We start from the raw sequence: 57,671 nt of genomic DNA on the forward strand, positions 1-57,671 counted from the left end.
TAGTCAAAAAGGTGGGGCATTACTGTTTCATTTAATGAGTCAACTTCATGAAAATACCAGTGTTATCATTACGACAAACCTTGAGTTTTCAGAGTGGGGCACCCTATTTACTGAGGCAAAAATGACAAATGCACTTTTAGATAGGTTAATTCACCATTGCCATATTTTAGAAACGGGTAATGAATCTTATCGATTTAAACATCGTAATTAAGAAATAATAAAAGTGGATCACTTTTAAAGGATCTTTGTGGTTCAATTTTGGAAGATCATTGACAATCAGACCTGAATCCTAACAAAAAGGTTACATTCTTCCCACAAATTATTGATGATCCCAAAGACCAAAATAATAAAATACCTTATTTTATTACTCATTCAGCTATGCGTGAATGGGAATATGAATGGGAGGGAATGTGGGATAGAAATAAAGTATTTCCTTTAATTTATGAGAAGAGTTACAAGGAGTGGATTATTGATAGAATTACTGAAAACCCAAAGTTTGGGCGTTATTAGGAGATAGAGATGAAATTATTAAATTTATTTGCTTTAATTATCCTTTCCTTTTTTGCTATTGGCTGTAATTCAATGTCGGGTGTCGTATCACTGGGTGTTTCTAGCGATGGTAAATACGCTATTAGTGCACATGGAAAAGATGAATTAGTGCTATGGGATTTAACCAAGAAAGAAAAGAAACTTCTAGCTAAAAATGCCAATCCATACAGTGCTTATTTTATTCCCGATAGCCACGAGTTTATGTGGCAGGATAGCAATAATGTTGTTCATATCCAAAATGTTGAGGGCAAAGAAATTTTACAATTTCCACATTTTAAAACAGAAGGACAAGTTATATCAGCAGACAAGTCATTTTATTTGTCTGCTGATGAATGGGGGAAATTCTATAAAGGACACGGTAAAGATTTAGTGCCAATTTATACCGATGCCCCAATTAGCCCAAGTCAGCCCTATACCTTTTCGATTGTCGGTGATAAATTTTTGTCTGTTGGAAATGGTCGGCGTGGTCGCAATGGTGAAGCAGCTGAAACCAAATTAACCGCCAATCCGGTCAACCCTGATAAATATAAAAAAGACAGTTATCAAGGTGTAACTTTGTGGGATAAAAATACGTTAAAACCTCTTGCAAGGTTATACGGTAATTCAGGTCCGACATCAGGAAAAATTAGTCCTGACGGGAAATGGATTGTAACAGGGAGTATCGATAGAGCCAAATTAATGTGGGAAATGAAAAAACTAAATCATAGAGAACGCCTAGTTGATCTAGATGGTATTTTTAATACAGAAACTAAACGTCTTGACAATAGCAGTATATTACCAATACCTAAGAAATTTACCACAAAGCAAATTGCTTTAACTATACCTTCTCAAATTGTTTTTGTAACTGAAGAGGATTTCATAGTATTTTCTCAGAATTCCAAAAATGAACTAGCCCTACTTTATACAACAGGCGATCCTTGGATAAAAGCCTATGTAGAAATAGGAAATAAACCTGAAATATCAAGGGGGAATTTAAGTATCGCCTCCGCTTATAAAGCCAATATTCTTGTTACAGGACAATACGGACGCGGCGGAATTAATGTCTATAAATATCACCCCAACACAAAAGAACTGGAAAAAATTTGGGTGGCGGATTAATTAAAAGTGCGGTTGAAAATGTCGGTATTATGTAGCAGTTGCACAAAGATTTAATTTGTTGTTTCTGCTACATTTTCTTATCTTTTATGTACGAAAGGTAAGAATAGTCAATGACAAAACAAAAATCAACTTTGGAAAATGCGCTTAAAGAAGCGATTGAAGAAATTGAAACCGAAAAGAAAGAAATAGCAGCGCAAATCAAGCAACTCCATAAAGAATTAAAAGATCTTGATCGGAAGATTTCAGACTATCGTGTGGCATTAAATCACGCAAAAGGTCGAGAAGAACCGACTTTACCTTCAAACCCAAAATTTAGAAATCTTCGCTTCCAAACTTCACCTCAAGAGTTGATTGCTCAGGTACTAAAACAAGAGCCTTCAAAATGGTTAAGTGTGAAGGAGATTACATATCAGGCGATGAAGTTAGATGGGCAAGAGATTGAAGAAGTTATACCATATAAACAATCACAAACGATTGCTTGTACATTAAACTATTTAAAGTATAAATCGTTAGTGGAAAAATGCTTAATAGATAACTCACAACATTGGCGATTGAGAACACTTGAGCAAGGATAGTAAATAGCGGTAGAAATACCGCTATTTTTGTTTCCATTGCCAGTGAACCTCATTTCGGCTGATTTGAGTCCTATTAACCCATTCTCTTTTATAAAACTCATTCAGTTGTTTACGAACGGAATCAAGATGCTTTTCAGACGGTGTATCAGGATTTTGTTCAATATCAAAAATTCGCTGCGTGAGTTCGGCAATTGTAAAGGCTTTGTTGGGTGCTTCTCGCATCATTTGTACGATGTATTTACGAATTTTCCCTTTAAAGAGCTTATATTTGGAACGGTACACAAAGTTGTCCGTATTATAAAGGGCTACATCACTTTCCTGTTGAGTAAGCTCAATAGCACGTTTTAATGTGGCAATGTTCGCATCAAGTAACGCAAGATGATGTAATACTTGTTTACGCTCAAATTCAAACTCTTTGAGTTTCTTATCTAAGTTATATGCCATAATCTACTGCCAAATCACTTCTTGATGAATAATTTTACGTTGCCAATAACTGCACCATTCATTGTTATCATTGGTGGTTTTCAAACATCGGCTTAATACATCAATAAACTGCGCTTTATTTGAGGTACGGCGATTGTCCTCACGGTACGCAATTTCGTTAGCATAGTTAAGTAGGTACTCGTTGCTGATACGGTGAACTTGTCCGTAATACATACGTTTGAAACGACTAAATAGACTTTCTGCCTGATTGTTCGTTACACCTAAGTCACTACGATATTCTTCTTTATGGTTGACAGTTCTCAAGTCACAGTAAGGTAATAGCGCATCATAAGCCGTGCTTTCATCGGTATTGATTTGCGTATTAGGTTTAATGAATTTGTCAGCAAAGCTTTTCACTACCGATTGTGATTCAGTATGCGTTACAAAAACATGAGAACGTTTTGCCCCACAATGCAGCGCATTACTGGCTTTTTCTTCTGGCGAATAATGTTCACGTGCAACCATTACACAACGTTTATCAGGATTCTGATTTTCCTTTAAACGATAGTCAATGCGGTCAGATTTCTTGTTTGTTTTACGTGGTGCAGGGTGAACATAAGTACCGTCCATATCCACTACGCCTGAAAGGGGTTTCATATCACGACTTTCTAATAATGCCTTGCGGAATTTATGTGATAAAACAAATGCCGTGCGAGGATTAAGTTTTGCATTACGAGCTAATTGAAGGGAAGATAAGCCTTTGACGGCATTTACCCACTCCATTAAAGCATAGAGATAAACCTTCATCGGTTTCTTGCGATTGGCAAAAATGGTGCCAGAAGTGACACTAAAAGTGTGATTACAATGTTTGCAGCGCCATTGTTTACGTGTAGAAATATAATAAGGCTTGTGTTGTACCCCACATTTAGGACAAGTGATAAACTCTTTACCACCCCATCTTAATTCACAAAGCAAATCATACGCTTCTTCTTCCGAGAGTTGTGCTATCTCGTAGGAAGAAAGCGTGCGAGCTTTGCTAGAAAGTAAGAAATGCTGAGTCATCGTCTTGTTTGAAATTTATGTTAATAGATATTTTAAATATGCTCAAACGTGATAAAATGCGTTTAAACTGAAAACAAATATACGCTCATTTGCGTAATTTGTCAATTGTGAATTGAAAATGGAACGCTCAAATGTGTATATCAGAAAGATTAAGACAAGTTTGTGAAGCTAAAAATTGGAAAATTACAGATTTTGCAGAGCAGGCAGGAATAGCTTATCGCACGATGCAAGGTTATATCGGTGGTGAACGTGAACCCAATGCAGAAGGAATGTCAGGCATTGCTAAAGCCGGAGTTAATTTGAACTGGCTTGTGAGTGGTGAAGGTGAGATGTTTCAAGATGTAACGCAAAAAAATACTATCTCAGAGCAAGAAGGAAAACTGATTGCTGATTATCGCGCAATGCCTGAAAATTTAAAGGATGCCTTTGCTATTTCTTTTAAAGAAATATCAGAAAAACAATAAATACTAATTTTACACTAACTCAATAAGGAACAAAAATGTCCCTACAAGCCTACAAGCCTACAAGCCTACAAGCCTACAAGCCTACAAGCCTACAAGCCTACAAGCCTACAAGCCTACAAGCCTACAAATAAATTATCATCTATCAAAGAAAAATCTTGCAAATGTATTTCTGGCGTTTGGGGAGATTTCTAATGGATAGAACATCAATAATTAATCGAATTGGAATTAAGTACCATACTTCAAATATTGAAGGTGGTGAATATAGCTACGTATCAGAAGCTGGAAGTAAACAAGCTCTAATTGATGCTTTAGGCTGGAAACCAAAACACTTTAAACTTGATATTCGCTTTGAGTGTGATGATGTAGTTGTTCTTGTCGAAACAAAGCAGAAATTTGTTAAATCAGATGAAGACCAGTTAAAAGAATATCTTGCAGAAGAAATAGCTTTACATAAAAATAAGAAAACTATTTGTATTTTGGCTAACACTCAGAATGATAAGATTAAAGTGTGGAAGTATTCTATTGAAGATGATAGTTTTCTTGAAGATGAAAAAACTATTGATTCAATGGAACATTATGTTTCGTTATTTTCAGAAAATAAGCAAAATGACAGAGAGTTAGTTCTTAGGAATACTTATGAATTAAATGAGTTATTGCACAAAAAAGATATTGATGAAAAACTTAGAAGTCAATTTGTAGGAACAGCTTTACTTTACATTAAAGATATTGTGAAGAGAAAAAACATTACTTTATCTGATAAAGAATCAGTTAGTTTATTAAAAGCATACTGGGAGGATTTATCAGAAAAATTAATTTGTGCAGGAGTGGAAGAGACTCTTGAAGGATTATTGAATGGATCAGAAAATAAAACAAAGAAAATAGAGTTAATTCAAAATAACATTCTTAAAAATCAGAAAGTAAAAAGATTAAAAATATCTGACTGGGTCGAGATTTTACTAAAAATAACTAATGGTATTTATGCTTATATTGATACGCAAAGTGCTGAAGGTCAAGATATTTTAAATCTATTCTTTATTGCCTTTAATAAATATACAGGTAAAGCTGATAAAAATCAGGCATTTACTCCAGATCATATTACAGAATTTATGTGCCGAATTACTGATATGGATAGAACAAAAAGAGTTTTTGATGGCACATGTGGATCTGGCTCATTCCTTGTTCAGGCATTAGTTAAACAACTTGCCGATTGTAATACCATGAACACAACATCGGAACAAAAAATGTCTTGGTCCGAAACTGTAAAACGAGAGCATATATGGGGAATAGAAATCGAAGAAAATGCTTATGGTCTGGCTACCACTAACATGTTAATACATGGTGATGGTAATAGTAATATTAAAGAAGGTGATTTATTCAATAACAAAAAATTTATAAAATCCGCTAATCCAGATATTATTTTAATGAATCCTCCATATAACGCCAAACCTATGAACATTCCATTTTCATCTGTTTATCTTATCAATTCAGAATTAGATGAGGATAAGATAGAAGGCACATGGCAAAAAAAAGCTCTCAAAGGAAAGGAGGATCCAACAAAAGGCTTTGTATTTGTTCAATTTGTATCTAATTGTATAAATGAAATAAATGTTGAATTATTAGAAAAAGGAAAATCAAAGAAGAATGTAAAACTTGCTGTATTATTACCTGTTGCGGCAGCTATTGGCACAAGTTCAATTCTTACTGAAGCTAAACATAAAATTCTTGAAGATAATACTCTTGAAGCTGTTTTTACTCTCCCAAATGAAATTTTTTATCCTGGAGCATCAGCTTCTGCCTGTTGTATGATATTTACTCTTGGAAAACCACATGTAAACTCTGATGGAACAAAATCTAAAACGTTCTTTGGATTTTATAAAAATGATGGTTTCAAGAAGAAAAAAAACTTGGGGCGTATTGAACAATTTGATGAAAATAATAATAGCTTATGGAAACAAATTGAAGAAAAGTGGATTTCAATGTATCGAAATAAAACTATTGTTGATGGTTTATCAGCAATGGCAGAAGTTGATGGAAATGATGAGTGGTTATGTGAAGCATATATGAAAACAGATTATACAACTCTCACAAAAAACGATTTTCAATTGACATTAAATAATTATCTTTCATACAAAGTTAAAACAGGACAAGTTTATGAATCTTAATGTAGAAAACTGGAAACCGTTTAAAATTGGTAATTTATTTTCATTATTTCAAAATGGAAAAGCTAATCAAGGGTTACTTCAAGATGGCTTAGATTGTTTTTATGTAGGAGCAAAGAAAGATGATAATGGAGTAATGTTTACATGTAAACGAGATGAAGAGCTTGTACAAAAGGGAAATTGTATAATATTTATTTGCAATGGTGAAGGTTCTGTTGGATTTTCTAACTACATGGATGTGGATTTTATAGGTACAACAGATATTGTTGCAGCTTACAATAGTATTTTAAATGAAAATATAGGTACTTTTTTGACAACAGTTTTTAGTAAAGAGCGACCAAAATATTCATTTGGAAGAAAATGGAAGAAGTATTTAAAAGAAACAGAAGTTTTATTACCTACAAAGTATAATTCTGATGGTACATTGTTAATGGATATAAATCTTGAATATTCTAAATATGGTTATATACCAGATTGGGATTTTATGGATAATTATATAAAATCTTTATCATATAAACCTTTAACAACCAAAAATAATAGTAGAGAAATTAAGGACCTTAATATACAACTTTGGAAAGAGTTTAGAATAGGAAAGTTGTTTAAATGTGAAACAACAAAAATGTTAATTAAAGATGAGCTAGAGGATGGTAGTATTCCATTTATCTCTCGTTCAGCAGAAAATAATGGATGTATAGGATATGTCGATGCAGATCCAGAATATATAAATAAGCAATGTTGCTTAACTATTGGTGCGGAAGGAGTTTATAGTTTTTATCAGGATGTGGATTTTGTAGCAGGTAACAAAGTATATACATTAAAAAATGAAAACCTTAATGTCTTTAATGCAATCTTCATTAGTACAATTCTAAATAGAGATGCTTACAAATACTCTTATGGAAGAGCTAGAATTTTAAGCAAGCTAAAGCAGGAAATAATAAAGCTTCCAATTATAATGAATAAAGATAATCTGCCATTTATAGATATCAAAAGAAGGTATTCTGATGATGGATTTCTACCTGACTGGAAATTTATGGAAAATTATATAAAATCTTTACCTTATGGAGATAGATTATAAAAAATAGCGAGCTTAAGCTCGCTATTTTTATACTTGAAAACTGAGCAGATAAAGTATTGGTAAAAAGTGTTTTTACACTACTTAAAAATGTTTTATATACTGAAAACTGCTATATTAAATTTTATACACAAAATATTTGAAATGTTTTAATTGTTAATAAAAACCTTATAAAACCATAAGCAAAACAACCAGTTAAGGATAAAAATAAAACTCTATATAAATGTCTCTGTTTTCTAAGTAATTTACTTATTCTAACTTTATCTTCTTCCCATTGCCCTTTTAATTTTCCTGGAATTTTGCCTTTACCCTCAAATCGTTCAACATCTTGTCTAATGTGATCGAGAACTAATTTTTGGTTAGATAACCCATAACCACATATTATACAATAGAGCATAAGGGCAAGATAAATCAACCAGTTATCTGCTGATTTTAGAGCTGAAGGCACAGCAGTTAGAAATGGTAGTCCTAAAAACTGAGGAAGTATTTTGCTAATCGTATCGTTGATTTTTGTTACAAATTTTTCAGTATTCTCTTCTAGCTTTTTAACAAATTTCTCATAGCTAAAGTTTTCAAGGTATAAGGCATATTGAGCTTGTACCGATTCACTGATACGAGCAATCTGTTGAATTACATCTGAAAAGTTGGCATCAGAAGGTAAAGAATCTGATAGCACAAAAGCTAGTATTGATTTTTTCTCATCAGTATGGCTACTCGTCTCTTCATCATTAAGCCACTCCTGAAAATCAATAATTAATTTACGTTGTTCATCGCCCAAATTTCTGATGAGTTGAATAAATTCGTTTAGTTTAATAGTTACATCAATGGATAATTCAAAGGTCTTTTTGCTAAAGAATATAAGCTTCTTGTTTACCACATCTGTATAAGAGTCCATTGCGATCAATTGTCGCAAGAAATCTCTGACTACTTGATAAGACTTTAAAATAGGGACATTCTCATCGAATGAGGCGATATTTTCGGATTTAATGAAATAAGGAGCATTAGATAACGAATCGTTATTGAATTGAGTTATATCACCTTTTATGAAATCATCTAGTTTATTGAAGAAACGCCCAAATTGTGGCTTAGGCGTTCCGAAAATAAGATTCACTTTTGCCCCTAGTTCAGGCTTACTTTCAGATTCCAACATTGTATCTTCATAATTGTCATCGGATAATAGCCGATTGAGCATTTCTAGCTGATCTTCCGTTTGAATACAAAAAAGACGTTTTTCCGAACCGATTAACGGATCAGATTCACGATAAATTTGTATAAGCTCGGAAAAGGTAACGCTCATTATTCAAATGCTTCTAATAACTCTAAAGTTGGATTATTGACGATAATTCTACCATTATCTGTAGAAATTTGCCCCTCTGAAATTGCTGTTCTATCAAAAGATAAACGCCAGTTCTTAGTTTTTCCCACGAAAGTAATTAATCGTTTAAGTGCAGTCTTATCTGGTGTAAAACCATCTTGCACCCCCGTCTCCACATTACTTAGTTTTTCTTGTAATAACTGAGGATTGCTCGGATAAACTCGATTAGTAAATTCCTCTGTATTAAATGAACCACCAATATTGCTAATATCTGCCAGATAAGACTTTACGTCATTAAAGAATGCTGTTTTTTGCTCTAACTCATAACCTTGTTCACGAGTAAATTCTTCAAGCAAGACTACTAATTTTTTAGTTTCTTCTCGTGCAACAAGAGCATCGTTACAAGATAAAAATTCTTTAAAGTAAACAGATACATCACCTTGTCCTTTAAGGAAACTAATATAACGAGTTTCATTTGCTTGCCAAGCAGTTAAATCAATACGTCCAGCGTATTTGAGATGCTCAATATCCAGCATTTCGTTTTCTAACATTTCCCAGTTTTGAGCAGAGAAACCAACACGGTCAGCTAAAATGGCAATTAATAGGTAATTGCTGTCTTGATTTTCATAATGCGCGATAAATACTTTTCCACCTGTTGCAAAAGGTTGGCTTTGAATCTTTAGTAGAAGAGTATTCATCATTCTTACTGTTAAGCGTTGAAAGTCATCATCTCCCAAATAATCATTTAAGAATCTAGGCATTGGGAAATTGTCTTTATCACTATCAAATGAACCAAATCCTTTACCTGCTCGTACTCTATATGCTTTTGTTAATGTTTCTAAGAAATTGTGATGAGCTTCATTTGGGGTAAGCGGACTAGGGTTAAGCTCTAACTTAGCTTCACCGTTTTGCTCTTTATGTAAGATGTGGTAAGTAATATGTCTTATTGTCATAATCGTATCTTATCTTGCCATGAAAAAATTGAGGTTTCATTGCATTATAAGCTAATTTGAAAATATATTAACTAAATAGTTAATTAAAAATACTAAAAGGTGGGTAGTAAAATAAGATATCCCCTCAAAGGCATTGTTTTACTTGACGAATCCACAATTTAGGATTACATTCAAATCTCATTCTTTAGGGAAAAACTCCCTCCGAGAATGACTACAATTTGCCAACGAAACAATTATTTTGCCTTTAGCTTCCCTTAAAATGGGGAAGATAGATAAACCGCAAAAATTGAGCATCTTGCACATTATGGGCGAATGCTGCAATGAGTTTATCTAGGCGCTTAGTTCACAAATTTTCTTGTGGCAGTACGGTATTCGAGGCATAAACGCTTTGAGCCGATCTGATTTTTCAGATGGGCGTTTTTTTGTGTCTAGCGTTTAGCAAATCTCGAATGCCTTGTACTACACAAGGAAATTCGCAATGGCTCAACATTATTTACTTTCAAGCAAATCAAAAAACATCAATTTAAAAGATATTTTACGCCTTACAGAAGAAGATGCTTTCCACCTTTTAAAAACTCACCGTTGGGGAAACCCTGATAATGTTCGTGATGTATGCTGTCCGCATTGCGATATTCGCCACGAAGCCTATTTCCTTGCTTCTCGTAAACGTTGGTGTTGTAAACATTGCAAACGTCATTTTTATATCACAACGAATACAGCCTTTGCCTTTCATAAAGTTGATTTAATCGATATTCTTGCTGTCATCTTAATGATGGTAAATAGCTCAAAAGGCATTAGTGCGATTGATGTTAGTCGTCATCTTAATTTGAACTACAAAACGGCATTTGTACTTTGTGGGAAAGTTCGCGAAGCTTTATTTAAAACGCGCGATTTAAGTCCATTGTCAGGCGAAATTCACGAAGATGGAATGTGGATCAACTTTACCTTGCGTCCAACTAATTTTCGTAAAAACAATCATAAACAACGTCAAAAAGCCGATGAGAAAGGTCGCAAATATCCTAAATTTAGAACGACTAAACGTTGTCTATTCGCTATTACACAACGTGCTGCAAATGATAGTAATATATCTGGAGCAAATCGTACCATTGTTGCAATGGATTACACCGAAAATGCGGATACTGTTTTTGCATTGAATCAACGCTTTGTGAAAGCAGGCAGTGATATTATGTGTGATGAAAACCCTGCTTATAAAAGTCTTGATTTTCACTACACCCGTTGGTCGGTGAATCATCAAGAGGCTTATAGTGCGAAAGGTGTAAATAATAACCTTGCGGAATCTTTTAATGCCAGAATGCGCGACTTAATGCGTGGTACACACCATAAAACCGATAATAAATATGCCTTACACTATGCCAATCAAGCTGCATTCTTTTCAGATAACCGCCGTAAATCAAATGGGGAACTCTTTGAAGATGTCCTCAAACGTTGCTTATGGGTATTGCCGCTCAAAGAATGGATCGGTTACTGGCAAGGAAATCATCGTGAAGGTGAGCTTCTCGGTATGAAAGCCTTTTTTGCACCTAACGAAATTTCATCACACTACTTTAAGCGACTTGAAGAACAAGCTGCATACGATGAAATTCTGATGGCAGCATAGAATCTTATAGACGCGAATAGACTTAGATAGAAAGAAATAGCTTACCCGAATGAAGGTTGAGCGCAATATCTACGCCTTGAGTTTGAAAAAATGGAAAATTGATGTGAAAAATTGCGAGGTTGAAGTTAGAATTTGAGGTAAAAGAAATGCCTTTCACAATTTTCATTCGGAAAGGCATTCAAATTTATGCGGTAAATTAGTCAATTTTCGGACTTTGTGCAACTGCTACATAATACCGGAAAATGTGGGTGTTTTTAACCGCACTTATTTTAAGCTAACCGAAAGATTATTGAGATGAAATTCCTCATAATTCAAAGTTTGGGCGTTATTAGGAGAAGATAAAATGAAAAAATTAATTAAATTATGCCTTAGTTTTTTCTTATTAAGCATACTTTCCGCCTGTGCCAATCAACAACCGCCCGTGCATTCGCTCGGCGTTTCAAGTGATGGACGTTATGTGATTAGCGCACATCGCGGCGGAAAACTCTTTTTATGGGATATTCAAAAGAAAGAGAAAAAACTCTTAGCTAAAAATGCGTTTTCTTATAGTGCTTATTTTATTCCCGATAGCCACGAGTTTATGTGGCAGGATGGCAATAATGTGGTACATATTCAGAATGTTGAAGGAAAAGAAGTTTTACAATTCCCTCACTTTAAGACGGAAGGACAAATTATGTCTGCCGATAAATCTTTTTACTTATCCGCCGATGAATGGGGAAAATTTTATAAAGGATATGGCAAAAATTTAGTGCCTATTTATACTGACGCACCAATTAGCCCAAGTCAGCCTTATACCTTTTCGATTATCGGTGATAAGTTCTTATCGGTTGGAAATGGATGGGATGGTCGTAACGGTGAAGTAGCTGAAACCAAATTAACTGCCAATCCGGTCAACCCTGACAAATATAAAAAAGACAGTTATCAGGGGGTGACATTATGGGATAAAAATACATTAAAACCATTAATAAGATTTTACGGCAATACGCTTTTAACTACTGGAAAAATTAGTCCGGATGGGAAATGGGTTGTTACCGGTAGCACTCATCGTGGACACTTTATGTGGTCTATACAAAATCCATATAAACGATTAGGTGTAGCGAAGCCTGAAAGTGGTATATATAACAATGAAACGAAATCCAGAGATACGAGCAAATTGCTACCAATTCCGCAAAAATTTGAAAAATTACAAACAGCAAAATTATTTGAGGTATTATCTGTTGGATTTTTATCTGATAAAGATTTTATTTTAATTGATAGAGATAGAAATGCTCGAATTCATCCTATTTATACTACTGGCGATTCTTGGATGAAAACTTATGTTGATTTAGGTGATAGAAGAGGAAGTTCCCAAAGCAATTTAAGTGCTGGCTCATCTCCTAAAGCGGGTATTTTGGTTATAAGTCAAGGTAGTGGAATTGCCGTTTTCCGCTATCACTCGGCAACAAAAGAACTGGAAAAAATTTGGGTGGCAGATTAATTAAAAGTGCGGTTGAAAATGAGGGCGTTTTTAACCGCACTTGTTTTAAGCTAAGTAAAAGGTTATTGAGATGAAATTCTTGTTTTGTGTATTTGCTACATAATACCGTTTTTTATCTCATCACTTTACTTATTTTCATCTCCCGATTGGTACAAGCGATTTTTATATAAATAACTTCCCAACAAAGCATACGCCAGTGCTTCTTGTTTAATTTCTTCCGATAGGCTTTTTTCCGTCAGCGTTTCTGTTTTTTTGTCGTAATAATAACCTTGTGCAGTTTTGTTTGGCATTTGAATAACCACATCACGGTTTCCTTTCATTAACGCTTGCATTTGATCAAATTGCATGATGGCACGATCCGGATTGACATTTTGCGTTAAATCATAACCAATCATAGGATAATTCCCACTCACGCCCGCTAAAGACAACAATGTTGTCGGCATATCAATTTGGCTAACTAAACGCTTATCGCGGCGTGGTTCAATTCCCTCGCCTAAAATTAATGCCGGAATATGGAAATTTTTAATCGGTATTAAGGAAGCACCGGCAGCTCTTGAATCATGATCAGCAATCACTAAGAAAATCGTATCTTTCCAATAATTGGATTTTTTCGCTAAATTGAAAAAATGTCCAATAGCGTAATCCGCATATTTTGCCGTATTATTTCGCGTGGCTTTAGGTTGTTCGTAGAGTTCAATTTTACTATCCGGAAATTCAAAAGGATCGTGATTACTGGAACTGAATACGAGACTGAAAAAAGGCTTCCCCTCATCTTGTAGCTTTGTAAAAGTTTCATCCGCTTTATCAAACAAATCCTCGTCACTCACACCCCAAGTGGAAGTGAATTTCGGATTTTTATAGTCTTGCTGATCAATAATCGTTTTAAATCCATTGCCGTAAAAAAAACCTGCCATATTATCAAAGTGCTTTTCACCGCCGTAAATAAATGAAGTCTCATAACCTTGTTTACCTAAAAAATCGGCAATGGTGAAAAAATTATTTTGTGCGTTATTGAGTTTGACCACTGCACGAGCCGGCGTTGGCGTAAAACCGGTGGTTATCGCTTCAATGCCCCGCACGGAACGGGTTCCCGTAGCATAGATATTTTCAAACAACCACCCTTCTTTGGCTAATTTATCAATATTCGGTGAAAGGGGTTTGCCGCCCAACGTACCGATAAACTGAGCACCAAGGCTTTCTTGTAATATGATGACAATATTTTTAGGCTTACCTTGATAAGTCGCAGTATTTTTAGTTAATGTTGGGAATTTTTCAGAAATATAGTCATTCATAGATCTATTACGATTTAATTTCACGATGCGTAACATTTCATCCGTATCCATTTTGCCATATATTTCAGAGGATTTTTCTTCATCCTTAAATTGCTGTGCGGCATAAATGACCGAATAACCTGAATTTAATACTAAAGAATTCACTAACCCATCGGAAGAAAATGCCACCATAGCCGGATTAATCCCACGGTGTTGGAAGCTTGAGCGCGCACCGATAAAACTCACCCCAATTACCACCAATGCCATTATTGGGCGAACTTTCCAACTCATTGGACGTAAATCTTTCACCGCCCAGCCGGAAATTTTCCAATAAACCAACGTAGCCAACGCAGTAAAAACAAGGCTAAAAATAACCGCACTTAAATGCCCTTCCATCAGCATCGAAAAGACTTCTTTAGGATAAATTAAATACTCAATAAATAGGCGGTTTGGTCGATAATCGTAGGTTTCAATAAATGCCGGCGTAGCAATTTCCATAAAAAGAATAAAAACACTACCGAATGTCAGCCAAATCCGTAGGATCTTTTTCCATAAACTACTGGTGTGGAAGAAGATCGTGAATAATGCCGGAACACCAAATAAATAGCATAATGCCACTACGTCAATACGTAATCCTTGTAGGAATAACGTCTCCCAACCATTTACGGAGGAAACACGTTCCATCTGCCATAAAGATAAGCCCAAGCGGGACAAGGAAAAAATAATGAGGTTAATAAATACAAAAATAACGATTGGAAATAGGGGGGAACCTGTGTTTTTCATAAAAAATATTCTTATTGTTAAGGATATTATGCTCAGTAAAGATTCCTTAATCTTTGCTCAGCCGCTTGCTTGATTTCATTTGGTATGTTGTTTGAAATCAAAATCTCACGATAAATTAATGCAGCAAGAGGTTTATTCATTGAAGTGCCTATCCCTTCTTCATAATAAATGCCCAAACGCAATTTGGCAGCGGGATTCTCCAAACCTGTGGCTTTTTTGACCCATTCAAAAGATTTTGTTTCATCTTTTTGCTTTAGGTAAATTTCAGCCAACATCATCATAGCATCTAAATCTTTTGCTTTTGCGGTGGTTTCAAATAATTTTATGGCTTGTGGGNTATTTTTTTTCACATAATCGCCACTGTAATACATCATCGCCAGATTATTAATGGCTCGAATGCTTCCCATCTCTGCCGCTTCACTAAACCACCAATAAGCCTTTTCTTTGTTTTTCTCTACACCGCGACCAAGGTTATAAAGCATCCCTAAATTACCCTGTGCTTGGACATTTCCTTCCAAAGCGAGAGGTTGCATAATTTCAAATACGGATCGCCAATCCTGTTTGTTAGCAAAATCCTGTGCGATATTCATACGTTGTTGATCCGTCAATTTGTCTTTCATTTTCGCTTCTTCGGCATAACTCGAAAAAGTGTTTGAAAGTCCCCAAAGTGCGGTAAAAATAACGAGAGTTTTTTTCATCAAATTCATCCTGTTAATGTGCCGAGTAAAAGAAGTATAAAGAAAATAGCCGTTATTAAGAACTCCGTTAGACCAACCTGTTTAACAGAAAGTTTCTTACTCGGTAAATAAATTGCACGAACCCAACCGACAAAAAATGCCAATGCGAGATAAAACTGCCCTGTTCCGGCAAAATACGCTGAAAGGAAAGAGTGAAAAAGAATAGATGCCCGTAAATATTTCCGATTTTTCCGTTCACGCATCATTGATTTTACATAAATTATCGTGCCGATAAAAAACAATGAAGGGTAAATGGCAACCCACCAAATTTTCATATCAAAAGTGCGCTCGGAAAAATAATATGCTCCCATTCCAGCAAGGGCAAAAATCGCAATACCTGCAAGATCATTCAATAAATTACGTTCATCTTTTTGTTTAATGTAATAAATATTCACGCAAACAAAAGGCAACATTGCCACAATAAAGTAAAGAATTTGCCAATTATAAAATAATGCGGGGAGAGCAAAAACAAGCGTTGCAGCCCCATAAATGAGCGTCCATTTTTGATATTGTTTGATGTTTTTACCTTTAAATAAATTTAAAAAAGGATAAGACATCAAATAAAGCGAGAACCATGAAATTAATAAAAAGGCATGAGCCCACACAGGATGGCTAAGCAACATTCCATAAAAGAAAGGTAATAATGCCATAACAATAGCACCATACTGATTAGAAATTAAGAGTTTCATATTAGACATAAGTGAGAATAATTATCGAATATTCTACTCCGGTAAACTCGAATTTACAAAGCCTTAGCCACCCTTTAGAATACAACCGGTCTAGTTTTTGAAGGAAAATATTATGACGATCAAACGAATTCATCCCAGCGAACGTTTTTGCGAAATTTCTATTTATAACGGAATTGCCTATTTTGCCGGACAAGTACCGGAAGAAACCCTTGAAAAAAATGCTTACGAGCAAACGAAAGAAGTACTTTCTCTCATTGATAAATTACTTGCAGAAATCGGCTCTCACAAAGGCAATATTCTCAATGCGCAGATCTTTCTTGCCGATATGCAAGATTATGCCCAATTAAACCAAGCATGGGATGAATGGGTTGATCGATCAAATCCGCCAAGCCGTGCAACTGTTGAAGCAAAATTAGCCGTGCCGGAATGGAAAGTGGAAATTGTGATTACAGCGGCGGTTTAAATATTAAATTTGTGATCCATAGCAAAGAAATTTTTTTTCATTTTTCTTACAATTCAAACACCTTTTTATAATTATAAATAACAAGTGTAAGGAGTAATTATGCAAGCATGGACAACTGAAATGTGGCAAACTGCCGGGATAGGTTTAACTGTCGGCGTTATCCTCGGCTATTTAATTTTACGTTTAACCAAAGGATCGGTAAAACAACAAGTTCAAACGGAAACCGAGCTGAAAGCGGTGAAAGCCCGGCTTGAAACCCAAAATGAGCAACTCGAAAAACATTTCGCGGAAAGCGCTGAGTTGTTTAAAACTCTTATTAGCGATTATCAAAAACTCTATCGCCATTATGCCAATTCTTCCAACGCTTTATTAGGAGAAAACCCGAAAGGTTTATTTACGCAACAATTAATCACTGCCACTGATAAACCGCAAAATGAACCTCCTCTTGATTATTCCGAAGGCTCGTCAGGGCTGCTTAAAACGGAAAAAGAAAATCATTAAATAGTTCTAAATACGGTCAGAAAAAACAATTTCAATTCTGACCGCACTTTTTTAATTTTTTTTCTCAAATACCTTGTTTTTCTTGAACATTTTATTTATTCCTTTGTCTGATGAAACACCATTAGGTATGAACCTTTCTCTTTCATAAGAAAGATTGTTTTACTTGGAGACTATATGAAAAAAAGACATTTTATATTAAGCAGCATTGCATTAGGTTTAGGCGTTTTAGGTACATCTGTGAGTACGCAAGCAAACTTGCCAAGTTTTGTTATCCAACAAAACAGCCTTGCCCCGATGCTTGAAAAAGTACAGCCTGCGGTGGTTACGATATCCGTGGAAGGCAAAGCAAAAAATAGCGGTCGTTCTTTCCTTCCTGATGATATTCCTGAGGAATTTAAATTTTTCTTTGGCGATCAGTTTGCCGAACAATTTGGCAATCGTGGCAGTGGTCGACACTTTCGTGGCTTAGGTTCCGGTGTGGTGATTAATGCAGATAAAGGTTATGTATTAACCAATAACCATGTGATTAATGATGCCGATAAAATCAACGTAGCCTTACAAGATGGGCGTGAATTTAAAGCAAAATTAGTAGGGAAAGATGAACAATCGGATATTGCACTGATTCAAATTGAAAAACCATCAAATTTGACCGCACTTAAATTTGCCGATTCCGACAAATTACGTGTAGGCGATTTCACCGTTGCTATCGGTAATCCATTTGGATTGGGACAAACCGTAACTTCCGGCATTGTTTCCGCACTCGGGCGTTCAACAGGTTCTGACAGTGGCGCTTATGAAAACTATATTCAAACCGATGCAGCAGTAAACCGTGGTAATTCCGGCGGTGCATTGGTGAATTTAAATGGAGAGTTAATCGGGATCAATACGGCAATTATCTCTCCAAGCGGTGGTAATGCCGGAATTGCATTTGCTATACCAAGTAACCAAGCCCATAATATCGTTCAACAAATCTTAGAATTTGGTGAAGTGCGTCGTGGTTTACTCGGTATTAAAGGCGGTGAATTAAATGCTGATTTAGCTAAAGCCTTTAACGTAAATGCACAACAAGGTGCGTTTGTAAGCGAGGTATTGCCTAACTCTGCCGCAGAAAAAGCCGGAATCAAAGCAGGCGATGTAATTACCGCAATGAATGGTCAGAAAATTTCAAGCTTTGCTGAAATGCGGGCAAAAATAGCTACTTCCGGTGCGGGTAAAGAAATTGAGCTAACCTATTTACGTGATGGCAAATCACAGAATGTGAAAGTCAAATTACAAGCGGATGATGGTAAAGGTCAGAGCGCAAGCAGCATTGAATTGCGAGCCCTAGATGGCGCAGAATTAAATAACTACAATGCGAAAGGGATAAAAGGGATTGAAATCAGTAAAGTTCAACCTAACTCCCTTGCAGCTCAACGTGGTTTAAAAGCCGGTGATATTATCATTGGCGTAAACCGCCAAGCGGTAGAATCAACCCAAGATTTACGTAAAGTTTTAGAAGAAAAACCTTCCGCTGTGGCACTAAATATCTTGCGTGGAGAAAATAATTTCTACTTATTAGTACAATAAATTTAAAAGTGCGGTCTCTTTGACCGCCATTTTATCAAAACGGTGTTTTATCAAAGATAAGCACCGTTTTTTCATGGGAAAAACTAGGGAAAAATCCTCTCTTATGCTATAATTTCCGCAATTTTTTGATCAAAAAAGGAATACTCATGACGGATTCAATTCAATCCTCAATTACCCCTGTCAATATTGAAGAAGAACTCAAATCCTCCTACCTTGACTATGCGATGTCCGTGATTGTCGGACGTGCCTTACCCGATGTACGTGACGGTTTAAAACCCGTACACCGCCGTGTGTTGTTTTCTATGGATCGTGAAGGCAATACGGCAAATAAAAAATATGTCAAATCTGCTCGCGTAGTGGGGGATGTGATCGGTAAATATCACCCTCATGGTGATTCTGCCGTTTACGATACAATCGTCCGTATGGCACAGCCGTTCTCACTTCGTTATATGTTGGTGGACGGGCAAGGTAACTTTGGTTCGATTGATGGCGATGCACCGGCAGCAATGCGTTATACCGAAGTACGTATGCAAAAAATCACTCAAGCCTTACTTACGGATTTAGATAAAGAAACCGTCAATTTCTCGCCAAACTATGATGGCGAATTAATGATTCCTGATGTATTGCCTACCCGTATTCCGGCACTGCTTGCAAACGGCTCATCCGGTATTGCCGTAGGGATGGCAACCAATATTCCTCCTCATAATCTCAATGAAGTATTAAACGGTTGCCTGGCTTATATTGATAACAACGACATCACTATTGATGAATTAATGCAATATATTCCCGGTCCTGACTTCCCTACTGCCGCATTGATCAATGGTCGTAAAGGTATTGAAGAAGCCTATCGTACCGGTCGTGGTAAAGTGTATGTTCGTGCTCGTGCAACGGTTGAAACCAATGATAAAGGGCGTGAACAAATTATTGTGTCCGAATTGCCTTATCAAGTTAACAAGGCAAAATTAGTGGAAAAAATTGCCGAGCTTATTCGCGAGAAAAAAATTGAAGGAATCAGCAATATTACCGACCTTTCAAACAAAGAAGGGATTCGTATTGAGATTGACATCAAACGCGATGCTGTAGGTGAAGTGGTATTAAACCACCTTTATTCGCTCACCCAAATGCAAGTGACCTTCGGGATCAATATGGTTGCGCTGGATCACGGTCAGCCACGTTTATTTAATCTGAAAGAAATCATTGAAGCCTTTGTGTTACACCGCCGTGAAGTGGTCACTCGTCGCTCAATTTTTGAACTTCGTAAAGCCCGTGAACGTACCCATATTTTAGAAGGCTTAGCGGTGGCGCGTTCTAATATTGATGAAATGATCGCCATCATTCGCAATTCCAAAAACAGAGAAGAAGCCGCTAATGCCATTAGCTCCCGTTCTTGGGCATTACACACAGATATTATTAACTTACTTGATATCACCGCCCGTCCGGATGATCTTGAGGAAGGATTGGGTATTCAAGGCGAACAATATTATTTATCACCAGCGCAAGTCAATGCAATTTTAGAACTTCGCTTACACCGTTTAACCGGTATCGCTTTTGAAGAAGTGGTGAAAGAATACCAAGAATTATTGGTGAAAATTGCCGATCTTCTTCATATTTTAGGCAGCGCAGAACGTTTAATGGAAGTGATCCGTGAAGAATTGGAAGAAGTGAAATCACAGTTTGGTGATGAACGTTTAACTGAAATTACCGCAGCTTCAGGAGATATTGATTTAGAAGATCTTATCGCTCAAGAAGATGTGGTGGTGACACTTTCCCATGAAGGCTATGTGAAATATCAACCACTAACCGATTATGAAGCCCAACGCCGTGGCGGAAAAGGAAAATCAGCGACAAAGATGAAAGAAGAAGATTTCATCGAAAAACTCTTGGTTGCCAATACCCACGACACCATTCTCTGTTTCTCAAGCCGTGGGCGTTTATATTGGTTAAAAGTGTATCAACTCCCACAAGCCAGCCGTGGCGCACGCGGTCGTCCAATTGTAAACATTCTACCGCTACAAGAAAATGAACGTATCACCGCAATCTTGCCGGTTTCCGCTTATGAAGAAGATAAATTTGTAGTAATGGCAACGGCAGGCGGAATTGTGAAAAAAATTGCCCTCACCGAATTCAGCCGTCCACGTTCAAGCGGCATCATCGCCTTAAATTTACGTGATGAAGATGAGCTTATCGGTGTGGATATTACCGACGGCAGCAACGAAATTATGTTGTTCTCTTCTCAAGGTCGAGTGGTGCGTTTCTCAGAAACCGCCGTACGTGCAATGGGACGCCTAGCCACAGGGGTTCGAGGAATAAAACTCGCATTAACCAATGATATGTCGGAAGATGAAAGTGCGGTCGAAATTGAAGAAGTTTCTGATGAAAACACAGAAGATACTTTAGATCTCAATATCGACAAAGTGGTTTCCTTGGTGATTCCAAAAGGCGAAGGCGCAATCTTGACCGCAACCCAAAACGGTTACGGTAAACGCACACAATTAAGCGAATATCCGACAAAATCCCGTAATACGAAAGGGGTAATTTCTATTAAGGTGAGTGAACGTAACGGTAAAGTCGTAGCAGCAACTCAAGTGGAAGAAACCGATCAAATTATGCTGATCACCGATGCCGGTACGTTAGTTCGTACCCGTGTAAGTGAGGTCAGTATTGTAGGTCGCAACACCCAAGGGGTACGCCTAATCCGCACCGCCGAAAATGAAAATGTTGTTAGTCTTGAGCGTGTATGTGATGTAGATGAAGAGGAAATATCACAGGATTCCGATACTGAACAATAACTCTAAGCAATAAAAAAGTGCGGTTAAAATTAACCGCACTTTTTTCAATGTTTGTGCCTTAACGATTTACACCCCAATGACGGGTGTCTTTATCAAATTTCATCCCGGAATGAGATCCTTCCGAACCATTAAAATACACATCTTTGTTGGCACAAGCAGAAATAATCAATGCTCCCACAACAACGAATAATAATTTTTTCATGACATCTACCTTTGTTTACTATGATCAAATCGCTCCGGATTATAGCATAATCCAACAACTTTCAGGCAATAATAATGATTTCCCTCCGGCGTATTTTTATTTACGCCGAAAATGCAAAGTCTCTTGATAAAATCCTTTATCCCTTCTAAAATGCTCCCTCTTATGTAGTTCGCAAACCTCCTACACAAAAAAACTAGGTACAACATCATGAATATTTCAAACCCAAATCACAATCGAAAGGCGGTTGTGATCTTTTCAGGCGGGCAAGATTCCACCACCTGTTTATTCCAAGCCATTGCCGATTACGGCAAGGAAAATGTCGAAGCAATCACTTTTCAATACGGTCAGCGTCACGCTATTGAGCTAGAAAAAGCACAGTGGATCGCCCAAGATCTTGGCATCAAACAAACTTTAATCGATACCTCCGTCATAAAAGCCATTACCCATAACGCCCTCATGGATAAACAGGCGAAAATCGAACAAAAAAATAATGAAATCCCCAATACCTTTGTCGATGGTCGAAACGCACTATTTTTACTTTATGCGGCAATTTATGCAAAGGGGCAAGGTATTCAAGATATCATCACAGGTGTATGTGAAACGGACTTTAGCGGCTATCCGGATTGCCGTGATGTATTCATCAAGTCTATGAATGTGACCCTTAACCTCGCCATGGATTATCCCTTCACGATTAAAACACCCTTAATGTATCTCACCAAAGCCCAAACTTGGCAACTCGCTGATGAATTGGGCGTGTTAGATTATATACGCACCCACACTCATACCTGCTACGAAGGCATCGAAGGCGGTTGTAGGCAATGCCCAAGTTGTCGATTACGCAATCAAGGGTTATGGGAATATCTCGCACAAAAGGGGGAACGCAATGTTTAAAATTTCCAAAGAATTTAGTTTTGATATGGCGCATTTATTAGACGGTCACGATGGAAAATGTCAAAACCTGCACGGTCACACTTATAAATTACAGGTAGAGATTATGGGCGATTTGTCCCCACTTGGTGCTAAAAAATCTATGGTGATTGATTTTTCCGATCTCAAAACTATTGTCAAAAAAGCCATTTTAGAGCCAATGGATCACGCCTTTATTTATGATGAAACCAACGAGCGTGAAAGTAAAATCGCCAAATTGTTACAAGAGGTTGATTCCAAAATCTTTGGCGTACCTTTCCGCACAACCGCTGAAGAACTCGCTCGTTTTATTTTTAATCGCTTAAAATATGATGAAAAACTTGCGGTTTCCACCATTCGATTATGGGAAACCCCTACTTCTTTTTGTGAGTATTCGGAGTAAAGTGCGGTGAAAAATCAAGCTGTTTTAGAACCGCACTTTAATATTGTGGAAATTTTTGAAAGCCTACAAGGGGAAGGTTTCAACACCGGTATGCCCAGTATTTTTGTACGTTTTGGTAAATGCAATCTTGCCTGCCCCTGGTGCGATACAGCGTATAATCAATTTGAACGTCAATCCGCCTCGCAAATTCTGGCAAAAGTGCGGTCATTTTCCGCAAAGAATATCATCATCACCGGTGGCGAACCCACTATCGTGCCGCATATTGAATACTTACTCGAACAATTCAAACAAGCAGGCTATTTTCTTGCCATTGAAACAAACGGCTTAAAATCCGTTCCGCCACAAATTGATTACATCGCCACCAGCCCTAAACGACTTTATTCACACAAATACGGAAAACAATGTATTGCCTTTGCTAATGAGGTGCGTATTGTCGTGGATGAAAATATCCTGCCTTTCTGTGAATTGATCGAGCAAAAAATTCAGGCTGAACATTACTATCTTTCCCCTTGTGAAGTAGAAGGGAAAATGAATTTACTGGAAACCATCACCCAGTTAGGCAAACTCAATCAGCGCACCAACAAACCCAAATGGCAATTAAGTTTACAAACCCATAAATTAGTGGGGATTGAATAAAACACAATCGGAAAAATAAGGCGGCTACAATTCACTCACTAAATGTTTTGGGCTAGCCATTTTTTGTTAAATTTCGTACTATACGCCATCTTTTTCTCATTTTTTTCTTTGACGATGAATCATCTTGAACTTGAACAACTTCTTAACCAAACCCTCAATTCAAACCAAATTTCCGACTATGCGCCAAACGGTTTACAAGTCGAGGGTAAAGCAAATATCAAAAAAATCGTTACCGGCGTAACGGCAAGCCAAGCGTTAATCGATTATGCCGTCAGCCAGCAAGCAGACGCCCTCCTCGTCCATCATGGCTATTTTTGGAAAAGCGAAAATCCCTGTATTCGGGGAATGAAAGGCAAACGTATTAAAACCCTGTTAATCAATGACATTAATTTATATGGCTATCACCTGCCTTTAGATGTGCATCCTGAATTAGGTAACAATGCACAACTTGCTAAACTGTTAGGGATTGAAAATCTACGCCCACTTGAAAATAACACACCAAGTATTCCTGTTTGGGGCGAGTTAAATCAACCGGTAACGGCAGAGGAATTTGCCTTACGCATTGAACAAGTCCTTCACCGAAAACCTCTAATTTGCACGGAAAACGGACCGCACTTTATCTGTAAAATAGGAATTTGTAGCGGAGGCGGACAGGGCTACATCGACTTGGCAGCGGCACAAGGTTGTGATGCCTTTATTACAGGCGAAGTATCAGAACAAACCATTCATTCCGCCCGTGAGCAAGGGATACATTTTTTTGCCGCCGGTCATCACGCCACCGAACGTTACGGCATTAAAGCATTAGGCGAATGGCTGGCGAAAGAATATGGCTTTAATGTGGAATTTAAGGATATTGATAATCCGGCGTAGTATACTGGTTCAACCAAAAAGCCGTTTCGTTGCTCAAAATAGGCAAAACAGGTATAATCCACACAATTTTTCATTCAACCAATAGGAAAAAATATGGGTTTCTTAACAGGTAAACGAATTTTAGTCACCGGTCTTGCAAGCAATCGTTCTATTGCTTACGGGATTGCAAAATCAATGAAAGAACAGGGCGCAGAGCTTGCGTTCACTTATTTAAACGAAAAATTACAACCGCGTGTAGAAGAATTTGCCAAAGAATTTGGTTCTGACATCGTGCTTCCTTTAGATGTAGCGACTGATGAAAGTATTCAAAACTGCTTTGCCGAATTAAGCAAACATTGGGATAAATTTGACGGTTTCGTGCATGCTATTGCCTTTGCACCGGGCGATCAATTAGACGGTGATTATGTGAATGCCGCTACCCGTGAAGGTTATCGTATTGCTCACGATATCAGTGCATATAGTTTTGTGGCAATGGCACAAGCCGCACGTCCTTATTTAAATCCGAATGCGGCATTACTCACCCTTTCTTACTTAGGGGCTGAACGTGCAATCCCGAACTACAATGTTATGTGTTTGGCAAAAGCCTCATTAGAAGCGGCAACTCGTGTAATGGCAGCTGATTTAGGTAAAGACGGTATTCGTGTGAATGCCATTTCTGCAGGTCCAATCCGCACCTTAGCTGCATCAGGCATTAAAAACTTCAAGAAAATGCTTTCTGCCTTTGAGAAAACGGCCGCATTACGCCGCACAGTGACAATCGAAGATGTGGGTAACTCCGCTGCGTTTTTATGTTCCGATCTTGCTTCCGGTATTACAGGCGAAATCGTTCATGTTGATGCCGGTTTTAGTATCACCGCAATGGGCGAATTAGGTGAAGAATAATTTTCATCTCATTTATTTTGGGCAGACTTTTAGGTCTGCCTTTTCTCTTTTTTAAAATATAACTATGTTCCAAGACAATCCACTACTCGCACAACTCAAACAACAAATTCACGAAAGCAAAGAACGCGTTGAAGGTGTGGTAAAAAGCACCGATAAAGCCTATGGTTTTTTAGAATGTGACAAGAAAAGCTATTTTATCTCCCCGCCAGCCATGAAAAAAGTGATGCACGGGGATAAAATTACCGCCACCATTGAAAAGCAAGGCGATAAAGAACAAGCGGAGCCGGAATCCTTAATTGAACCCATGCTGACCCGTTTTATTGCCAAAGTGCGGTTCAATAAAGACAAGAAATTACAAGTATTGGTGGATCATCCAAGTATTAATCAACCTATTGGTGCACAACAAGCCAAGTCTGTAAAAGAAGAATTGCAAGAAGGAGATTGGGTGGTGGCCAATTTGAAAACCCACCCATTACGGGATGATCGCTTTTTCTATGCCACTATTAATCAATTTATCTGCCGTACTGAAGATGAGTTTGCCCCTTGGTGGGTCACCCTCGCCCGTCACGAACAATCCCGTTATCCGGTACAAGGCGCAGATCACTATGAAATGCTTGATCGACAAGCCCGTGAAGATTTGACCGCACTTCATTTTGTTACTATTGACAGTGAAAGCACACAGGATATGGACGATGCTCTCTATATCGAACCCATTGAGCAAAATGGGGAGCAAATCGGTTGGAAATTAGTGGTAGCAATTGCCGATCCCACCGCCTATATCGCCCTTGATTCACAAATTGAAAAAGATGCAAAACAACGTTGTTTCACCAATTACCTCCCCGGTTTTAATATTCCAATGTTGCCACGAGAGCTTTCCGATGAACTTTGTTCTTTAATAGCAAATGAAACCCGCCCTGCCCTAGTTTGCTATATTGAAACGGATTTGCAAGGCAACATCACCGAAAAACCGCATTTTGTTTCGGCTTATGTGCAATCCAAAGCTAAACTTGCCTATAACAAGGTATCTGATTATTTAGAACAAGCCCCCGATGCGTGGCAACCGGAAACTGCTGAAATCAACGAGCAAATTCAACGTTTACACCAATTCACACTAGCACGTATCAACTGGCGTAAAACCCATTCGTTGTTATTCAAAGAAAAACCGGATTATTCTTTTGTGCTGGCTGAAAACGGAAAAGTGCAAGAAATCAAAGCAGAACACCGCCGCATTGCCAATCAGATTGTGGAAGAATCCATGATTATTGCGAATATTTGTGCAGCACAGTTCTTAAACGAACAAGCTCAAACGGGTATTTTCAATACGCATAGCGGTTTTGATAAAAAATTCTTGGAAAACGCCCGTCATTTCTTAATGGCAAATTTAGCCACTGAAGAAAATCAAGCAGAACTGAATGAGCGTTACTCAGTGGAAAATTTATCAATTCTGAATGGCTATTGCCAAATGCGTCACGATATTGAACCTATTGAAGGGGACTATTTAGAGTTACGCTTACGCCGTTATTTAACCTTCGCTGAATTTAAAGCGGAGTTATCCCCGCACTTTGGTTTAGGTTTGGAAGGCTACGCCACTTGGACATCACCAATTCGTAAATATTCTGATATGGTGAATCACCGCTTAATCAAAGCCGTACTTACCCAACAACCTTGTGAAAAACCACAAGATGACGTGTTGGCACGCCTACAAGAGGCCCGCCGCCAAAACCGCCTCGTAGAGCGTGATATTGCCGATTGGTTATATTGTCGCTATCTTGCAGACAAAGTGGCTGAAAATGCTGAATTTGATGCAGAAGTGCAAGATGTGATGAGAGGCGGATTACGGGTGCAATTATTAGAAAATGGAGCTTCTATGTTTGTTCCGGCTTCAACCCTTCACAATAATAAAGAGGAAATCCAAGTAAATTCCGATGAACTCGCTCTTTATATTAAGGGTGAACGCACATACAAAATTGGTGATATTGTGCGCGTGAAGCTCACGGAAGTGAAGGAAGCCACCAGAAGTATTGTAGGTTCTGTGGTGATATAATATAAGTTCCGGAATAAAAAATGGCGTTTAAAAACGCCATTTCTGTTTGGGAAATTGACCGCACTTTTCTATCAGATTATCACTGCCGTACTTACGAGGATTCCTTGTAAATCCATATCGAGAGATGTTCCCACGACAACCGTTGTATCCTCCCCTATTTCTTGCCACAGAATACGACTAATTTCTGTAAACTCTTCAAAGGTCATATCCACTCCAGCTTTAATATTCATTAAGCAAGATTTTGCTTGTTTATTAATATAAGAGGATTGTTCCATTAAATTATTCATCACGTCTTTTGCCGCCATTTCAGCCCGACTGGATTTATCATCTCCTGCTTGATAACTACTTGCAATTACCGTGATGTCAAATTCGGGCAAAATATCGGCAGAAAGTTCAAAGGTGGAATAGAAAGAATATGGCGAAGATCTATCATAAAAATCTCGTTGTTATCATTTTTTCCGATAAGATAAATAGTTTCTGCCTTATCAAATAATCCCAATGGGCTCATTTGTTGCGTATGAAATGTACTGGTTGCTTACACTCATAAATAAGTGAGTTAAGTTGTCCAATAATTTTAGGATCAAAATTAGACTGAGAGGAATAACAAATACGCACATTACGCATCCACATTTTTTCAGGTGCATATTGATTACCGAAACACAATACCACATTCGCATCGTTAAAAAGCGGTGTCATAGCACGTATTAAATTACTCGGAACTTTATCGGCTAATTCTTTTTCTGCAATCTTGAGAAACACCGCTTGCGAACCACTTAACGAAGACATTGGCAATGATGAAGAGTATCGAGAATAACCATAGGGCTGAGCGCGCGTATCACATTCACTTTCGTATTCTTCCGCTAACTTTTTTAGAACTCGCTGAACGGTTCTCAAACTTTTATCAAAACCTTGAGTCCGTAGCGAATGATACAACTCACTTGCCGTTATCTTTGAACGGTAAGGAATCAGTTTTAATAATGTAAAATAGAAAAAAAGTTATCTTTATCAGAAAAGCGAGCCATATGATAATAGTCGAAAGAGTATGAATAGTTAAAAAGATGCCTCTTGAAACCGAAATTTCAAGAGGCAGAGCTTTGCGAGAAATTCATCTCTTATTGTAACAACGTTTTTCATTTCGCAGTGCTATTACAACGGGTAGAATTCTAATTATTTGTTTTTCGCAAGTCAAGCTGGAAATATTGAAAGAAATTGATAGAATCCAATCGTTTAATGTTCAAATAGAATAAGGATCTTGTATGCAAAATAATCCATTAAATTACATTTTAGGGTTAGATTTAGGCATTGCTTCTATTGGTTGGGCGGTTGTGGAAATTGATGAGGAGAGTTCACCTATTCGCTTAATTGATGTGGGCGTCCGTACATTTGAACGGGCTGAAGTCGCTAAAACCGGCGAAAGTTTAGCATTGTCTCGTCGTTTAGCTCGTTCATCACGGCGATTAATTAAACGCCGAGCAGAGCGATTAAAAAAAGCAAAACGTTTATTAAAAGCAGAAAAGATTTTACATTCTATTGATGAAAAATTACCCATTAATGTTTGGCAGCTTCGAGTAAAAGGATTGAAGGAAAAACTCGAACGTCAGGAGTGGGCAGCGGTTTTATTACATTTGTCAAAGCATCGTGGCTATTTATCACAACGTAAAAATGAGGGTAAAAGTGATAATAAAGAGCTGGGGGCATTACTTTCAGGTATCGCAAGTAACCACCAAATGTTGCAATCCTCCGAATATCGTACCCCTGCAGAAATTGCAGTCAAAAAATTTCAAGTAGAAGAAGGACATATTCGTAATCAACGTGGATCTTATACCCATACCTTTAGCCGTTTGGATTTGTTGGCAGAAATGGAATTATTATTTCAACGCCAAGCTGAGTTAGGCAATTCTTACACGTCCACCACATTATTAGAAAATTTGACGGCGTTACTAATGTGGCAAAAGCCAGCTCTTGCGGGTGATGCGATTTTAAAAATGTTGGGCAAGTGTACCTTCGAACCCAGCGAATATAAAGCCGCAAAAAATAGTTATTCTGCTGAACGTTTTGTGTGGTTAACCAAGCTGAATAATTTACGCATTTTAGAAAATGGCACGGAAAGAGCTTTAAATGACAATGAACGTTTTGCTTTGCTTGAGCAACCGTATGAGAAATCAAAATTAACTTATGCTCAAGTGAGAGCAATGCTTGCGTTATCTGATAATGCTATTTTCAAAGGGGTTCGTTATTTAGGCGAAGATAAAAAAACAGTAGAGAGCAAAACTACGTTGATAGAAATGAAGTTTTATCATCAAATCCGCAAAACATTAGGCAGTGCAGAATTAAAAAAGGAATGGAATGAGTTAAAAGGCAATTCCGATTTATTAGATGAGATTGGCACGGCATTTTCGTTGTATAAAACGGATGATGATATTTGCCGTTATTTAGAGGGAAAACTACCAGAAAGGGTATTAAATGCGTTATTGGAAAATTTAAATTTCGATAAATTTATTCAACTTTCACTTAAAGCCTTACACCAAATTTTACCATTGATGCTGCAAGGGCAACGTTATGATGAGGCGGTTTCTGCGATTTATGGTGATCATTATGGTAAAAAATCGACAGAAACAACCCGCTTGTTGCCGACTATTCCTGCCGATGAAATCCGAAATCCTGTGGTATTACGCACCCTGACCCAAGCCCGTAAAGTGATCAATGCGGTGGTGCGGTTATATGGTTCGCCTGCCCGTATTCATATTGAAACAGCGAGAGAAGTCGGCAAATCTTACCAAGATCGTAAAAAACTTGAAAAACAGCAAGAAGATAATCGTAAGCAACGTGAAAGTGCGGTCAAAAAATTTAAAGAAATGTTTCCGCATTTTGTGGGGGAGCCGAAAGGTAAAGATATTTTAAAAATGCGATTGTATGAGTTACAACAAGCGAAATGTTTATATTCTGGAAAATCTTTAGAACTTCATCGTTTGCTTGAGAAGGGGTATGTAGAAGTGGATCACGCTTTGCCATTTTCTCGCACGTGGGATGATAGCTTTAATAATAAAGTACTGGTGCTTGCCAACGAGAACCAAAATAAAGGCAATTTAACGCCTTATGAATGGTTAGATGGTAAAAATAACAGTGAGCGTTGGCAACATTTTGTTGTACGAGTACAAACCAGCGGTTTCTCTTATGCTAAAAAACAACGCATTTTGAACCATAAATTGGATGAAAAAGGGTTTATCGAACGTAATTTAAACGATACTCGCTATGTAGCTCGTTTCTTATGTAACTTTATTGCCGATAATATGTTGTTGGTTGGTAAAGGCAAGCGAAACGTGTTTGCTTCAAACGGGCAAATCACGGCGTTATTGCGGCATCGTTGGGGCTTACAAAAAGTGCGTGAACAGAATGATCGCCACCACGCACTGGACGCGGTTGTGGTGGCTTGCTCTACTGTGGCAATGCAACAAAAAATCACTCGATTTGTGAGATATAACGAAGGAAATGTCTTTAGCGGTGAACGTATCGATCGTGAAACTGGCGAGATTATTCCATTACATTTTCCAAGCCCTTGGGCTTTTTTCAAAGAGAATGTGGAAATTCGCATTTTTAGTGAAAATCCAAAATTGGAATTAGAAAATCGCCTGCCTGATTATCCGCAATATAATCACGAATGGGTGCAACCATTGTTTGTTTCGAGAATGCCAACCCGAAAAATGACAGGGCAAGGGCATATGGAAACGGTAAAATCCGCAAAACGATTAAATGAAGGTTTAAGTGTGTTAAAAGTCCCTTTAACACAACTTAAATTGAGTGATTTAGAACGAATGGTTAATCGTGATCGTGAAATTGCATTGTATGAATCCTTAAAAGCACGTTTAGAGCAATTTGGTAACGACCCAGCCAAAGCCTTTGCCGAACCATTCTATAAAAAGGGTGGGGCATTAGTCAAAGCAGTCCGATTGGAACAAACACAAAAATCGGGGGTATTAGTACGTGATGGTAACGGTGTTGCGGATAATGCTTCAATGGTACGGGTTGATGTTTTTACTAAAGGTGGAAAATATTTCTTAGTGCCGATTTATACTTGGCAGGTAGCGAAAGGGATTTTACCGAATAGGGCTGCGACACAAGGTAAAGATGAAAATGATTGGGATATTATGGATGAAATGGCTACTTTCCAATTTTCTCTATGTCAAAATGATCTAATTAAATTAGTTACCAAAAAGAAAACAATCTTTGGATATTTTAATGGATTAAATAGAGCTACTAGCAATATAAATATTAAAGAGCATGATCTAGATAAGTCTAAAGGGAAATTAGGTATTTACTTAGAAGTTGGTGTAAAACTAGCTATTTCCCTTGAAAAGTACCAAGTCGACGAACTCGGCAAAAATATCCGTCCTTGTCGTCCGACTAAACGACAGCACGTGCGTTAATTTAATCCCTGCACTTTAACAAGTGTGGGGATTTTTGTATTTAAGGAACAATCTATGACGTGGCGTAGTATTTTAATTAGCAAGGGCGGTAAACTTTCTTTGCAGAAAAATCAAATGTTGATACAGCAAGAGAGCAATGAATTTACTGTACCTTTGGAAGATATTGCGATTGTGGTGGTGGAAAGCCGAGAGACGGTCATTACGATTCCGCTGTTATCGGCTTTTGGTTTATACGGTATTACGTTGTTAACTTGTGATGAGCAGTTTTTACCTTGTGGTCAGTGGCTGCCATTTAATCAATATCATCGACAGCTTAAAACGTTGAAATTACAGCTAGAAGCTAGCTTGCCACAAAAAAAGCAACTTTGGCAGAAAATTGTGCAACAGAAAATTCTTAATCAAGCCAAAGTATTGAGTATTTGCACATTTCAAGTGGCATCCGACCGCTTGTTTAAAATGGCAGAGCAAGTGAAATCGGGTGATAAAGATAACCTAGAAGCACAAAGTGCGGTCATTTATTTTCAAACTTTGTTTGGTAAAGGCTTTAAACGCACCGAAGATGAAAATGCAGTAAACAGTGCATTGAATTACGGCTATACCGTCATGCGTTCAGCTGTAGCTCGAGCATTGGTTTTGTATGGTTGGCTACCGCAAATTGGCTTGTTTCATCATAGTGAGCTGAATGCGTTTAATCTTGCCGATGATTTTATTGAGCCGTTTCGTCCCTTGGTAGATTTATTGGTGATACAACTGGCGAATGAAGATAGATTATCTATAAACCTATCACCTATCCTAAAGCAGCGTTTAATAAAAGTTCTGAATTACCAACTATTGTTTAAACAAGAAAAAGTAAATACGTTAACCGCAATTGATAGAATGGTTGGCACTTTGCAAGCTGCATTAATTAGTAAAAAGGCCCATTTGCTAAAATTACCGGAAATTCTACCGCTTGCGGAGCATCAATATGAGTGAGAATATTTTCATGCGTATGATAGTATTATTCGATTTACCGGTTACTACTAAGGCAAAAATGCGAGCAGCAAATCAATTCCGCCAATTTTTACTTAAGGATGGATATCAAATGCTACAACTATCTATTTACACAAGAATTGTAAGAGGAAGAGATTCAATGGAAAAGCATCATAAAAGATTAGTCGCAAATTTACCGGAAGAAGGTTCAATTCGCTGCATTGCTATCACAGAAAAGCAATTTGCTAATATGGAAATTTTAGTTGGAGAGAAAAAATTACAAGAAAAAAAGGTCAATTCTAATCAACTTCTATTGTTTTAAACTGTTTTTTCTTTTGATAAAAAAGCCTTGGACCCTTACAGTTCAAGGCTTTTTGCTCTCCATATTATAGCACTGCGAAATGAAAAAGGGAGCTACAACTAATTCGACCACCAATATTCGTACCTGCGAATTATAGCACTGCGAAATGAAAAAGGGAGCTACAACTAATGTGTGCAAGTTAAGAGGTTATATACCATTATAGCACTGCGAAATGAAAAAGGGAGCTACAACCTCAAGTGTGAGTAAATCAATCGGCTTGTTATTATAGCACTGCGAAATGAAAAAGAGTGACAGATTTTAAAAGTATTCAAGTTGATGAAAATTTGACTCTTCACATCAAAATCTTTTCTACTTATTAAATAAAGTATCAAAAACAGCCTCATTCTCAACCGCACTTTTCTCTAAATCACAACGCAATCTCATCCAAAGAGCGTCCAAAACTTGGCATAAATACCTGTAAGAAATAATCCATTTCTTTGCTGTGCCACTGTTGCATAAGGGCTTCAAGTCTGGTTTTAGCGGTTTTAAATTCTTGATTGCCATTATCCAGTTCAAACTGGGCTTTAATATAGGCACAAATGAGGTCGGCTTGTTTGACTAGATGCTTCTCTTCATCCGAAAAAGTTTCGCTGTCTAGGTAAGAAGCGAAATCTTCTTGTAATTCTTGAGGGAGAAGGCTGATCAAATGGAGTTCTGCTGCACTCTCAATCTGTTTATAGGCTTGGGTAATTTCAGGGTTGAAATATTTTATGGGGGTCGGTAAATCACCGGTAAAAATTTCAGAAGTATCATGATACATCGCAATCACAGCAATGCGTTCCGAATTAACCTTGCCACCAAAAAATTTATTTTTGATAATCGCTAATGCCTGTGCCACAAATGCGACTTGCAGGCTATGTTCTGCAAGATTTTCTTTTTCAATATTACGCATTAGCGACCAACGTTGGATCAAACGCAATCGATCTAAACAGGCAAAAAAATGACTGGTTTTAATTTCCATATCACCTCTAATTAGACGGAAGCTCTTCCACCATCACAGATAAATCAAATACCCGTCCCAAACGCATCACTGTCACCGTCACTCTTGTATTAGGCTTGGTATTAGAGATAATTTGCATCATTTCACGGGTTGAAATTCCCTCTTGATTATTAAGTTTTAAAATAACATCACCCACTTGAATGCCTGCTTTAGATGCTGGGCTATTCGGGGTAACGCCTGTAATCAAAATTCCTTGTTCTGCACTGGAATTAATCTCACTTTGTACACCAAAATAGCCTCGAATTACCCGTCCATCACGAATAATTTTATGCAATACATCATTTGCGATATCCATTGGAATAGCAAAATTCAACCCTTCGGCTATTTCGGTTGAGGTTTTACCAATGCTCAATGTACTAATACCGACTAATTCACCGGCGGAATTAATTAATGCCCCACCTGAATTACCACGATTAATTGAAGCGTCCGTTTGAATAAAATTTTGTCGACCAAGGGAATCCCCTACCGCACTTCGCCCCACGGCACTAATAATCCCCTGAGAAACACTTTGTCCAAGATTATAAGGATTGCCAATCGCCAGAGCCACATCTCCCACATGAACTTGGCGATTCGCATTTTGTGGGATAGTGGAAAGATTATCGGCATGAATTTTCAACACCGCAAGATCCGTCAAATTATCGGAACCGATGAGGTTTGCTTCATAAATATTGCCATTTTGGAGTGCTACAACGATTTGATCCGCATTTTGAATCACGTGTTTATTAGTGAGAATATAGCCGTCTTTACTCATGATCACGCCAGATCCCAAATTATTCACTTGCAGTTGATCATTATCATCAATACTGGCTGAAGAGAAAGAGCGATTATACACATTTACCACTGCAGGCGATGCGATACGTACCGCATTTTTAAAAGAAACAATATCATCAGAGGTAAAAATGTTGCTGCTATTTATTCTTGGCACAGCAAAGAGAATTATTCCGGCTGCGGCTAATCCCCAAAGAGCAGAATAAAAAAGTTTTCTAAGCATTTAAGATCCTTTTGGTGTGTAAATTAATTTTATGTCATCACCAATTTGTTGAACTTTGTCAAGTTGCCACAGAGGGGCATCGGCTAATTGTGTTAAATGAGGCAAACTGCACAGACTACGGGCTTTTTCGCCTAATAATTTCGGGGCAATATAAAGGATCAATTCGTCCACCAATTTTTGTTCAATCAAGCTACCGGCTAAATTTTTTCCTGCCTCGCTCCAAAGGGTATTAATTTGACGTTTGCCTAATTCAATCATTAATTCGGATAAGAGATTCTCTTTAGGTAAAATAATTTGTTCACAAAAATCGGGAAAATTCGCCAGATCACGCGCTTCACTTGAGACCAACCACACCGGAGCGTCTGTTTCAAATAATTTATGGCTTGGCTGAATACGATGTTGCGAATCTAAAATAACACGCACCGGCTGACGTAGCGTATCTTTCACATATTCTTTTTTGAGATCATTGGAAAAATCTTCCCAACGTACATTTAAACTGGGATTATCGGCTAAAACAGTGGCAGACGTGGATAAAAGTGCGGACGATTTTGCCCGCATTTTTTGCACATCTGCACGTGAGGCTACTCCGGTAATCCATTTGCTTTCTCCGCTTGCCATGGCAGTTTTACCATCAAGACTCATGGCTAATTTGAGTTGGACAAAAGGCTTTCCTTCCCTCATACGCTTTAAAAAACCTTTGTTGAGTTTTTCCGTAGAATCCTTTAATAAATTGACCGCACTTTCAATGCCCGCTTCAGCAAGCATTTTCAATCCCTTACCCGCCACTTGTGGATTAGGGTCTTCCATCGCAGCGATCACTTTCACAACCCCTGCTTCAATCAAACCTAATGCACAAGGTGGCGTTCGGCCATAATGGGAGCAAGGTTCCAAAGTAACATAAGCAGTTGCGCCTTTTGCTTTTTCACCCGCTTGTGCAAGAGCAACCCGTTCCGCATGGGGCTGCCCCGCCTTAAAATGAAAACCTTCCCCCACTATCTCACCATTCTTAACCAAAACACAGCCCACGGCAGGATTCGGCGTGGTGGTATAAACGCCTTTTGCCGCTAAATCCAAAGCTCGTTGCATAAATTGATAATCTTGAGCGGTAAATTGATCCGACATAATTAATCCTTTAGGCTTTCAATTTCCTTGGTAAACTGGTTGATATTATCAAAACTCAAATATACCGAAGCAAAGCGAATATAGGCTACTTTATCTATTTCTTTTAATTCATTCATTGCCAATTTACCGACTAATTGGCTCGGCACTTCACGCTCACCGGTAGCACGTAATTGCAAAATAATATGACTAATCGCTTTTTCCACATCATCCGAACTTACCGGGCGCTTTTCCAAAGCATGCTGAATACCACTACGAAGCTTATCTTCATTAAAAGGCTCCCTTGAGCCATCACTTTTAATAATTTTAGGTATGACCAATTCGGCAGTTTCAAACGTAGTAAAACGCTCATGACAATGACCGCACTCACGGCGGCGGCGAACTTGATAACCATCCGAGACTAATCGGCTATCAATAACCTTTGTCTCTTCAGTGGAACAAAATGGGCAGTGCATAGGGTATCCTCCTAAAAATGGGTATCTATCTTAGCAAAAAAAGTCTATTTTGACGATTCACTTCATTCCTTTATTCAAGGATTTTGGATCATTTTTTGCAAATAATACGCCAAACCAATCTGTTGTTTGTTTTAGCAATACCAGCAAGTTTTCCCGATTTTCAAATTTCATAGTTTGCGCTAACAAACGCGCCCAATAAGGATCCGCTTTTTTCTTATAGTTGCCCCGTTTCTCATCTTCCGCCAATTTTTGTAGCGTCGTCAAAATTCCATCAAAATCGACCGCACTTTCATCTTTTATAATGAAATCCGATATTTTCCCTACGGTAGGAATTGGTTGAATTTCCACCTGACTTTGTAAATAAGCCTGTACATAGATTTGCAATTGTGCCAATGCGGTTTCATATGATACTTGAGGAAATTCAATCACTTGATCTTTAGTGATTAATTTGGGCGGTATTGCCGTTTTTTGAGTGATACATTGAATTAAATAATAAAGCCAAGGGCGGATACGATAACGATCTTTGTAGCTGGCAAAATGCCATTCAATCACCTGTTGTGTATCATTGAAAAGATTATCCATATAACCAAACAAGCGAATAGCCTGTTCTTTTTCTTGCCAAGTAACATTCAGCGTAAAATCAACCGAACGATGAGCCGGCTCGCCGAGATCAACAATTTTTTCCTTAAATTCCAGCACGATATTACGGGTATTTTCCGCTGCCACCCGCCCAAATTGAGCACGAGGTAGCACTCCTTTTACTGTGGCTTGTGCGAAATATTTATCAAATTGTTGTTCATCTGCATATACCAAATCATTATTGAGCCTATAGTTATCCAATCCGTCCAGAGTGAAATTCTCACTATCGGCAATGCGATCATCTTCATCACGGAAATACACACCAAGTTGTTTTTCAAAGAAAAATTTTACAGGGTTTTCCACAAATCCCACTAAACGCTCCAGCTCAATTTCCGTTATCTTTTCTTGATGTTCCATCATCGAGGCAAACTCTTTTGGCTCAGCCTGCCCACCATCTTTTGCCATAGGTAACCATTTCGTGGCAAAAGAGCGGTTGAAATTACCCTCATTTTTGAAATTGCTAGGGCTGAATGCCGTCATTGCGTGCTGTTGAACCTGTAACCTCTGCTCATCCCTTTGATTTATGTAGTCGAGCAGTTGACTCACCAATACGGAAGGTTCCCTCGTTTGGTTATCAATAATGGAACGCCCGATATAGCTGATATAACAGTAATCACGTGCGGCAAGCAGAGCCTCAAGGAATAGATAACGATCATCATCACGGCGGACACGGTCGCCTTTTTGATGGTGATACTGCATCAAATCAAAACTGTTTGGCGTTTGCGTACGCGGATAATCCGCCTCATTCATTCCCAGTAAACACACCACTTTGAAAGGAACAGCCCGCATCGGTAGCAAAGTACAAAAATTCACTTTGCCTGCTAAAAATTTCAAGCTATTCGGGGATTCTTCCAGCTTGGTGGTCATTACATCGGCTATCACATCCACTTGCAAAGATAAATCAAAATGAATTGAGGTGAGCTGCTGCACCACCTCGTTAATTTTCTCTTGAATATAAAATAGGGTGTCATTGGTTTGTTCATTTTGTGCAAAGAAATCCGTCAAAAGTGCGGTTAATATTTCATGCCATTTTTCTATTGGGTGGGCTTGCTGGAGCGTTTTATGCCAATGAGAAAGAACAGTGAAAAAACGTGACAATTTCCCCGCCAATAAGCCTTTTAAACCATAGCTACTATCAAAACCTAGGCAATCTTGCCAAATCCCATGCTCTTCACGCATCGCATAGCCTAATACCATACGTTCTAAACCGGCCTGCCATGAATTGAAATTAATTCCCTCTTGGTTTTTCTGCAAACCAAAACGAATGCCCGCATCCGAGATCCATTCTCGTACTAAAGGTAAATCGGAAAGGGAGATATCAAAACATTCACGCAATGCAGGAATATCTAAGAAAGTCAGTATTTCTTCTGCACTAAAGGCACTTTCTTTTAAGCGTAATAATGCCAAATAACAGGAAACCAACACATCACTTTCCGATAATTTATTATCCGAAATGGAAAAGGGGATCAGAGGTGTTTCACCATTTTTCTGACCGAAAACCGCTTGAATATAAGGGGTATATTGGTTAATGTCCGCCACCATCATCACCACGTCTTTCGGCGTGAGTGTCGGCTCTTGGTTGAATAAATGCAACAGATAATCTTGCAACACTTCCACTTCCCGCATGGCACTATGGCAGGCATGCACGGTCAAAGAGCGATCATTTTTTTCAATGTTTAAGGGCTGATTTTCTAAATGCAAAATATGAGATTGCAATTGACCAAGCAAGGTCGAGGCTGAAATCTCTTCATAAGCATTCACTGAGTAAGTGGGAATCCGCTCTTCATCCCGAATCAATGTATAAAGAAAATCACGCCCCATTTTTCCCCAAGCTGCCAACAACGGGTTACCGGTTTGCAAGTGTTCATTATGATAAGTGGTTTCGACCAATCCTTGCTGCAAGGCAGTGCGTTGTTCTTCTGAAAAGAGCGGTTGAATTTCAGCGTTTTTTTGATAGTTTCGACGTGTACGGCTAGAAAGATAGTCCATACGCAAATCACGGATATCACCCCAATATTCTTGGCTGGGATTATTAAAAAAGAGGTGAATATCTACTTCCGATGACATGGCTTGCAAAATAGACAGATAGGCAGTCGGTAATGCCGGAATACCAAAAATAAAAAGGCGGCTTGGCAATTTTTTCGATTGATTTTTATTATTTAATAAAGCAAGAAATTGCTCGTGTAAAGCCGCGCGGTGAGTAGCATTCTCCCCCATATCGGCTTTAATATCCGAAACTAAAGCACGCCACAATACCCCTTGCCATGCTACATTACCAAGAATTTGTTGTAACAAAGTTTCATTTAAATGAGCCTGTTGCGTCTTAATTTGTGTGACAATGCCCTCGTCTTCTCCTTTTTCCCAAGCAAAAATCCATTCGGGACGATAAACCAAATATTGGTCAAAAAGATCTGCGATCTTGCGGCTTAATTGATAACATTTGTATTGTTCGGAATGAGGCGAGGAAGCCAAATAATGACGCAACGGAGAAAACTCTTCCCTTCCTAAAAAATCGGGCATAAGCCTCATTAAACGCCACATCATTGAATCTTTATCAAAAGGATTTTGCAACGAAACCGCCGGCAGATTATCCGCATAAAGTTGCCAAATGAAGGTTGCCGGCATGGGAAAAGCTAAATGGGCAGAAACGCCATTTTTCTTTGCCAATTCCATCTGTAACCATTGTGCCATACCGGGACTTTGCACCAAGATAATATCTTGCTGAAAAGGGTCCTCTCGCGGAAGAGTTTTGAATAATTCGGCAAGAATATCTTTCTGTTTTTCAAGTTGGTTGGAATAGTAAACAATAAACACAATGGCAACCTATCAAAATAAGCAAAAATAATGTTGCATTCTACCTGTTTTTTACTCATTTTTCAGGGAAAATTCCCCCTGAGGAGAACGAATAACCACCCGATTACCTTGACATTGTATTTGAAAAGCTATGCCATTTTGTTTCGCTTGTTGTTCACAAGATAAACCTAAAAATTGCCGCTGCGCTTGATTCTCCGCAATCTGTAATGCTTGAAAATCATGATAAATTTTCACCGCACTTTGACGTTGGCTGGCCGTCCAACGATTAAACACAAGAAACAATGTACTAAACACCGTAAGCGTAAACATCACGGAAGTCAGCGATATTCCCTTATTCACTAGAGGCTTTAAAATCACTCCAACTTTTCTCCGCTAATTGCCATTCACTATATTGTTGCACCAAGGGCTCAATAATCTTTTTACCATAGGCGACAGTAACACCTTCCAAGGCAAGACTTCCGCCTGTAATCACCGCCCCGCTCACCCGCCCGTTACCACGCAATGTTAAATTCCCTTCCGCTACTAAAATGCCTTGCACTGTACCGTTCACCTCCCATTCCGTTTGTTTCTCTGGGAACCAATATAACTGTGGTGTGTTATTCGTTGCTAAGGGATAAGGTGGCGTTGAGAAGTGCGGTCGAAATCTATCAAGATTTTCTAAGTAGATAAAATGTGTCAACAAGCCTTGATTGTCGCCTTTTGTTGGTGATTTTTTGAATATCGCGGTACGCTGACACCACAGCGAATACTGAATTGCATCTTCTGCTCCTTCCAGATTTATAGAAATCTGCCGAACATGATCCGAATTATCCAAAGGCAATGATGAACAAGCTTTGTGTTTCTCTAATGATGTCATTCTTTGCAAAGCTAATGTTCGTTCCACATAATTTTTACGCTGCATTTGCTGTGCACGAAAAAAACTCAAGGTACTATCATCAAAAAGCAAGATCACTCCCAATAATCCTGAAAGAAAGATCAAGATTGTGAGTGTTACCACACCTTTTCTCCCCTTTTGTTGCATTATTGATTCCACAATGCCACCACCATTGATGTTTCATATTGAATAGCAGGATACCTTTTTAAATTACCGACAAGCTGAATTTCCACTCCGTTCCCTTCCGCTACCGAATTAAATTGCAAGTGAGTAATTTCATACTCATTTTCATCCAATAAATCCGTCCAACCTCCGCCGGCATTACAAGCGGTTTGTTGAAGTGCTTTTTGACATTCATTTGATTGACACTTAGCATTAACCGCACTTTTATAAGTTTGTTTCGTTTCAATCATTTTGCCATTCAATTTATAACCAAAAAGTTCTTTTTCAATTCCTTTGGCTATATTTTGCCGACCGTTTAAACAAGTGTTTTTTGTATATTTTTCACCGATACAACCGTTCCCATTGAGATCGTAAAAAAATAAGACACAACTATTTTTGGGTGCATTATCAGCTTGTGAAATAATCAGTGCTAAACCTTTTTCATCTAATTCAAACAAAGCAACATTACTTTCAATTAATTGATTATTTAAAGCACGAAAACCGGCACGACGAAGATCTTTACCGATAAGCTGAATCGTACGTTGCAATTCCGCCTGAAGTTTCAATCTCAAGAAAATCTGCTGATTCTGAACCTGTATATTGGTATAAAACCGTGATATCAGCAGCAAAAGTGCGGCTGAAATTGCTAATGAAATCATTAACGCCAATAAGGTTTGCCCTTTTTTCATTCTATTATCTCGTACAAGCACTGGCGGATTGATTTGGTTTCAATTTCAAACTTCCTACATTAAAAAAGGAAAATAACGTACGTTCTTCCCCAGATTGCAATAAAAAGCAGTTAGAATCGACTGTATTGCGTACTCCATTAAAACGGGCCACTTCCGAGGGGTACATCTTCGGGCTAATAATCGTTGTTTTCTCCGCAAAATAAGGGTAATAAAAATGGGCATAAACCTCTTTTGGGCAAATTGTCGGATTCAAACAATCACAAACTTTGTCATTTTTTATCTGGGCAGTCATACACCAGCGATTAGTTATGGGATGGCGATTTGCCAAAATAAACCAAATCTCGGAAGAATTTTCCGCCCGCCCCTGAATTTGCCGTAAAAACAAATAAAGACGATGCTGTTCTTTGACTAAAATCCTTTTAGAATCACCGCTTTGCCAAAAGGGAACAGTAAAGCTCAATGCAATACCGATAATCGCCAAACCAATTAATAATTCCACTAATGTGACACCTTTTCGCATAAAACTTTCCTCAATTTCGACCGCACTTTAATGCTTTTTCTAACAACTACAACAATACGGAATCATTTTTTCGATTCGGCTCTCAAAAAATATAAAAAGATAAGGAAAAACGTTGTTTTGTGGATTTTCATCTGGTTATTTTCATAAATGCCGTTATAATGGCGCGGAAAATTTTCGGTTCTTTAAAATCTGGTGGAATTATGAATCCAATGTTAAATATCGCCATTCGCGCGGCACGAAGAGCGGGCAATGTCATTGCTAAAAATTACGAACGCCGTGATACTATTGAAGCAACGCAAAAAGGAATTAATGATTATGTGACCAACGTAGATAAACTCGCTGAAGCAGAAATTATTGAGATTATTCATAAATCCTATCCTGATCACACAATTATCACTGAAGAAACCGGTGCGATTGAAGGGAAAGAAAGTGATATACAATGGATTATCGATCCGCTAGACGGCACCCGCAATTTTATGAATGGATTGCCGCACTTTTCCGTATCAATCGCTATCCGTGTGAAAAACCGTACCGAAGTGGGTGTGGTGTATGATCCAATCCGTAACGAATTATTTACGGCCGTACGGGGTGAAGGCGCAAAATTAAATGAAGTACGTTTACGGGTTAACGCAAAACGTGAACTTCAAGGTGCCATTCTTGCCACAGGTTTCCCGTTCAAACAGCCAAAACTGATGCCAACCCAATTTGCCATAATGAATGCATTGATTGAAAACATTGCGGATTTCCGTCGCACTGGTTCTGCCGCTTTGGATTTATGCTATGTGGCTGCAAGCCGTGTTGACGGTTATTTTGAAATGGGCATAAAAGCATGGGATTGCGCAGCCGGTGATTTAATCGTACGTGAGTCCGGTGGTTTAGTTTGCGATTTCGAGGCAGACAACGGCTATTTACGTAGTGGCAATATCGTTGCCGCACCAACCCGCGTGTTAAAAGAGATGATAAACAAAATTCGTCCTTGCTTAGGCACTGATTTTAAAAACTAAAAACATTAAGAAAATAACCGTACTTTTCATATAATAAATAAAAGTGCGGTTATTTTTTGTTTAATCTCTATAAAATAAATATATTTTTACTGCAAACAATCAAATCTATAGTTTTAACAAATTAAATTTTTTGATTTTTATCAAAAAACTTCATCTATTTATCAGTGATAATTAGTCGAATTTATTTATCTCTACCGGAGGATTATATGAAAAAGTGGATACTTGGCATCGGTGCGTTGAGCATTATCGGTTATTTAGGTGTTGTGGGCTATCTTCATCAATTTGATAAAGGACAGGCCACAAAATTATTAGTGGAAAATCACTACTCTAACGACCAACAAAAAGTCGCAAAAACCCTGTTCAATAATGGATGTCAATATTGCCATAGCCCCAATGCCACACTCCCGTTTTATTCAACATTACCCGTTATAAACAATAAAATGCAAAATGATATTGCAGCCGGGCTTCGTGCATTTCGTATGGATCGGTTACTTGAAGGCGCAAAAGATCCAAGCAAATTATCACAAGCTGATTTAGCAAAATTACAGCGTGTAATTGAAAATGATGAAATGCCATTGCCTGAATTTACTCATTTACACTGGGGTTCTAAACCTGATGATCAGGAAAAGGCATTTTTACTTAATTGGATTCATGAAAAACGCCAAATCTTATTACCGAAAGGAACACCTAATACCGATGCAAATCGTCTCGTTCAACCTATTCCGGACAGTATTCCAACAGATGCCAAAAAAGTAGCGCTTGGTCATAGTATTTTCTTTGATGGGCGTTTGTCTAGTGATGGAAGTATTCAATGCCACACCTGTCACCAGTTAGATAAAGGTGGCGTAGATCGTCTTGCAACCTCAACCGGTATTGATGGAAAAAAAGGCCCGATTAATGCCCCAACAGTGTTTAATGCAGCTTTTAACTTCGCTCAATTCTGGGATGGTCGCGCAGCCGATTTAGCCGATCAAGCAAAAGGACCTCCAACTAATCCTCTTGAAATGGGCTCAAATTCTTGGGATGAGATCGTCGCACGCTTTGAAATGGATGAAGATTTCAAAAAAGAATTTTTGAAAGAATACCCACAAATTACAAAAGAAACCCTTACTCACGCTATCGGAGAATATGAAAAAACATTAATTACGCCAAATAGTGACTTCGACCGTTACTTGAAAGGCGATCAAACAGCATTAAATGCGCAGCAACTTCGTGGCTATGAATTATTCAAACAAAACAAATGCGACACTTGTCATACCGGTGTTTCTCTAGGCGGACAATCCTATGAATATATGGGGCTTTATGGAGACTATTTTAAAGATCGTGGTACTCCTTTAACAGAGGCTGACGAAGGTCGTTTTGCTCAAACAAAAGATCCTTATGATATGCATCGTTTTAAAGTACCGACACTACGCAATATTGCTCTAACCGCCCCTTATTTCCATGATGCCTCGGCAAGCGATCTTAAAGAAGCCGTTCGAGTGATGCTAAAATATCAAAGCAATGTTCAACAGCCAAAACAACAAGATATTGATGATATATCCTCATTCTTAGAAAGTCTTACCGGAGAATTCAATGGTGAGAAATTAAAATAGTTTTATAACTTGAAATGACCGCATTTGCGGTCATTTTTTTATCTATTTTTATTCCGGAAAAATCTCTTCCAAAATCAGGGCTAATCCATCCTCATTATTTGTTGCGGTGACACGCTTGGCGGCTTGTTTAATTTCTTCGGGTGCATTGCCCATTGCTACACCTAAGCCAACATTTTCCAACATATCCAGATCGTTAAAATTATCTCCAAAGGCGACAGTTTCTTCAATTTTTACATTAAAATAATCTTCTAAGAAACGCACAGCGTTGCCCTTTGTAGCGGATTGATGCATCACTTCTAAGAAATTTTGATGAGAACGGAAAATACTTAAATGTGGAAAAGCCTCTTTTAGACGTTTTTCAATCTCAATGATTTCATCTGTTTCACCAATAATTTGAATTTTGTGTGGCGAATAAACCGCACGCTCATCATAAGGATCGATTTGAATTTTCGTCACACTCTTCTCAAAAATGACCCATTTATTATTTACATCACGAGCTACACAATCGTCATTGGTGTAATAATTTACACCTAATTCAGGATACAGTGCCAAAGCTTGATTAATTTTTTGAATATCTTCCGGTGAAATATTCACGGAATAAAGTGCGGTCAAATTTCGATCTAAAATCAGTGCACCGCTAAATGCCACAATGACATTGTAATCTTCAATTTGCTTGGCATAAGGCAAAATACCAAGGGGGGAACGGGCTGAAATAGGAACAAAAGGAATCCCCTTACGAGTGATACGTTGAATCGCAGCCAAAGTTCTTGGGGAGATGTTATGATCCGAAGTTAATAGTGTCCCATCAAAATCACTAAATACGGCTTTATACATGGTTACTCCAAATTATTTTCTTCTTTTTCCAATAAATAAGGATCAGAAAAACCTAAATTTTGCATAATCTGTGTTTCTAGGCTTTCCATTTCTTCAGCTTCTTCATCTTCAATATGATCATAGCCCAATAAATGCAAACTACCGTGTACGACCATATGCGCCCAGTGTGCCATAAGCGTTTTTTCCTGCTCAATGGCTTCACATTCCACAACTTGACGACAAATCACTAAATCGCCCAATAAAGGCAGTTCAATTTCATCGGGGCATTCAAAGGGAAAAGAAAGCACATTCGTCGGACGATCTTTTCCACGATAAGTGAGATTGAGTTCGTGACTTTCCGCTTCATCCACAATACGCACCGTCATTTCCACATTATCGCCTTCCGGTTGCACTGCTGCGGTTGCCCATTGGGTAATTTGTTGCTCTGTAGGCAAACCTTGCGTATTTTCAGTGGCGATCTGTAAATCAATGATGATATTCCCCACGCTATTCTCCTAAATTCTCAGTTAAAACTGACCGCTCTTTTTCCCGCTCGACTTGACGTTGTGCGACTAATTCCTTACGGCGAGTTTCATCTTGGATTTCCCATGCTTCATAGGCTTGTACCACTTTTGCCACCACCGGATGACGCACAATATCTTTACTATCAAAATAATTGAAACTCAACTCAGGTACAGCTTCCAATACCTCAATCGCATGACGTAAACCTGATTTGGTGCTACGGGGTAAATCAATTTGCGTAATATCGCCGGTGATCACCGCTTTAGAATTAAATCCGATACGGGTGAGGAACATTTTCATTTGCTCCACCGTAGTATTTTGGCTTTCATCTAAAATGATAAAACTATCGTTTAATGTTCGTCCCCGCATATATGCCAAAGGGGCAATTTCAATCACATTGCGTTCCATCAGTTTCTGTACGCGTTCAAAACCCAACATTTCAAACAACGCATCATAAAGCGGTCGTAAATAAGGCTCGATTTTTTGTCCTAAATCTCCCGGTAAGAAACCGAGTTTTTCCCCCGCTTCAACTGCCGGACGGGTTAATAATATACGGCGGATTTCTTGCCGTTCTAGGGCTTCCACCGCTGCCGCAACGGCTAAAAAAGTTTTTCCCGTGCCCGCAGGTCCGATACCAAAACTAATATCATGGGTCAAAATGTTGTGCAAATATTGAATTTGATTTTCACCACGCGGCTTAATCACTCCGCGTTTAGTTTTAATCGTTGTGCTGTAAACTTTACTTTCTGTTCGTGTCGATTCCGATTGAGAAAGCATTCGGCTTTCTTGTAGAGCAATGTGCACATCTTCTAAGTCTAATTCATTCACTTTTCCCTTGAGCGGTGCCGTTTCCACATATAAATCTTGGATTAATCTAACCGCACTTTGAATGAGTTTTTCGTGGTAGGGCTGAGGGCTGTCTTCATTTGATTTGAGGGTAAAAGTGAAATTATTGCGGGCAATGTTCAGGTTAAACTCTTTTTCGATCAGTTTGAGATGCTCATCAAATGCACCACAAAGGGATTGAAGGCGTGAATTATCTTGAGGTTCTAGGGTAAATGTTGTCATTAATGTTTGATGCTGAGTGATTTAAATTCAGGACTATTTTAGCTCAATCCGCTTTCATTTACATTGGGTTTCACCAATGGCAAAACCCGATATTTCATAAAAGCCAACTTTTTTCGATTGACGACATTATTTCATTTCAGGAAATAACATTTTGAGCACATCCAAGGTGACTCTGCGCGATTGTCCTGCATACGGGAAAATATGCATCATCATCATTGGATTAAAATTGGCTTCAATCACGCCCCAAGATTTGAGGTGAGGTTCAGCCGGTTTTTCCGAATCAGGAATGATTAAATCTACTCCACATACTGCTGCGCCTATAGCATTGGAAATCTCTACAGCAATCTTTTTATAGCTCTCGTGCATTTGATCCGTCATATCAATAGAATCCCCTCCGGTACTAATATTTGAATTAGCCCGTAATTGCACAATAAGATCCCTTGGAGGAATAGAATCAATCGTCCATCCTTGTTCTTTTAATTGAAGTTTTTCAATATCGCCTAGGACAATTTTCTTCAATGGCGTACGACTGCCATCACCACGTAACGGGTGATCATTTTTCATCTCGACCAACTCTTTGATAGAATGCACGCCATCACCAATCACATTTGCCGGTACACGTAGTAATACGGCTAAAGTTTGATCACCTAACACAAAGAAACGATATTCCGTGCCGACCAAATAATCTTCCACCATAATCTCTTTATCTTCACGGAAAGCAATTTCTACCGCTTTGGCAAAATCATCCCGATTTTGCACGCCATGTTGGAAAATCGTGATTCCAAGTCCGAAATTAGTTGATTTTGGTTTAATCACCACAGCCCGATTTTCAAAAAGTGGGAAATTTTTGACCGCACTTTCTATATCGGTAAATTCCACACTTTGCGGCACATTGAAACCGGCTTTTGCCAACACTTTTTTCGTGACGACTTTATTCTCCATAATTAATGGTGAAATATAACGATCATGTGAAGTCATATTGCCATTTTTTACATATTCAATATGGTCGCCATATTGCAGGCTTAAAAATTGATCACGCTCATCTAAAATTTCAACTTTCAAGCCTTTCTGAATAGCATCAAACATTAATGCTTGGGTTGACAGTTCCATATTGTCAAACGCGGATAAGGCATAAAAACGCTCTGAAGCATTTTTCTTATTACCTTTAGCAATATCCGCCCCCAGCTTTTGATAACCACCAAATTTCTTAATGGCAACGATAATATTGGCACAAAGCGTGCCATTTGGATTAGCAAATTGTGCAAATTTTTCTTTTACGATAGTTTTAATATCATCATTTACTCGAAGAGCTTCAAGCATATTTTGCATTTCAAGTAATACTAACTCCCCTTCTACAGAGTAAGTCGTTGGTGATAAAGGATCTTCCCAAGCAACTTCTGCAAGACGGGTTTTGCCTAATTCTACGTCATCTTGATCCGCAGTATGATCCAGCCATGCCATCAATAAAATGAAATAATGGATAAATTTGGCATCTTCCAAGGTAATACCACAAGGTGCAAAAGGATTGAGATCAAAAAGACGGAACTCAAGATATTTGATACCCGTTTTTACTAAATCACGGGCTTTTTTAGCACCACGTAAACGCACATTAGAATAGAATTCTTTTTCTGCAATCAACTTACCGCTATTTACCCAATGTTCAAGGCTATCAGCATAGGCTTGCAAGCTTTCAAAAGAGACTTTGATTTCAGGATCGTTCACATAACCAAAAGGGCTTGAACGTAGGCTGCGTACATATTGATTGGGTTGAAGTGGGGTGCCGTTACGGAAGTAATTTTCATCAACTGTCGGTGTAGCAGAGAAGAAATAAAGCAGAATCCATTGATAACGAAGGAAATTTTTCGCAATTTTTAGATATAAATCATTCTGAAAATCTACCGCACTTTTTTGTTCTGTTTGAGCTTCAAATAGCGCCTGCACAAATGCTGGATCTAGCTGGAAATTATAGTGAATTCCACTAACCATCTGTTTATATTTGCCGTAGCTTTTTACTAAATGTTCACGGTATGCCACATCTTCCGGATTATCTAATTGCGCAACCTTGATTTGATTTTCCGCTGGCAACCCTGCAGGCATACTGAATGGAAAAATATATTCATTTTCTGGGAGGGTGCGTAATGTTACTTCATGAATAGCAGAAAGCCAACGCAGTGCATCGTCCAGTGTTTTACTTGGCGGCGTAACCAATTCCAGTTGGCTTTCAGCAAAATCCGTTTGAATATAAGGATGAAAACTACGATTACCAAAGGCTTTCGGGTGCTCAGTCGTTACTATCGAACCGTCTGCATAGACACGCTGGCTTTCTTTTTCAATACCGAATAAGCCTTGTTGGAAAAGTAATTCAAGATGATGTTGTTTAATTATGTTCTGGATATTCATAGTAAGTCCTTTTAGAAAAATTTCCTAGTATTATGGTTGGATTCTTCAGAAAAATAAATAGGAAATTTGAATAGATCAAAAATATTAATGTATATAAAAAATGCGATCATTTTTGACCGCACTTCTTTACTATTTCATCAATTTTCTCATTCTGATATTCAACATTTCCACTACGACAGAAAATCCCATAGCAAAGTAAATATAGCCTTTTGAGATATGCATATCAAGACTTTCTGCAATAAGGCTGATTCCCACTAAAATTAAAAACGCTAAAGCGAGAATTTTTAAAGTCGGGTGAGTATCCACAAAATCACCGATTGTTTTAGCTGCAAACAACATCACACCGACAGCAATAATGATCGCTAAAACCATCACTGCTAAATGCTCCGCCATACCGACAGCCGTAATCACAGAGTCAAGGGAAAACACAATATCCAGTATAGCTATTTGGATCAATACACCAAGATAACTCACTTTCTTTTGATTTTCATTTTTATGATGTTCTTCAGGATGGATTGCTTCTTTAATTTCTCCGATACTTTTCACAATTAAGAACAAACCGCCCAAGAATAAAATTAAATCACGTCCGGAAATCTCTTGGCTAAACAGGGAAAACAAAGGTTCGGTTAACTTCATCATCCAAGCAAGCGACATCAAGAGTAAAATTCGGGTAATCATCGCCAAAGATAAACCGATAACACGACCGGACTGGCGTTGATGTGCCGGCAAACGTCCCACTAAAATACTGATAAAAATAATATTATCAATCCCTAAAACGATTTCAAGTGCGGTTAATGTTGCAAGAGAAAGCCAAGCTTCAGGATCACTAAGCCATTCAAACATAATTTGTTCCTATAAAAAATTCAAAAAGATGGATCATAATCACTTTATTAAGAAAAGCAATAGCTATTTCTTTTTATTCATTCTTGAAAAAAATCAAAATTAGCTTTTTAGCGTTTCATAAATCGTCTCTGCCAATTTTTTTGAAATGCCCGGTACTGAAGCAATTTCATCTACCGTAGCATTTTTCACGCCTTGCAAACCACCAAGGTATTTCAACAAAGCTTGACGGCGTTTTGCCCCTACCCCCTCAATGGTTTCCAAACCGCTTTGGGTGAAAGCATTTTGGCGTTTTTTACGGTGTCCGCTAATGGCGTGATGATGACTTTCATCACGAATATGTTGGATTAAATGCAAGGCTAAACTGTCATCGGGCAAATGTATTTCACGATTTTGTTTGCTGATACTCAGCACTTCCTGCCCTGCACGGCGATCAACCCCTTTCGCAACGCCAATTAAGTGCGGTCGGTTTTTATCCCATTTTACATTTAACTGCTGAAACACTTCCAAAGCACGATTAAGCTGCCCTTTTCCGCCATCAATAAAGATTACGTCAGGGATTTTGTCTTCTTCTAAATCACGGTCATAGCGTTTTTTGAGGGCTTGCTCCATTGCCGCATAGTCATCCCCACCGGTAATGCCCTCAATATTAAACCGCCGATAATCGGATTTTAACGGACCTTCTTGATTAAAAACCACACAAGATGCAACCGTTTGATTCCCCATAGTATGGCTAATATCAAAACATTCCATTCGCTTAATTTCCGACATACCGAGCAATTCGCATAATGCCTGATAACGCTCGGACATTCTTGATGATTGCTTGAGTTGGATGGCGAGTGCGGCTTTTGCATTCACTTGTGCTAATTGTAGATATTTTCCTTTATCCCCTTTCACATTTTCTTGGATCGTCACTTTTCTGCCCGCTTGCTCCGTGAGCAAAATTTCCAATTCGGCTTTTTCTGTGAGTTTTCGATCTACAATAATACTATTTGGAATACTTCTGCCCTGATGCCCTTGCAAATAAAATTGTCCGACAAAAGTTTCCGTTAGCTCGGAAAGATCCGTATTTGCCGGCACTTTAGGAAAATAGCTACGATTGCCCAATACTTTTCCTTGACGGATAAACATCACTTGAACACAGGCTAAACCGTGTTGATAAGCAATGGACATAATATCCATATCATCTAATCGCTCATTGGACACAAACTGCTTTTCGATAACCGATCGCACCGCTTGGATTTGATCACGATAACGAGCGGCTTGCTCAAAATCCAAATCTTGGCTTGCCTGATCCATTTTGCCAATCAAATAATCCAACACTTGCTGATCCTTACCCTGCAAAAATAATCTCGCCAATTCCACCTGTTGCGAATATTCTTCATCTGTCACATAACCCGCCACACAAGGAGCGGAACAACGCTCGATTTGGTATTGCAAACAAGGACGGGAGCGATTGCCATAGACGGAATTTTCACACTGGCGAACCGGAAATAATTTTTGGAGCAAGGATAAGGTTTCCCGTACTGCCCCAGCATGAGGATAGGGACCAAAATATTCACCGGCAATTTTTTTAGCACCACGGTAAGCGGTAATGCGGGGGTGACGTTCTTTCGTCAATAAAATAAAAGGATAGGATTTATCATCACGCAACAGCACATTGTAACGAGGCTGATACAGTTTGATGAAATTGTGCTCCAATAATAAAGCTTCCGTTTCGGAAGAAGTAATCGTGGTATCAATATGATGAATACAAGCCACCAACGCTTCTGTTTTTTTACTGCTGAGATTGGAACGGAAATAACTCGACAGGCGTTTTTTCAAATCCTTGGCTTTACCCACGTAAATGACCTGATCTTTATCGTCATACATACGATAAACACCCGGTTCATGGGAAACATTTGTCAGGAATTTTTTAGCATCAAACATCTTAATTCGCCGCTAAAATCGACCGCACTTTTTCTAAATCTTCGACGGTATCCACCCCTACAGCAGGCACTTCTTTTGCCAGTTCCACGTGGATTCGTTCACCATTCCATAGCACACGCAATTGTTCCAGTTTTTCTAAATTTTCCAACTGTGTCGGCGCCCATTGCACGTATTTTTTGATAAATCCTGCACGATAAGCATAAATACCGACATGGCGTAAATACACCTCCGCCAAGGTTGCTTTTGCCATATCTTTCAAGCCCATAAATTGATCGCGATCGTAAGGGATAACCGAGCGGGAAAAATACAGTACATAACCGTCTTTATCCGTGAGTACTTTGACAACATTAGGATTAAACAATTCTTTCGCTTCGTGAATTTTCACTGCAAGGGTTGCCATATTCACGTTAAATTTTGCTAAATTTTCCGCCACTTGACGAACAATCACAGGCGGAATAAGGGGTTCATCGCCTTGAATATTGACGATAATTTCATCATCGGGCATAGCAAGCTTTGCTACGACTTCGGCTAAACGCTCTGTGCCGGAATTATGCTGTTCCGATGTCATACAAACTTCTGCTCCAAAACCTTGGGCTACCGCTGCCACTTTTTCGTTATCAGTGGCAACAATCACACGGTTTGCGCCTGATTGTTTTGCTTTCTCAAATACGTGTTGAATCATTGGTTTTCCAGCAATCTCTGCAAGGGGCTTCCCCGGCAAACGTGATGAGGCAAAACGGGCGGGGATAATGACAGTAAATGACATAAAATATTCCTTCTTAGTCCTTAACAGTTATAAGGCGTTTAACAGCCAAAAGTTAATCCGTGATCTTTTCCGCTTTCTCCGCAACTAATAGAGGCACACCGTCTTCAATAGGATAAGCCAGCTGTTCATAACGACAAATTAATCGCTGGTTTTCAGCATCATATTGCAAACGGGCCAAGCAACGGGGGCAGGCGATGACTTCAAGCAATTTTGGATTTAGTCGCTCAGGCATTTTTGTATTTCTCCACCATTGCATCAATTTTTTTCCAAAAGTGCGGTAAATTCTCGCCTTGTTTTTCAACCTCAACCACCTCGGCATCCACCGGCACATACCACCAGTTTTCTTTAGCAAAAGTTTGGCATTTTACTGCATCTTTTTCCGTCATAAAGAGCGGTTGATTTTGCGGAAATTTTTCTAACTGTGAGGCATCAAAATCTTGATGATCTTGGAAAGCTCGGGTTTGCACTAAATCTATCCCTAATGTTTCCAACATCGTAAAAAAGCGGGGAGGATGACCAATACCGGCAATGGCAGAGCCTGATTGAAAAGCACTCAAAGGGCGTTTTTCCTTGGTTTTTAAATTGATAGCATAATGAGGCACTAAAGTCATTACCGCATCGGAATATTGATTTTTACCACCGTTAGTGATCACAAAATCCACCGTTTTTAATCGGCTTGGTAATTCACGCAAAGGACCGGCAGGTAACACAAAACCATTGCCGAGCGCACGTTCTGCATCCATCACCACAATTTCTATATCTCGTTGTAATTGATAATGTTGTAATCCGTCGTCTGAAATAATGATGTCGCAATCACTATGCTTCAAGAGTAATTCAATAGCTTGTCGGCGATTCGGTGAAATCACCACCGGCACGCCTGTGCGTTGAACAATGAGTACCGGCTCGTCTCCACCTTCATAGGGATTCGTATTTGCAGTAACAAGCAATGGATAAGTTTTTGCCCGGCTACCATAACCACGTGAAATCACCCCGACATGCAATCCACGTTTTTTCATTTCTTCTACTAACCACACCACGACCGGAGTTTTTCCATTACCCCCAACGGATAAATTCCCCACAATCACCACCGGTTTCTGCGCTCGATAAGAAGATTTCACGCCAAGTAAAAACAAGGCTCGGCGAAATTGGCTTATCAGCCAAAATAAAAGTGAGAATGGTAAAAGAAACCAAGCAAGTTTGGAATGCGAATACCAAAACGGCATAAATGTTCCCTCTAATCCCTCTAAAAAGTGCGGATAAAATAACGCGAGTTTTTCAACCCGCGTTTTAACATAACCAAATCTAGCTGCTAAACTGCATACTATAGAGTTGTTTATATGCACCCTCTAAAGCAAGCAGATCATTGTGGCTACCACGCTCACGAATTTCGCCGTGTTCAATCACTAAAATTTCATCGGCATTTTCAATGGTTGATAAGCGGTGCGCAATCACAAGCACAGTACGATCTTTTTTCAATTCTTCCAGTGCCGATTGAATCGCACGTTCGGATTCCGTATCAAGAGCAGAAGTCGCTTCGTCTAAAATTAACACCGGCGCATTACGCAATAAAGCACGGGCAATAGCTAAACGTTGGCGTTGTCCTCCGGATAAACTCGCACCATTCTCACCGATTACGGTATCAAAACCTTGTGGTAGTTTTTCAATAAACTCTAGTGCGTAAGCCGCCTTAGCCGCAGCGATAATTTCTTCACGCGTGTATTTATCCTTTGCCGCATAAGCGATGTTGTTGGCAACCGTATCGTTAAACAAATGCACCTGTTGAGAAACCACAGCACAATTTTGACGTAAATTGGATAAACGGTAATCCTGAATATTCACCCCATCAAGCAAAATTTCACCTTGTGAAATATCGTAGAAACGAGTGACGAGATTGGCAATAGTGGATTTACCTGAACCTGAACGACCGACCAACGCCACCGTTTTTCCGGCAGGAATATTAAATGAAATATTATTTAACGCGAGCTCATCTTTACCTTGATAAGCAAAACTCACATTTTTAAATTCCAGTTCGCCCTTTGCCGGTTCCGCTTTGTAGCTACCGTTATCTTTTTCCGGTTCTAAATCTAAAATCGAAAATAATGTTTGGCAAGCAGCCATTCCGCGTTGAAATTGGGAATTAACATTCGTTAAAGATTTAAGTGGACGCATCATGGCAAGCATAGAAGAAAAAACCACCGTAAAAGAACCGGCACTTAAGTTATCATCTGCAATTAATGGTGTCGTCGCCAAATAAAGCACCACAGCTAAAGCCAAAGAAGCAATGATCTGCACAACAGGATCGGAAATTGCATCCGCCGTAACCATTTTCATCCCTTTACGACGCATATCATTACTCACGTGATTAAAACGTTCCTCCTCCACATACTGACCGCCAAAAGATAAGACGACTTTATGCCCTTTTAACATTTGCTCTGTGGTAGAGGTGAGTTCCCCCATGGAATCTTGCAGATTTTTACTGAGTTTACGGAAGATTTTTGACACCATACGAATTAGTACGGCAATAATCGGCCCAATTACAAATAACACTAACGTTAATTCCCAGCTGGTATAAAACATAACGGCAAGCAAAGAAGCAATATACGCTCCTTCACGTACAATCGTTACCAGTGAGCTAGAAGAGGAATTGGCAATCATTTCAGAATCGTAAGTAATACGGGAAAGTAACTTGCCTGACGGATTACGGTCAAAAAAGTTCACCGGCATAAACATTAAATGTTTGAATAAGCGACGGCGCATTGTCATCACCACTTTGCCGGAAACCCAAGCCAAACAATAGTTAGAAATAAAATTGCTTACACCACGTACAAAAATCATTCCTACCACAACAAAAGCCATCATTTTCAAAAAAGAATGATCGGCTTTACCAAATCCCTCGTCAAGTAAGGGTTTTAATAAATAAATTAAACCGGAATCCGCTAAAGCATTAAGTACAAGCGCAACAGCAGCCACCACTAATCCGGATTTGAACGGTTTAATCATTGGCCACAAACGTTTGAAAGTCTGCATAGTGGATAGGTCTTTATCTTGTATTTTTTGGTCTTGCATAATAATTATCTTCCGAAAAAAATTCGTCGCATTGTACCTTTTATTCCGTAGATAATCCAATCGGACGAGCATACCAAGGAAAAAACGCCGTCCTTTGGCGTGAAACCTTCCATTTGTCATGGTAAAAACTAACACGAATTTGTCCCGAAACCGCCGTATTTTCGACCGCGCTTTGATGTTGTTTAAGACGTTTCATGACAGATAAATGGGGAAAATGCCAAGGATTCCAACGACCGCTTGAAATAATCGCAAGATCCGGCTTGGTGTGTGAAAGTAAAAGTTCACCTGTGGAAGTTTTACTACCATGATGACCTACTTGTAACACATTGATTTTTCCCAAAGTGCGGGCAAAAATTTGCTCGTTTTTCGTTTCGGCATCACCGGTAAGCAAGACACGATGTTTGCCATCTTCTAATAAAATGACGCAAGAATTCGGGTTATCCGCCCGTGCTACCACTTTCTGCGGTGAAAGAATACGGAAATGAATTTCCTGCCACTCCCATTCTTTTCCTGCAATACAAAAAGTTCGATGACTTTCGCCATAATTTTTTTCAGATGAGGAAATGAGTTCTACATTCGGATAGTTTTTTAAAATTGCCTTTGTACCGCCGGAATGATCATTATCATCATGACTTAAAATGAGTTTATCCAAATTTATTCCTTCACGTTGTAAATAAGGTAAGATTTCCAATTCAGCCATTGAACCGCCTTGCCACGCCGATCCCGTATCGTACAAAATCCCCCGACCATTCTTTACAATTAAGGTTGCCACCCCCTGTCCTACATCTAGGGTATCCAGCTGCCAAACCGGTTTTTGATATTGGCGAATAATAACAATCAATAAGGATAAAACAGCAATACCTACAGAACCCCAAACGGCTTGTTTTTTCCAAATTATCGGCAATGATCTATTGATATCCAGTGTAAAATATTTTGCTGCTTTTATTTTCCAATCCTTCTGCAAAACTCTTTTTTCACTGTAGATCCTAAGGGTGATCAGAAGAAAAAACAGACTGAAAAGTGCGGTTAAAATTAATGATAAATTCAATGAAATACTAAACCATCTTCCCTGAAAAAGAGTAATAATCTGTGTAATCCCTTCTGCCAAATGATTTGCCAATTGCCAAGAATACAATGCACCATC

52 protein-coding genes, 2 pseudogenes and 1 riboswitch (1 of these 55 running past the window's edge) are annotated in these 57,671 nt (G+C 38.5%); of the genes and pseudogenes, 24 read left to right on the forward strand and 30 right to left on the reverse strand.

Translation table 11 applies throughout. The features are described 5' to 3' along the window. From A3GE_RS11240 to A3GE_RS0106995, 4 genes and pseudogenes are all read left to right on the forward strand, one after another. Positions 1 to 211: ATP-binding protein (locus A3GE_RS11240; protein WP_018356542.1), on the forward strand; the 211-nt coding region annotated here is incomplete at its 5' end. A gap of 80 nt (positions 212 to 291) precedes the next feature. After that, positions 292 to 510, forward strand: a pseudogene (locus A3GE_RS12545) (hypothetical protein); the annotation flags it as partial. Positions 511 to 519: 9 nt separating this feature from the next. Continuing rightward, positions 520 to 1,647 (forward strand): WD40 repeat domain-containing protein, encoded by a 1,128-nt coding sequence (locus A3GE_RS0106990; RefSeq protein WP_018356543.1) that lies wholly within the window; start codon positions 520 to 522, stop codon positions 1,645 to 1,647. 110 nt (positions 1,648 to 1,757) lie between these two features. Continuing rightward, positions 1,758 to 2,222: a hypothetical protein gene (locus A3GE_RS0106995; RefSeq protein WP_018356544.1), complete on the forward strand. Its 465-nt coding sequence runs from the start codon at positions 1,758 to 1,760 to the stop codon at positions 2,220 to 2,222. Positions 2,223 to 2,243: 21 nt separating this feature from the next. Here the strand turns inward: A3GE_RS0106995 and A3GE_RS0107000 are convergent, their stop codons facing one another. Together A3GE_RS0107000 and A3GE_RS0107005 are read right to left on the reverse strand one after the other, a co-directional pair. After that, complete coding sequence (locus tag A3GE_RS0107000; protein ID WP_018356545.1) at positions 2,244 to 2,666, reverse strand: hypothetical protein; 423 nt, start codon at positions 2,664 to 2,666, stop codon at positions 2,244 to 2,246. A 3-nt stretch (positions 2,667 to 2,669) separates the two neighbouring features. Continuing rightward, positions 2,670 to 3,707 (reverse strand): IS1595 family transposase, encoded by a 1,038-nt coding sequence (locus tag A3GE_RS0107005; protein WP_018356546.1) that lies wholly within the window; start codon positions 3,705 to 3,707, stop codon positions 2,670 to 2,672. A 131-nt stretch (positions 3,708 to 3,838) separates the two neighbouring features. Between A3GE_RS0107005 and A3GE_RS0107010 the strand changes: the two genes are divergently transcribed. The 3 genes from A3GE_RS0107010 to A3GE_RS0107020 all read left to right on the forward strand — a co-directional run bounded on the left by A3GE_RS0107010 (position 3,839) and on the right by A3GE_RS0107020 (position 7,405). After that, complete coding sequence (locus A3GE_RS0107010; RefSeq protein ID WP_018356547.1) at positions 3,839 to 4,171, forward strand: helix-turn-helix domain-containing protein; 333 nt, start codon at positions 3,839 to 3,841, stop codon at positions 4,169 to 4,171. Between the two features lie 191 nt (positions 4,172 to 4,362). Then, complete coding sequence (locus A3GE_RS0107015) at positions 4,363 to 6,333, forward strand: HsdM family class I SAM-dependent methyltransferase (protein ID WP_018356548.1); 1,971 nt, start codon at positions 4,363 to 4,365, stop codon at positions 6,331 to 6,333. Next, the gene (locus A3GE_RS0107020; RefSeq protein WP_018356549.1) at positions 6,323 to 7,405 is read left to right on the forward strand and encodes a restriction endonuclease subunit S; all 1,083 of its coding nucleotides are present in this window, start codon (positions 6,323 to 6,325) and stop codon (positions 7,403 to 7,405) included. Before A3GE_RS0107015 ends, A3GE_RS0107020 begins: the two co-directional genes overlap by 11 nt. Before the next feature lie 121 nt (positions 7,406 to 7,526). On the opposite strand, the gene A3GE_RS0107025 is transcribed toward A3GE_RS0107020, so the two are convergent. Beyond that, the gene (locus A3GE_RS0107025) at positions 7,527 to 8,699 is read right to left on the reverse strand and encodes a hypothetical protein (RefSeq protein ID WP_018356550.1); all 1,173 of its coding nucleotides are present in this window, start codon (positions 8,697 to 8,699) and stop codon (positions 7,527 to 7,529) included. After that, positions 8,699 to 9,670, reverse strand: a complete 972-nt coding sequence (locus A3GE_RS0107030; protein WP_018356551.1) for a nucleoid-associated protein — start codon at positions 9,668 to 9,670, stop codon at positions 8,699 to 8,701. The genes A3GE_RS0107025 and A3GE_RS0107030 overlap by 1 nt, the downstream gene beginning before the upstream one ends. Before the next feature lie 478 nt (positions 9,671 to 10,148). On the opposite strand from A3GE_RS0107030, the gene A3GE_RS0107035 reads away from it, so the two are divergent. Together A3GE_RS0107035 and A3GE_RS0107040 are read left to right on the forward strand one after the other, a co-directional pair. Beyond that, positions 10,149 to 11,288, forward strand: coding sequence for an IS1595 family transposase (locus tag A3GE_RS0107035; RefSeq protein ID WP_018356552.1), 1,140 nt, complete (start codon positions 10,149 to 10,151; stop codon positions 11,286 to 11,288). A gap of 343 nt (positions 11,289 to 11,631) precedes the next feature. Continuing rightward, complete coding sequence (locus tag A3GE_RS0107040) at positions 11,632 to 12,765, forward strand: WD40 repeat domain-containing protein (protein WP_018356553.1); 1,134 nt, start codon at positions 11,632 to 11,634, stop codon at positions 12,763 to 12,765. A 125-nt stretch (positions 12,766 to 12,890) separates the two neighbouring features. On the opposite strand, the gene A3GE_RS0107045 is transcribed toward A3GE_RS0107040, so the two are convergent. The 3 genes and pseudogenes from A3GE_RS0107045 to A3GE_RS0107055 all read right to left on the reverse strand — a co-directional run bounded on the left by A3GE_RS0107045 (position 12,891) and on the right by A3GE_RS0107055 (position 16,245). Further along, entirely contained in the window at positions 12,891 to 14,819 is a 1,929-nt protein-coding gene (locus A3GE_RS0107045) for an LTA synthase family protein (protein WP_018356554.1), read from the reverse strand. Between the two features lie 173 nt (positions 14,820 to 14,992). Next, positions 14,993 to 15,430 (reverse strand): annotated as a pseudogene (locus A3GE_RS0107050) (tetratricopeptide repeat protein); the annotation flags it as partial. A gap of 92 nt (positions 15,431 to 15,522) precedes the next feature. Next, positions 15,523 to 16,245 carry a YwiC-like family protein gene (locus A3GE_RS0107055; RefSeq protein ID WP_026215427.1) on the reverse strand — a complete coding sequence of 241 codons (723 nt, stop codon included), beginning with the start codon at positions 16,243 to 16,245 and terminating at the stop codon, positions 15,523 to 15,525. A gap of 112 nt (positions 16,246 to 16,357) precedes the next feature. Here A3GE_RS0107055 and A3GE_RS0107060 point away from each other — a divergent pair, with 112 nt between their 5' ends. The 4 genes from A3GE_RS0107060 (at position 16,358) to gyrA (ending at position 21,564) form a co-directional block, all read left to right on the forward strand. Further along, positions 16,358 to 16,708: a RidA family protein gene (locus A3GE_RS0107060; RefSeq protein WP_018356557.1), complete on the forward strand. Its 351-nt coding sequence runs from the start codon at positions 16,358 to 16,360 to the stop codon at positions 16,706 to 16,708. A 99-nt stretch (positions 16,709 to 16,807) separates the two neighbouring features. Beyond that, positions 16,808 to 17,209, forward strand: coding sequence for a Z-ring associated ZapG family protein (locus A3GE_RS0107065; RefSeq protein ID WP_018356558.1), 402 nt, complete (start codon positions 16,808 to 16,810; stop codon positions 17,207 to 17,209). Between the two features lie 174 nt (positions 17,210 to 17,383). Continuing rightward, the gene (locus tag A3GE_RS0107070; RefSeq protein WP_018356559.1) at positions 17,384 to 18,775 is read left to right on the forward strand and encodes a DegQ family serine endoprotease; all 1,392 of its coding nucleotides are present in this window, start codon (positions 17,384 to 17,386) and stop codon (positions 18,773 to 18,775) included. Positions 18,776 to 18,921: 146 nt separating this feature from the next. Continuing rightward, positions 18,922 to 21,564: a DNA topoisomerase (ATP-hydrolyzing) subunit A gene (gene gyrA / locus A3GE_RS0107075; protein ID WP_018356560.1), complete on the forward strand. Its 2,643-nt coding sequence runs from the start codon at positions 18,922 to 18,924 to the stop codon at positions 21,562 to 21,564. 58 nt (positions 21,565 to 21,622) lie between these two features. On the opposite strand, the gene A3GE_RS12045 is transcribed toward gyrA, so the two are convergent. Then, complete coding sequence (locus A3GE_RS12045) at positions 21,623 to 21,766, reverse strand: hypothetical protein (RefSeq protein ID WP_018356561.1); 144 nt, start codon at positions 21,764 to 21,766, stop codon at positions 21,623 to 21,625. A gap of 158 nt (positions 21,767 to 21,924) precedes the next feature. Then, positions 21,925 to 21,969: riboswitch (PreQ1 riboswitch) on the forward strand. A gap of 4 nt (positions 21,970 to 21,973) precedes the next feature. Between A3GE_RS12045 and queC the strand changes: the two genes are divergently transcribed. From queC to rnb, 6 genes are all read left to right on the forward strand, one after another. Further along, positions 21,974 to 22,657, forward strand: a complete 684-nt coding sequence (gene queC / locus A3GE_RS0107085) for a 7-cyano-7-deazaguanine synthase QueC (RefSeq protein WP_018356562.1) — start codon at positions 21,974 to 21,976, stop codon at positions 22,655 to 22,657. Then, positions 22,650 to 23,075: a 6-carboxytetrahydropterin synthase QueD gene (queD, locus tag A3GE_RS0107090; RefSeq protein ID WP_018356563.1), complete on the forward strand. Its 426-nt coding sequence runs from the start codon at positions 22,650 to 22,652 to the stop codon at positions 23,073 to 23,075. Before queC ends, queD begins: the two co-directional genes overlap by 8 nt. A gap of 6 nt (positions 23,076 to 23,081) precedes the next feature. Beyond that, positions 23,082 to 23,711: a 7-carboxy-7-deazaguanine synthase QueE gene (locus tag A3GE_RS0107095; RefSeq protein WP_018356564.1), complete on the forward strand. Its 630-nt coding sequence runs from the start codon at positions 23,082 to 23,084 to the stop codon at positions 23,709 to 23,711. 114 nt (positions 23,712 to 23,825) lie between these two features. Next, on the forward strand, positions 23,826 to 24,581 hold the full coding sequence (locus A3GE_RS0107100; RefSeq protein ID WP_026215428.1) for a Nif3-like dinuclear metal center hexameric protein: 756 nt from the start codon (positions 23,826 to 23,828) through the stop codon (positions 24,579 to 24,581). Between the two features lie 93 nt (positions 24,582 to 24,674). Beyond that, complete coding sequence (locus A3GE_RS0107105; RefSeq protein WP_018356566.1) at positions 24,675 to 25,463, forward strand: enoyl-ACP reductase FabI; 789 nt, start codon at positions 24,675 to 24,677, stop codon at positions 25,461 to 25,463. Between the two features lie 64 nt (positions 25,464 to 25,527). Beyond that, on the forward strand, positions 25,528 to 27,507 hold the full coding sequence (rnb, locus tag A3GE_RS0107110; protein WP_018356567.1) for an exoribonuclease II: 1,980 nt from the start codon (positions 25,528 to 25,530) through the stop codon (positions 27,505 to 27,507). A 71-nt stretch (positions 27,508 to 27,578) separates the two neighbouring features. Here the strand turns inward: rnb and A3GE_RS0107115 are convergent, their stop codons facing one another. Both A3GE_RS0107115 and A3GE_RS0107120 read right to left on the reverse strand, forming a co-directional pair. Further along, complete coding sequence (locus A3GE_RS0107115; RefSeq protein WP_136126033.1) at positions 27,579 to 27,884, reverse strand: FtsZ/tubulin family protein; 306 nt, start codon at positions 27,882 to 27,884, stop codon at positions 27,579 to 27,581. Between the two features lie 127 nt (positions 27,885 to 28,011). Next, a complete protein-coding gene (locus A3GE_RS0107120; RefSeq protein WP_136126034.1) occupies positions 28,012 to 28,401 on the reverse strand; it encodes a hypothetical protein in 390 nt (129 codons plus the stop codon). A 362-nt stretch (positions 28,402 to 28,763) separates the two neighbouring features. Here A3GE_RS0107120 and cas9 point away from each other — a divergent pair, with 362 nt between their 5' ends. The 3 genes from cas9 to cas2 are packed head-to-tail and all read left to right on the forward strand — an operon-like array spanning position 28,764 to position 33,222. Next, positions 28,764 to 31,931 (forward strand): type II CRISPR RNA-guided endonuclease Cas9, encoded by a 3,168-nt coding sequence (gene cas9, locus A3GE_RS0107125; protein ID WP_018356570.1) that lies wholly within the window; start codon positions 28,764 to 28,766, stop codon positions 31,929 to 31,931. 54 nt (positions 31,932 to 31,985) lie between these two features. Continuing rightward, the gene (gene cas1 / locus A3GE_RS0107130) at positions 31,986 to 32,903 is read left to right on the forward strand and encodes a type II CRISPR-associated endonuclease Cas1 (RefSeq protein ID WP_018356571.1); all 918 of its coding nucleotides are present in this window, start codon (positions 31,986 to 31,988) and stop codon (positions 32,901 to 32,903) included. Next, on the forward strand, positions 32,896 to 33,222 hold the full coding sequence (cas2, locus tag A3GE_RS0107135) for a CRISPR-associated endonuclease Cas2 (protein WP_018356572.1): 327 nt from the start codon (positions 32,896 to 32,898) through the stop codon (positions 33,220 to 33,222). The genes cas1 and cas2 overlap by 8 nt, the downstream gene beginning before the upstream one ends. A gap of 406 nt (positions 33,223 to 33,628) precedes the next feature. On the opposite strand, the gene yfbR is transcribed toward cas2, so the two are convergent. Genes yfbR through A3GE_RS0107180 form a run of 9 tightly spaced genes read right to left on the reverse strand, consistent with a single transcriptional unit; the run spans position 33,629 to position 42,524 of the window. Then, positions 33,629 to 34,222, reverse strand: coding sequence for a 5'-deoxynucleotidase (gene yfbR / locus A3GE_RS0107140; protein WP_018356573.1), 594 nt, complete (start codon positions 34,220 to 34,222; stop codon positions 33,629 to 33,631). A 7-nt stretch (positions 34,223 to 34,229) separates the two neighbouring features. Continuing rightward, positions 34,230 to 35,252: an outer membrane-stress sensor serine endopeptidase DegS gene (degS, locus tag A3GE_RS0107145; RefSeq protein ID WP_018356574.1), complete on the reverse strand. Its 1,023-nt coding sequence runs from the start codon at positions 35,250 to 35,252 to the stop codon at positions 34,230 to 34,232. Further along, positions 35,253 to 36,374, reverse strand: a complete 1,122-nt coding sequence (gene ribD, locus A3GE_RS0107150) for a bifunctional diaminohydroxyphosphoribosylaminopyrimidine deaminase/5-amino-6-(5-phosphoribosylamino)uracil reductase RibD (protein WP_018356575.1) — start codon at positions 36,372 to 36,374, stop codon at positions 35,253 to 35,255. Positions 36,375 to 36,376: 2 nt separating this feature from the next. Further along, a complete protein-coding gene (gene nrdR / locus A3GE_RS0107155) occupies positions 36,377 to 36,826 on the reverse strand; it encodes a transcriptional regulator NrdR (protein WP_018356576.1) in 450 nt (149 codons plus the stop codon). A gap of 57 nt (positions 36,827 to 36,883) precedes the next feature. Continuing rightward, complete coding sequence (gene recC / locus A3GE_RS0107160; protein ID WP_018356577.1) at positions 36,884 to 40,279, reverse strand: exodeoxyribonuclease V subunit gamma; 3,396 nt, start codon at positions 40,277 to 40,279, stop codon at positions 36,884 to 36,886. Between the two features lie 51 nt (positions 40,280 to 40,330). Then, positions 40,331 to 40,588, reverse strand: coding sequence for a DUF5374 domain-containing protein (locus A3GE_RS0107165; RefSeq protein ID WP_018356578.1), 258 nt, complete (start codon positions 40,586 to 40,588; stop codon positions 40,331 to 40,333). A gap of 22 nt (positions 40,589 to 40,610) precedes the next feature. Then, positions 40,611 to 41,300, reverse strand: a complete 690-nt coding sequence (locus tag A3GE_RS0107170; RefSeq protein WP_018356579.1) for a DUF2572 family protein — start codon at positions 41,298 to 41,300, stop codon at positions 40,611 to 40,613. Continuing rightward, on the reverse strand, positions 41,300 to 42,004 hold the full coding sequence (locus A3GE_RS0107175) for a PulJ/GspJ family protein (protein ID WP_018356580.1): 705 nt from the start codon (positions 42,002 to 42,004) through the stop codon (positions 41,300 to 41,302). The genes A3GE_RS0107170 and A3GE_RS0107175 overlap by 1 nt, the downstream gene beginning before the upstream one ends. 4 nt (positions 42,005 to 42,008) lie before the next feature. Beyond that, entirely contained in the window at positions 42,009 to 42,524 is a 516-nt protein-coding gene (locus tag A3GE_RS0107180) for a type II secretion system protein (protein WP_018356581.1), read from the reverse strand. Positions 42,525 to 42,724: 200 nt separating this feature from the next. Here A3GE_RS0107180 and suhB point away from each other — a divergent pair, with 200 nt between their 5' ends. Beyond that, positions 42,725 to 43,528 carry an inositol-1-monophosphatase gene (gene suhB / locus A3GE_RS0107185; RefSeq protein ID WP_026215431.1) on the forward strand — a complete coding sequence of 268 codons (804 nt, stop codon included), beginning with the start codon at positions 42,725 to 42,727 and terminating at the stop codon, positions 43,526 to 43,528. Positions 43,529 to 43,734: 206 nt separating this feature from the next. Then, entirely contained in the window at positions 43,735 to 45,123 is a 1,389-nt protein-coding gene (locus A3GE_RS0107190) for a cytochrome-c peroxidase (protein ID WP_018356583.1), read from the forward strand. A gap of 48 nt (positions 45,124 to 45,171) precedes the next feature. On the opposite strand, the gene A3GE_RS0107195 is transcribed toward A3GE_RS0107190, so the two are convergent. The 11 genes from A3GE_RS0107195 to A3GE_RS0107245 all read right to left on the reverse strand — a co-directional run. Further along, complete coding sequence (locus tag A3GE_RS0107195) at positions 45,172 to 45,957, reverse strand: Cof-type HAD-IIB family hydrolase (protein ID WP_018356584.1); 786 nt, start codon at positions 45,955 to 45,957, stop codon at positions 45,172 to 45,174. Between the two features lie 2 nt (positions 45,958 to 45,959). Further along, positions 45,960 to 46,442 (reverse strand): rRNA maturation RNase YbeY, encoded by a 483-nt coding sequence (gene ybeY, locus A3GE_RS0107200; RefSeq protein WP_018356585.1) that lies wholly within the window; start codon positions 46,440 to 46,442, stop codon positions 45,960 to 45,962. Position 46,443: 1 nt separating this feature from the next. After that, positions 46,444 to 47,526 carry a PhoH family protein gene (locus A3GE_RS0107205; RefSeq protein ID WP_018356586.1) on the reverse strand — a complete coding sequence of 361 codons (1,083 nt, stop codon included), beginning with the start codon at positions 47,524 to 47,526 and terminating at the stop codon, positions 46,444 to 46,446. 126 nt (positions 47,527 to 47,652) lie between these two features. Then, on the reverse strand, positions 47,653 to 49,926 hold the full coding sequence (gene gshAB / locus A3GE_RS0107210; protein ID WP_018356587.1) for a bifunctional glutamate--cysteine ligase GshA/glutathione synthetase GshB: 2,274 nt from the start codon (positions 49,924 to 49,926) through the stop codon (positions 47,653 to 47,655). A 129-nt stretch (positions 49,927 to 50,055) separates the two neighbouring features. After that, positions 50,056 to 50,769 (reverse strand): TerC family protein, encoded by a 714-nt coding sequence (locus A3GE_RS0107215; RefSeq protein ID WP_018356588.1) that lies wholly within the window; start codon positions 50,767 to 50,769, stop codon positions 50,056 to 50,058. Between the two features lie 99 nt (positions 50,770 to 50,868). Next, the gene (gene uvrC, locus A3GE_RS0107220; RefSeq protein ID WP_018356589.1) at positions 50,869 to 52,695 is read right to left on the reverse strand and encodes an excinuclease ABC subunit UvrC; all 1,827 of its coding nucleotides are present in this window, start codon (positions 52,693 to 52,695) and stop codon (positions 50,869 to 50,871) included. 1 nt (position 52,696) lies between these two features. Beyond that, the gene (gene kdsB, locus A3GE_RS0107225) at positions 52,697 to 53,461 is read right to left on the reverse strand and encodes a 3-deoxy-manno-octulosonate cytidylyltransferase (protein WP_018356590.1); all 765 of its coding nucleotides are present in this window, start codon (positions 53,459 to 53,461) and stop codon (positions 52,697 to 52,699) included. A 52-nt stretch (positions 53,462 to 53,513) separates the two neighbouring features. Beyond that, positions 53,514 to 53,693: a Trm112 family protein gene (locus A3GE_RS0107230; RefSeq protein WP_018356591.1), complete on the reverse strand. Its 180-nt coding sequence runs from the start codon at positions 53,691 to 53,693 to the stop codon at positions 53,514 to 53,516. After that, complete coding sequence (gene lpxK, locus A3GE_RS0107235; RefSeq protein WP_018356592.1) at positions 53,686 to 54,684, reverse strand: tetraacyldisaccharide 4'-kinase; 999 nt, start codon at positions 54,682 to 54,684, stop codon at positions 53,686 to 53,688. The genes A3GE_RS0107230 and lpxK overlap by 8 nt, the downstream gene beginning before the upstream one ends. Positions 54,685 to 54,763: 79 nt before the next feature. Beyond that, on the reverse strand, positions 54,764 to 56,527 hold the full coding sequence (gene msbA / locus A3GE_RS0107240; RefSeq protein WP_018356593.1) for a lipid A ABC transporter ATP-binding protein/permease MsbA: 1,764 nt from the start codon (positions 56,525 to 56,527) through the stop codon (positions 54,764 to 54,766). Between the two features lie 40 nt (positions 56,528 to 56,567). Continuing rightward, positions 56,568 to 57,671 carry the final stretch of a DNA internalization-related competence protein ComEC/Rec2 gene (locus A3GE_RS0107245; protein WP_026215432.1) on the reverse strand. 1,278 nt of this gene lie beyond the right edge of the window, so the window shows 1,104 of its 2,382 coding nt (coding positions 1,279-2,382); its start codon lies beyond the right edge, outside the window; the stop codon is at positions 56,568 to 56,570.

This window comes from Rodentibacter pneumotropicus DSM 21403 (assembly GCF_000379905.1).
GTDB lineage: Bacteria > Pseudomonadota > Gammaproteobacteria > Enterobacterales > Pasteurellaceae > Rodentibacter > Rodentibacter pneumotropicus.

Bases quoted from the DNA above. Each gene is read 5' to 3' on its own strand.
- cas9 (WP_018356570.1), top strand. From the start codon at position 28,764: ATGCAAAATAATCCATTAAATTACATTTTAGGGTTAGATTTAGGCATT.
- A3GE_RS0107230 (WP_018356591.1), bottom strand. From the start codon at position 53,693: ATGCCTGAGCGACTAAATCCAAAATTGCTTGAAGTCATCGCCTGCCCC.
- gyrA (WP_018356560.1), top strand. From the start codon at position 18,922: ATGACGGATTCAATTCAATCCTCAATTACCCCTGTCAATATTGAAGAA.
- A3GE_RS0107175 (WP_018356580.1), bottom strand. From the start codon at position 42,004: ATGAAAAAAGGGCAAACCTTATTGGCGTTAATGATTTCATTAGCAATT.
- kdsB (WP_018356590.1), bottom strand. From the start codon at position 53,461: ATGTCATTTACTGTCATTATCCCCGCCCGTTTTGCCTCATCACGTTTG.
- A3GE_RS0107010 (WP_018356547.1), top strand. From the start codon at position 3,839: ATGTGTATATCAGAAAGATTAAGACAAGTTTGTGAAGCTAAAAATTGG.
- msbA (WP_018356593.1), bottom strand. From the start codon at position 56,527: ATGCAAGACCAAAAAATACAAGATAAAGACCTATCCACTATGCAGACT.
- cas2 (WP_018356572.1), top strand. From the start codon at position 32,896: ATGAGTGAGAATATTTTCATGCGTATGATAGTATTATTCGATTTACCG.
- A3GE_RS0107070 (WP_018356559.1), top strand. From the start codon at position 17,384: ATGAAAAAAAGACATTTTATATTAAGCAGCATTGCATTAGGTTTAGGC.
- cas1 (WP_018356571.1), top strand. From the start codon at position 31,986: ATGACGTGGCGTAGTATTTTAATTAGCAAGGGCGGTAAACTTTCTTTG.
- A3GE_RS12045 (WP_018356561.1), bottom strand. From the start codon at position 21,766: ATGAAAAAATTATTATTCGTTGTTGTGGGAGCATTGATTATTTCTGCT.
- A3GE_RS0107040 (WP_018356553.1), top strand. From the start codon at position 11,632: ATGAAAAAATTAATTAAATTATGCCTTAGTTTTTTCTTATTAAGCATA.
- A3GE_RS0107180 (WP_018356581.1), bottom strand. From the start codon at position 42,524: ATGCGAAAAGGTGTCACATTAGTGGAATTATTAATTGGTTTGGCGATT.
- nrdR (WP_018356576.1), bottom strand. From the start codon at position 36,826: ATGCACTGCCCATTTTGTTCCACTGAAGAGACAAAGGTTATTGATAGC.
- A3GE_RS0107060 (WP_018356557.1), top strand. From the start codon at position 16,358: ATGACGATCAAACGAATTCATCCCAGCGAACGTTTTTGCGAAATTTCT.
- A3GE_RS0107065 (WP_018356558.1), top strand. From the start codon at position 16,808: ATGCAAGCATGGACAACTGAAATGTGGCAAACTGCCGGGATAGGTTTA.
- yfbR (WP_018356573.1), bottom strand. From the start codon at position 34,222: ATGGAAATTAAAACCAGTCATTTTTTTGCCTGTTTAGATCGATTGCGT.
- A3GE_RS0107165 (WP_018356578.1), bottom strand. From the start codon at position 40,588: ATGTTTACGCTTACGGTGTTTAGTACATTGTTTCTTGTGTTTAATCGT.
- A3GE_RS0107045 (WP_018356554.1), bottom strand. From the start codon at position 14,819: ATGAAAAACACAGGTTCCCCCCTATTTCCAATCGTTATTTTTGTATTT.
- A3GE_RS0107005 (WP_018356546.1), bottom strand. From the start codon at position 3,707: ATGACTCAGCATTTCTTACTTTCTAGCAAAGCTCGCACGCTTTCTTCC.
- A3GE_RS0106995 (WP_018356544.1), top strand. From the start codon at position 1,758: ATGACAAAACAAAAATCAACTTTGGAAAATGCGCTTAAAGAAGCGATT.
- lpxK (WP_018356592.1), bottom strand. From the start codon at position 54,684: ATGCCGTTTTGGTATTCGCATTCCAAACTTGCTTGGTTTCTTTTACCA.
- A3GE_RS0107215 (WP_018356588.1), bottom strand. From the start codon at position 50,769: ATGTTTGAATGGCTTAGTGATCCTGAAGCTTGGCTTTCTCTTGCAACA.
- ribD (WP_018356575.1), bottom strand. From the start codon at position 36,374: ATGTCGGATCAATTTACCGCTCAAGATTATCAATTTATGCAACGAGCT.
- queD (WP_018356563.1), top strand. From the start codon at position 22,650: ATGTTTAAAATTTCCAAAGAATTTAGTTTTGATATGGCGCATTTATTA.
- A3GE_RS0106990 (WP_018356543.1), top strand. From the start codon at position 520: ATGAAATTATTAAATTTATTTGCTTTAATTATCCTTTCCTTTTTTGCT.
- queC (WP_018356562.1), top strand. From the start codon at position 21,974: ATGAATATTTCAAACCCAAATCACAATCGAAAGGCGGTTGTGATCTTT.
- A3GE_RS0107035 (WP_018356552.1), top strand. From the start codon at position 10,149: ATGGCTCAACATTATTTACTTTCAAGCAAATCAAAAAACATCAATTTA.
- A3GE_RS0107105 (WP_018356566.1), top strand. From the start codon at position 24,675: ATGGGTTTCTTAACAGGTAAACGAATTTTAGTCACCGGTCTTGCAAGC.
- A3GE_RS0107020 (WP_018356549.1), top strand. From the start codon at position 6,323: ATGAATCTTAATGTAGAAAACTGGAAACCGTTTAAAATTGGTAATTTA.
- A3GE_RS0107030 (WP_018356551.1), bottom strand. From the start codon at position 9,670: ATGACAATAAGACATATTACTTACCACATCTTACATAAAGAGCAAAAC.
- A3GE_RS0107025 (WP_018356550.1), bottom strand. From the start codon at position 8,699: ATGAGCGTTACCTTTTCCGAGCTTATACAAATTTATCGTGAATCTGAT.
- A3GE_RS0107100 (WP_026215428.1), top strand. From the start codon at position 23,826: ATGAATCATCTTGAACTTGAACAACTTCTTAACCAAACCCTCAATTCA.
- A3GE_RS0107205 (WP_018356586.1), bottom strand. From the start codon at position 47,526: ATGACAACATTTACCCTAGAACCTCAAGATAATTCACGCCTTCAATCC.
- rnb (WP_018356567.1), top strand. From the start codon at position 25,528: ATGTTCCAAGACAATCCACTACTCGCACAACTCAAACAACAAATTCAC.
- A3GE_RS0107000 (WP_018356545.1), bottom strand. From the start codon at position 2,666: ATGGCATATAACTTAGATAAGAAACTCAAAGAGTTTGAATTTGAGCGT.
- gshAB (WP_018356587.1), bottom strand. From the start codon at position 49,926: ATGAATATCCAGAACATAATTAAACAACATCATCTTGAATTACTTTTC.
- uvrC (WP_018356589.1), bottom strand. From the start codon at position 52,695: ATGTTTGATGCTAAAAAATTCCTGACAAATGTTTCCCATGAACCGGGT.
- A3GE_RS0107170 (WP_018356579.1), bottom strand. From the start codon at position 41,300: ATGCAACAAAAGGGGAGAAAAGGTGTGGTAACACTCACAATCTTGATC.
- A3GE_RS0107190 (WP_018356583.1), top strand. From the start codon at position 43,735: ATGAAAAAGTGGATACTTGGCATCGGTGCGTTGAGCATTATCGGTTAT.
- A3GE_RS0107195 (WP_018356584.1), bottom strand. From the start codon at position 45,957: ATGTATAAAGCCGTATTTAGTGATTTTGATGGGACACTATTAACTTCG.
- degS (WP_018356574.1), bottom strand. From the start codon at position 35,252: ATGCTTAGAAAACTTTTTTATTCTGCTCTTTGGGGATTAGCCGCAGCC.
- A3GE_RS0107055 (WP_026215427.1), bottom strand. From the start codon at position 16,245: ATGAAACTCTTAATTTCTAATCAGTATGGTGCTATTGTTATGGCATTA.
- suhB (WP_026215431.1), top strand. From the start codon at position 42,725: ATGAATCCAATGTTAAATATCGCCATTCGCGCGGCACGAAGAGCGGGC.
- A3GE_RS0107015 (WP_018356548.1), top strand. From the start codon at position 4,363: ATGGATAGAACATCAATAATTAATCGAATTGGAATTAAGTACCATACT.